Annotated in this window: 60 protein-coding genes (2 of these 60 only partly in view); 6 read left to right on the forward strand and 54 right to left on the reverse strand. The window is 41.5% G+C overall.

All coding sequences use genetic code 11. The features are described 5' to 3' along the window. The 38 genes from carB to IOC57_RS04295 form a co-directional block, all read right to left on the reverse strand. Window positions 1-2,628, reverse strand: the 5' portion of a protein-coding gene (gene carB, locus IOC57_RS04110; RefSeq protein ID WP_207437524.1) for a carbamoyl-phosphate synthase large subunit. It extends 579 nt beyond the left edge of the window; the window shows 2,628 of its 3,207 coding nt (coding positions 1-2,628); it begins with the start codon at window positions 2,626-2,628; its stop codon lies off the left edge, out of view. Then, on the reverse strand, window positions 2,607-3,713 hold the full coding sequence (locus tag IOC57_RS04115; protein WP_207437525.1) for a carbamoyl phosphate synthase small subunit: 1,107 nt from the start codon (window positions 3,711-3,713) through the stop codon (window positions 2,607-2,609). Before IOC57_RS04115 ends, carB begins: the two co-directional genes overlap by 22 nt. Beyond that, a complete protein-coding gene (locus tag IOC57_RS04120; protein ID WP_207437526.1) occupies window positions 3,710-4,996 on the reverse strand; it encodes a dihydroorotase in 1,287 nt (428 codons plus the stop codon). The genes IOC57_RS04115 and IOC57_RS04120 overlap by 4 nt, the downstream gene beginning before the upstream one ends. After that, entirely contained in the window at window positions 4,959-5,894 is a 936-nt protein-coding gene (locus tag IOC57_RS04125; RefSeq protein WP_207437527.1) for an aspartate carbamoyltransferase catalytic subunit, read from the reverse strand. Before IOC57_RS04125 ends, IOC57_RS04120 begins: the two co-directional genes overlap by 38 nt. A gap of 201 nt (window positions 5,895-6,095) precedes the next feature. Further along, on the reverse strand, window positions 6,096-7,385 hold the full coding sequence (locus IOC57_RS04130) for a solute carrier family 23 protein (protein WP_207437528.1): 1,290 nt from the start codon (window positions 7,383-7,385) through the stop codon (window positions 6,096-6,098). Window positions 7,386-7,561: 176 nt separating this feature from the next. Beyond that, entirely contained in the window at window positions 7,562-8,104 is a 543-nt protein-coding gene (pyrR, locus tag IOC57_RS04135) for a bifunctional pyr operon transcriptional regulator/uracil phosphoribosyltransferase PyrR (RefSeq protein WP_286184524.1), read from the reverse strand. A gap of 196 nt (window positions 8,105-8,300) precedes the next feature. After that, entirely contained in the window at window positions 8,301-9,218 is a 918-nt protein-coding gene (locus IOC57_RS04140) for an RluA family pseudouridine synthase (RefSeq protein ID WP_207437530.1), read from the reverse strand. Next, window positions 9,211-9,681: a signal peptidase II gene (gene lspA, locus IOC57_RS04145; protein WP_063231919.1), complete on the reverse strand. Its 471-nt coding sequence runs from the start codon at window positions 9,679-9,681 to the stop codon at window positions 9,211-9,213. The genes IOC57_RS04140 and lspA overlap by 8 nt, the downstream gene beginning before the upstream one ends. 204 nt (window positions 9,682-9,885) lie before the next feature. Beyond that, the gene (ileS, locus tag IOC57_RS04150) at window positions 9,886-12,654 is read right to left on the reverse strand and encodes an isoleucine--tRNA ligase (RefSeq protein WP_207437594.1); all 2,769 of its coding nucleotides are present in this window, start codon (window positions 12,652-12,654) and stop codon (window positions 9,886-9,888) included. Window positions 12,655-13,047: 393 nt separating this feature from the next. After that, complete coding sequence (locus tag IOC57_RS04155; protein ID WP_034313857.1) at window positions 13,048-13,563, reverse strand: DivIVA domain-containing protein; 516 nt, start codon at window positions 13,561-13,563, stop codon at window positions 13,048-13,050. Window positions 13,564-13,648: 85 nt separating this feature from the next. Beyond that, window positions 13,649-14,422: a YlmH family RNA-binding protein gene (locus tag IOC57_RS04160; RefSeq protein ID WP_207437531.1), complete on the reverse strand. Its 774-nt coding sequence runs from the start codon at window positions 14,420-14,422 to the stop codon at window positions 13,649-13,651. 137 nt (window positions 14,423-14,559) lie between these two features. Further along, entirely contained in the window at window positions 14,560-14,826 is a 267-nt protein-coding gene (locus tag IOC57_RS04165) for a YggT family protein (RefSeq protein WP_207437532.1), read from the reverse strand. Window positions 14,827-14,832: 6 nt separating this feature from the next. After that, complete coding sequence (locus IOC57_RS04170) at window positions 14,833-15,297, reverse strand: cell division protein SepF (protein WP_063231922.1); 465 nt, start codon at window positions 15,295-15,297, stop codon at window positions 14,833-14,835. A 21-nt stretch (window positions 15,298-15,318) separates the two neighbouring features. After that, on the reverse strand, window positions 15,319-15,990 hold the full coding sequence (locus tag IOC57_RS04175; RefSeq protein WP_207437533.1) for a YggS family pyridoxal phosphate-dependent enzyme: 672 nt from the start codon (window positions 15,988-15,990) through the stop codon (window positions 15,319-15,321). Between the two features lie 2 nt (window positions 15,991-15,992). After that, a complete protein-coding gene (gene pgeF, locus IOC57_RS04180) occupies window positions 15,993-16,820 on the reverse strand; it encodes a peptidoglycan editing factor PgeF (protein ID WP_207437534.1) in 828 nt (275 codons plus the stop codon). A 55-nt stretch (window positions 16,821-16,875) separates the two neighbouring features. Further along, entirely contained in the window at window positions 16,876-17,145 is a 270-nt protein-coding gene (locus IOC57_RS04185) for a YlmC/YmxH family sporulation protein (RefSeq protein WP_207437535.1), read from the reverse strand. A 228-nt stretch (window positions 17,146-17,373) separates the two neighbouring features. Beyond that, entirely contained in the window at window positions 17,374-18,153 is a 780-nt protein-coding gene (sigG, locus tag IOC57_RS04190; protein WP_061462336.1) for an RNA polymerase sporulation sigma factor SigG, read from the reverse strand. Window positions 18,154-18,304: 151 nt separating this feature from the next. After that, window positions 18,305-19,024 carry an RNA polymerase sporulation sigma factor SigE gene (sigE, locus tag IOC57_RS04195; protein WP_034313874.1) on the reverse strand — a complete coding sequence of 240 codons (720 nt, stop codon included), beginning with the start codon at window positions 19,022-19,024 and terminating at the stop codon, window positions 18,305-18,307. Between the two features lie 58 nt (window positions 19,025-19,082). Beyond that, on the reverse strand, window positions 19,083-20,009 hold the full coding sequence (gene spoIIGA / locus IOC57_RS04200) for a sigma-E processing peptidase SpoIIGA (RefSeq protein WP_207437536.1): 927 nt from the start codon (window positions 20,007-20,009) through the stop codon (window positions 19,083-19,085). 335 nt (window positions 20,010-20,344) lie between these two features. Further along, complete coding sequence (gene ftsZ / locus IOC57_RS04205) at window positions 20,345-21,502, reverse strand: cell division protein FtsZ (RefSeq protein ID WP_034313879.1); 1,158 nt, start codon at window positions 21,500-21,502, stop codon at window positions 20,345-20,347. 44 nt (window positions 21,503-21,546) lie between these two features. Next, on the reverse strand, window positions 21,547-22,845 hold the full coding sequence (gene ftsA, locus IOC57_RS04210) for a cell division protein FtsA (protein ID WP_207437537.1): 1,299 nt from the start codon (window positions 22,843-22,845) through the stop codon (window positions 21,547-21,549). Window positions 22,846-23,109: 264 nt separating this feature from the next. Further along, the gene (locus tag IOC57_RS04215) at window positions 23,110-23,475 is read right to left on the reverse strand and encodes a small basic family protein (RefSeq protein ID WP_207437538.1); all 366 of its coding nucleotides are present in this window, start codon (window positions 23,473-23,475) and stop codon (window positions 23,110-23,112) included. Further along, window positions 23,475-24,185: a DUF881 domain-containing protein gene (locus IOC57_RS04220; protein ID WP_207437539.1), complete on the reverse strand. Its 711-nt coding sequence runs from the start codon at window positions 24,183-24,185 to the stop codon at window positions 23,475-23,477. The genes IOC57_RS04215 and IOC57_RS04220 overlap by 1 nt, the downstream gene beginning before the upstream one ends. Before the next feature lie 42 nt (window positions 24,186-24,227). After that, on the reverse strand, window positions 24,228-24,929 hold the full coding sequence (locus tag IOC57_RS04225) for a DUF881 domain-containing protein (RefSeq protein ID WP_396020762.1): 702 nt from the start codon (window positions 24,927-24,929) through the stop codon (window positions 24,228-24,230). Continuing rightward, the gene (locus IOC57_RS04230) at window positions 24,907-25,689 is read right to left on the reverse strand and encodes a cell division protein FtsQ/DivIB (RefSeq protein ID WP_207437541.1); all 783 of its coding nucleotides are present in this window, start codon (window positions 25,687-25,689) and stop codon (window positions 24,907-24,909) included. Before IOC57_RS04230 ends, IOC57_RS04225 begins: the two co-directional genes overlap by 23 nt. Window positions 25,690-25,815: 126 nt before the next feature. Beyond that, a complete protein-coding gene (murB, locus tag IOC57_RS04235; RefSeq protein WP_207437542.1) occupies window positions 25,816-26,727 on the reverse strand; it encodes a UDP-N-acetylmuramate dehydrogenase in 912 nt (303 codons plus the stop codon). A gap of 353 nt (window positions 26,728-27,080) precedes the next feature. Beyond that, on the reverse strand, window positions 27,081-28,181 hold the full coding sequence (gene spoVE / locus IOC57_RS04240; protein WP_098371083.1) for a stage V sporulation protein E: 1,101 nt from the start codon (window positions 28,179-28,181) through the stop codon (window positions 27,081-27,083). Between the two features lie 158 nt (window positions 28,182-28,339). Further along, window positions 28,340-29,692: a UDP-N-acetylmuramoyl-L-alanine--D-glutamate ligase gene (gene murD, locus IOC57_RS04245; RefSeq protein ID WP_207437543.1), complete on the reverse strand. Its 1,353-nt coding sequence runs from the start codon at window positions 29,690-29,692 to the stop codon at window positions 28,340-28,342. Continuing rightward, the gene (gene mraY, locus IOC57_RS04250) at window positions 29,693-30,670 is read right to left on the reverse strand and encodes a phospho-N-acetylmuramoyl-pentapeptide-transferase (RefSeq protein WP_034313901.1); all 978 of its coding nucleotides are present in this window, start codon (window positions 30,668-30,670) and stop codon (window positions 29,693-29,695) included. It abuts the gene before it with no gap. Between the two features lie 89 nt (window positions 30,671-30,759). Next, window positions 30,760-32,232, reverse strand: a complete 1,473-nt coding sequence (locus IOC57_RS04255; RefSeq protein ID WP_207437544.1) for a UDP-N-acetylmuramoyl-L-alanyl-D-glutamate--2,6-diaminopimelate ligase — start codon at window positions 32,230-32,232, stop codon at window positions 30,760-30,762. Between the two features lie 158 nt (window positions 32,233-32,390). Then, the gene (locus IOC57_RS04260; protein ID WP_207437545.1) at window positions 32,391-34,313 is read right to left on the reverse strand and encodes a stage V sporulation protein D; all 1,923 of its coding nucleotides are present in this window, start codon (window positions 34,311-34,313) and stop codon (window positions 32,391-32,393) included. Between the two features lie 111 nt (window positions 34,314-34,424). Then, on the reverse strand, window positions 34,425-36,581 hold the full coding sequence (locus IOC57_RS04265; protein WP_286184518.1) for a penicillin-binding protein: 2,157 nt from the start codon (window positions 36,579-36,581) through the stop codon (window positions 34,425-34,427). A 2-nt stretch (window positions 36,582-36,583) separates the two neighbouring features. Then, entirely contained in the window at window positions 36,584-36,940 is a 357-nt protein-coding gene (gene ftsL, locus IOC57_RS04270; protein WP_207437546.1) for a cell division protein FtsL, read from the reverse strand. 31 nt (window positions 36,941-36,971) lie between these two features. Beyond that, a complete protein-coding gene (rsmH, locus tag IOC57_RS04275; RefSeq protein WP_144478625.1) occupies window positions 36,972-37,904 on the reverse strand; it encodes a 16S rRNA (cytosine(1402)-N(4))-methyltransferase RsmH in 933 nt (310 codons plus the stop codon). A gap of 52 nt (window positions 37,905-37,956) precedes the next feature. Further along, on the reverse strand, window positions 37,957-38,388 hold the full coding sequence (gene mraZ / locus IOC57_RS04280) for a division/cell wall cluster transcriptional repressor MraZ (RefSeq protein WP_034313914.1): 432 nt from the start codon (window positions 38,386-38,388) through the stop codon (window positions 37,957-37,959). Between the two features lie 343 nt (window positions 38,389-38,731). Then, entirely contained in the window at window positions 38,732-40,360 is a 1,629-nt protein-coding gene (gene bshC / locus IOC57_RS04285; RefSeq protein ID WP_207437547.1) for a bacillithiol biosynthesis cysteine-adding enzyme BshC, read from the reverse strand. A gap of 109 nt (window positions 40,361-40,469) precedes the next feature. Continuing rightward, complete coding sequence (locus IOC57_RS04290) at window positions 40,470-40,862, reverse strand: DUF3397 domain-containing protein (RefSeq protein WP_207437548.1); 393 nt, start codon at window positions 40,860-40,862, stop codon at window positions 40,470-40,472. Between the two features lie 4 nt (window positions 40,863-40,866). Next, on the reverse strand, window positions 40,867-41,751 hold the full coding sequence (locus IOC57_RS04295) for a 2-dehydropantoate 2-reductase (RefSeq protein ID WP_207437549.1): 885 nt from the start codon (window positions 41,749-41,751) through the stop codon (window positions 40,867-40,869). A gap of 463 nt (window positions 41,752-42,214) precedes the next feature. On the opposite strand from IOC57_RS04295, the gene IOC57_RS04300 reads away from it, so the two are divergent. After that, the gene (locus IOC57_RS04300; protein ID WP_207437550.1) at window positions 42,215-42,703 is read left to right on the forward strand and encodes an N-acetyltransferase; all 489 of its coding nucleotides are present in this window, start codon (window positions 42,215-42,217) and stop codon (window positions 42,701-42,703) included. A 44-nt stretch (window positions 42,704-42,747) separates the two neighbouring features. Here IOC57_RS04300 and IOC57_RS04305 read toward each other — a convergent pair whose 3' ends face one another. The 4 genes from IOC57_RS04305 to IOC57_RS04320 all read right to left on the reverse strand — a co-directional run bounded on the left by IOC57_RS04305 (window position 42,748) and on the right by IOC57_RS04320 (window position 45,121). Continuing rightward, window positions 42,748-43,368 (reverse strand): RsfA family transcriptional regulator, encoded by a 621-nt coding sequence (locus tag IOC57_RS04305; RefSeq protein ID WP_207437551.1) that lies wholly within the window; start codon window positions 43,366-43,368, stop codon window positions 42,748-42,750. 78 nt (window positions 43,369-43,446) lie between these two features. Then, window positions 43,447-44,211, reverse strand: a complete 765-nt coding sequence (locus IOC57_RS04310) for an enoyl-CoA hydratase/isomerase family protein (protein ID WP_309487660.1) — start codon at window positions 44,209-44,211, stop codon at window positions 43,447-43,449. Window positions 44,212-44,360: 149 nt separating this feature from the next. After that, complete coding sequence (gene rpmF, locus IOC57_RS04315; protein WP_034313929.1) at window positions 44,361-44,534, reverse strand: 50S ribosomal protein L32; 174 nt, start codon at window positions 44,532-44,534, stop codon at window positions 44,361-44,363. A 65-nt stretch (window positions 44,535-44,599) separates the two neighbouring features. Next, complete coding sequence (locus tag IOC57_RS04320) at window positions 44,600-45,121, reverse strand: YceD family protein (RefSeq protein WP_048684570.1); 522 nt, start codon at window positions 45,119-45,121, stop codon at window positions 44,600-44,602. 219 nt (window positions 45,122-45,340) lie between these two features. Between IOC57_RS04320 and IOC57_RS04325 the strand changes: the two genes are divergently transcribed. Continuing rightward, window positions 45,341-46,546: a nucleotidyltransferase gene (locus IOC57_RS04325; protein ID WP_207437552.1), complete on the forward strand. Its 1,206-nt coding sequence runs from the start codon at window positions 45,341-45,343 to the stop codon at window positions 46,544-46,546. 91 nt (window positions 46,547-46,637) lie between these two features. On the opposite strand, the gene IOC57_RS04330 is transcribed toward IOC57_RS04325, so the two are convergent. Next, window positions 46,638-47,663: a SepM family pheromone-processing serine protease gene (locus tag IOC57_RS04330; protein ID WP_207437553.1), complete on the reverse strand. Its 1,026-nt coding sequence runs from the start codon at window positions 47,661-47,663 to the stop codon at window positions 46,638-46,640. Continuing rightward, window positions 47,653-48,450 (reverse strand): patatin-like phospholipase family protein, encoded by a 798-nt coding sequence (locus IOC57_RS04335; protein ID WP_207437554.1) that lies wholly within the window; start codon window positions 48,448-48,450, stop codon window positions 47,653-47,655. Before IOC57_RS04335 ends, IOC57_RS04330 begins: the two co-directional genes overlap by 11 nt. A gap of 310 nt (window positions 48,451-48,760) precedes the next feature. Between IOC57_RS04335 and ylbJ the strand changes: the two genes are divergently transcribed. Continuing rightward, on the forward strand, window positions 48,761-49,978 hold the full coding sequence (gene ylbJ / locus IOC57_RS04340; protein WP_207437555.1) for a sporulation integral membrane protein YlbJ: 1,218 nt from the start codon (window positions 48,761-48,763) through the stop codon (window positions 49,976-49,978). A 40-nt stretch (window positions 49,979-50,018) separates the two neighbouring features. Here ylbJ and coaD read toward each other — a convergent pair whose 3' ends face one another. Next, window positions 50,019-50,510, reverse strand: a complete 492-nt coding sequence (gene coaD / locus IOC57_RS04345) for a pantetheine-phosphate adenylyltransferase (protein ID WP_207437556.1) — start codon at window positions 50,508-50,510, stop codon at window positions 50,019-50,021. Continuing rightward, window positions 50,511-51,086 (reverse strand): 16S rRNA (guanine(966)-N(2))-methyltransferase RsmD, encoded by a 576-nt coding sequence (gene rsmD / locus IOC57_RS04350; protein WP_207437557.1) that lies wholly within the window; start codon window positions 51,084-51,086, stop codon window positions 50,511-50,513. A gap of 472 nt (window positions 51,087-51,558) precedes the next feature. Here rsmD and IOC57_RS04360 point away from each other — a divergent pair, with 472 nt between their 5' ends. Next, entirely contained in the window at window positions 51,559-51,948 is a 390-nt protein-coding gene (locus IOC57_RS04360; protein ID WP_063231953.1) for a DUF7147 family protein, read from the forward strand. 53 nt (window positions 51,949-52,001) lie between these two features. On the opposite strand, the gene IOC57_RS04365 is transcribed toward IOC57_RS04360, so the two are convergent. Next, entirely contained in the window at window positions 52,002-52,277 is a 276-nt protein-coding gene (locus IOC57_RS04365) for a YlbG family protein (protein WP_048684554.1), read from the reverse strand. Window positions 52,278-52,417: 140 nt separating this feature from the next. On the opposite strand from IOC57_RS04365, the gene IOC57_RS04370 reads away from it, so the two are divergent. After that, entirely contained in the window at window positions 52,418-52,741 is a 324-nt protein-coding gene (locus IOC57_RS04370) for a hypothetical protein (RefSeq protein ID WP_207437558.1), read from the forward strand. A gap of 170 nt (window positions 52,742-52,911) precedes the next feature. On the opposite strand, the gene IOC57_RS04375 is transcribed toward IOC57_RS04370, so the two are convergent. The 5 genes from IOC57_RS04375 to IOC57_RS04395 all read right to left on the reverse strand — a co-directional run bounded on the left by IOC57_RS04375 (window position 52,912) and on the right by IOC57_RS04395 (window position 55,965). Beyond that, window positions 52,912-53,361, reverse strand: a complete 450-nt coding sequence (locus tag IOC57_RS04375; RefSeq protein ID WP_207437559.1) for a YlbF/YmcA family competence regulator — start codon at window positions 53,359-53,361, stop codon at window positions 52,912-52,914. Between the two features lie 60 nt (window positions 53,362-53,421). Beyond that, the gene (locus IOC57_RS04380) at window positions 53,422-53,847 is read right to left on the reverse strand and encodes a hypothetical protein (RefSeq protein ID WP_207437560.1); all 426 of its coding nucleotides are present in this window, start codon (window positions 53,845-53,847) and stop codon (window positions 53,422-53,424) included. A 60-nt stretch (window positions 53,848-53,907) separates the two neighbouring features. Further along, the gene (locus IOC57_RS04385; protein WP_207437561.1) at window positions 53,908-54,150 is read right to left on the reverse strand and encodes a YlbE-like family protein; all 243 of its coding nucleotides are present in this window, start codon (window positions 54,148-54,150) and stop codon (window positions 53,908-53,910) included. A gap of 12 nt (window positions 54,151-54,162) precedes the next feature. Continuing rightward, a complete protein-coding gene (locus IOC57_RS04390) occupies window positions 54,163-54,594 on the reverse strand; it encodes a YlbD family protein (protein WP_286184519.1) in 432 nt (143 codons plus the stop codon). 336 nt (window positions 54,595-54,930) lie between these two features. Further along, window positions 54,931-55,965, reverse strand: coding sequence for a CAP domain-containing protein (locus IOC57_RS04395; protein WP_309487661.1), 1,035 nt, complete (start codon window positions 55,963-55,965; stop codon window positions 54,931-54,933). A 345-nt stretch (window positions 55,966-56,310) separates the two neighbouring features. Here IOC57_RS04395 and IOC57_RS04400 point away from each other — a divergent pair, with 345 nt between their 5' ends. After that, the gene (locus IOC57_RS04400; RefSeq protein WP_034313973.1) at window positions 56,311-56,673 is read left to right on the forward strand and encodes a YugN family protein; all 363 of its coding nucleotides are present in this window, start codon (window positions 56,311-56,313) and stop codon (window positions 56,671-56,673) included. 112 nt (window positions 56,674-56,785) lie between these two features. Here IOC57_RS04400 and IOC57_RS04405 read toward each other — a convergent pair whose 3' ends face one another. Together IOC57_RS04405 and ctaG are read right to left on the reverse strand one after the other, a co-directional pair. After that, window positions 56,786-57,247, reverse strand: a complete 462-nt coding sequence (locus IOC57_RS04405) for a DUF420 domain-containing protein (RefSeq protein ID WP_207437563.1) — start codon at window positions 57,245-57,247, stop codon at window positions 56,786-56,788. Between the two features lie 207 nt (window positions 57,248-57,454). Next, window positions 57,455-57,671, reverse strand: the 3' end of a protein-coding gene (gene ctaG, locus IOC57_RS04410) for a cytochrome c oxidase assembly factor CtaG (RefSeq protein WP_309487662.1). Its footprint extends 695 nt past the window's final position; the window shows 217 of its 912 coding nt (coding positions 696-912); the start codon falls outside the window, past its right edge; it ends in the stop codon at window positions 57,455-57,457.

Here is a 57,671-nt window from a genome sequence, read left to right on the forward strand (position 1 = left end):
TTGTTCCGGCACTAACCCCGATTTGTAACCTTGACTTTCAAGTGTGTGGCCCAAGATGACCTTCGTGGCTAAGTTAGCCATCGGCACATTCGTAATTTTACTTAAGAATGGAACGGTTCGGCTGGAACGCGGATTTACTTCAATCACATACACTTCTTCATTGCTGATGACATATTGAATGTTCAAGAGACCAATTATATTCAAGCCTTTTGCCAATCGGGTCGTATAATCAATGATTACTTCTTTTTGTTTTTCCGTTAAATTTTGAGGAGGATAGACTGCAATCGAATCACCTGAATGGACGCCGGCACGTTCGATATGTTCCATGATTCCAGGGATAACGACCGTTTCACCATCGGAAATTCCATCGACTTCGATTTCCTTACCCGTTAAGTAGCGGTCTATCAGGACAGGATGATCCGGATTTATTTTAACGGCATTTTTCATGTAATGAAGCAATTCTTCTTGTTTATAGACGATTTCCATCGCTCTTCCTCCGAGGACATACGATGGCCTTACTAATACCGGGTAACCAATATCTTCAGCTATGATGATCGCTTCATCAACCGATGTTGCGGTTTTACCCTTTGGCTGCGGAATACCTAGATCCTTAAGTGCTCTTTCGAATTTATTGCGATTTTCCGCCCTATCCAAGTCTTCAAGTGAAGTACCAAGGATCTTCACTCCTCTTTCAACAAGGCCATCTGCAAGGTTGATTGCTGTCTGTCCTCCAAACTGGACGATGACCCCTTCCGGTTTTTCCAAATCGATGACATGCATGACATCTTCAATAGTCAATGGTTCGAAATAAAGTTTGTCCGAGATACTGAAATCCGTCGAAACTGTTTCGGGATTATTGTTAATGATGATCGCTTCATATCCCGCTTCTTTAATGGCCCATACCGAATGTACAGTCGCATAATCAAACTCTACTCCTTGCCCTATCCGAATTGGGCCTGATCCCAGAACAATGACACTTTTCTTGTCAGTTACGATGGACTCATTCTCATCTTCATATGTCCCATAAAAATACGGTGTTTCCGATTCGAATTCGGCAGCACATGTATCAACCATTTTGTAAACAGGGATGATTCCTTGCTGTTTCCGATACTCATAGACGTCAATTTCGGGAACTCCCCATATTTCTGCAATCGTTTTGTCAGAAAATCCTAGTTCTTTAGCCTTTTGCAATACTTCACAATCAAAAGAATGCTCTTTAAGCTGCTTTTCAAAGTCGATTATCTTTTTCAACTTATGCAAGAAGAATAAATCGATCTGGCTCCATTCGTGGATGGTTTCGATCGTTTTCCCCCTTCTTAACGCTTCACCGATATAGAATAACCGCTCATCTCCAGCTTTTCGGATCCGTTTCTCTATTTTCCCATCCTCAAACTCCTCATTCAAATTAAGATGGAATATACCCGCTTCAAGGGAACGGACAGCTTTTAAGATTGATTCCTCGAATGTACGGCCGATTGCCATGACTTCCCCGGTCGCTTTCATTTGGGTACCGAGTCTACGGTTGGCACTTTCGAACTTATCGAATGGCCAGCGTGGAATTTTTGTAACGACATAGTCCAGTGCCGGTTCAAAGCTGGCATAGGTTTTGCCAGTGACAGGGTTCATCATTTCATCAAGCGTCAAACCAACGGCTATCTTTGCTGCAAGTTTTGCAATTGGATATCCTGTTGCTTTTGAAGCAAGCGCCGACGAACGGCTGACCCTCGGGTTCACTTCAATGACATAATATTGATAGCTGTTTGGATCTAGCGCAAGCTGAACATTACATCCACCTTCAATTTTCAAGGCACGGATAATCTTCAAAGAGGTATTTCTAAGCATTTGATACTCTCTGTCACTTAATGTTTGGCTTGGTGCGGCAACTATTGAATCGCCTGTATGGACACCGACAGGATCGAAGTTTTCCATATTACAAACGACTATTGCATTATCATTGGAATCACGCATCACTTCATATTCCACTTCTTTGAAACCGGCAATGCTCTTCTCAAGCAGACATTGGTGAACCGGGCTGCTTTTCAGGCCACCCTCAACAATCTCGATCAGCTGCTCTTCGTTATCACAAATCCCACCGCCTGTTCCACCAAGCGTGAAGGCTGGACGGACAATGACCGGATAGCCGACTCGTTCAACAAATGTATAAGCCTCTTCCAAATTATGAATAATGTCGCTGTCAGGTACTGGTTCCCCTAAATCGTTCATTAGCGTCCGGAAAAGGTCACGGTCTTCTGCTTGTTGGATAGCTGAAAGTTTGGTCCCAAGAATCTGTACATTGCATTCTTCCAGAATTCCTGCTTCGGCAAGCTCGACTGCCATGTTCAGGCCAGTCTGTCCGCCCAAGGTAGGTAGCAGTGCATCCGGGCGCTCTTTACGAATGATTTTGCTAACAAATTCCAATGTGATCGGTTCGATATAAACCGCGTCTGCCATTTCACTGTCTGTCATGATTGTAGCAGGGTTAGAGTTAATCAAGATCACTCGATACCCCTCTTCTTTTAAGGCTATACACGCTTGGGTTCCTGCATAATCGAACTCGGCGGCCTGTCCGATGACAATCGGACCGGAACCAATTACTAGGATGCTTTTTATATCAGTGCGTTTTGGCATGTTTTTTCCCCCTTGTTGGTTGCAGCTTCAATCATTTGTAAGAATTCATTGAATAAGTAGTTAGCATCTTCCGGTCCCGGTGATGCTTCCGGGTGATATTGTACGGTAAAAGCCGGATACTCTTTATGGCGCAAACCTTCAATCGTATCGTCATTCAATGCTGTATGTGTCACAATTAGATCCGTACTTTCAATCGAAAGCTCTTCAACTGTATATCCATGATTTTGAGATGTGATGGATACCTTTCCAGTCCGAAGGTCCTTAACCGGGTGATTAGAACCTCGATGGCCGAATTTTAATTTTTCCGTATCCGCCCCATTTGCAAGTGCAAATAATTGATGTCCTAAACAGATTCCGAATAACGGCACTTGTGTTTGGATTGTGCGGATCATTTCAAGCGTCTCATGAACACTTTTAGGATCTCCAGGACCGTTCGAAAGCATCACGCCATCCGGATGATATTGCATCACTTCTTCAGCCGTAACGTTATAAGGTACAACCACGACATCACAGCCGCGTTTCGTCAACTCACGTAAAATCCCATGCTTCATGCCATAGTCTACAAGAACTACCCGTGGGCCTCTGCCCGGGCTGGAATAAGGTGCTTTTGTTGAAACCTGTTTTACTTGATTGGAAGGGATCACCGTTGCTTTCAACTGGGAAACCACTTCTTTTGCATCTTTATTGATATTGCAGAGCACCCCTTTAAGTGCACCTGATTTCCTGATGATTCTTGTCAGCTTTCTTGTATCGATTCCGCTTATTCCAGGTATGTTCTTCATTTTCAGGTATTCATCAAGTGATAATTGGTTTCGCCAGTTGGAAGGAAGTTCTGCTGTTTCCTTAACGACGAATCCTGATATCGCTGGATTGATGGATTCAAAGTCATCCCGGTTTATCCCGTAGTTCCCGATTAATGGATACGTAAGTGTAACGATTTGACCGCAATAGGATGGATCGGATAAAATCTCCTGGTACCCCGTCATCCCTGTGTTAAAAACGACTTCACCTATTTTTTCTACGTCCCCTCCGAATGCTTCCCCAAGGAATACTGTCCCGTCTTCTAAAATTAGCTGTCTTTTCATCCTTGAACACGTCCTTTTTCCCAAGCTATTTTTCCTTCCGCAATCGTCATGACTGGCCAGCCATAACATTTCTTTTCATTAAAAGGTGTATTTTTTCCTTTTGAAGCAAACTCTTCAGTATTAATTTCTTTTTCCGTTTCCAAATCGATGAGCACGATATCCGCAGCAGCACCTTCCTTTAGCTCTCCATAAGGAAGGGAGAAACTTTCAGATGGTTTGATTGTCATGAACTCGATCAATTGCTTTAATGTTATGACACCCTTTTTAACCAATTCGGTGTAAAGCAGCGGGAAGGCCGTTTCCAAACCTACTATTCCGAAAGGAGCCAGCTGCATTCCCTGCGCTTTTTCCTCTGCCACATGCGGGGCATGGTCTGTTGCTATAAAATCGATGGTTCCGTCAAGCAGTCCTTCAATCAACGCATCCCGATCTTCACGTCCCCTTAATGGCGGATTCATTTTATAATTCGTATCAAGACCCGGTATATCATCTTCGCACAATAATAAGTGATGCGGTGTAACTTCGGCTGTGACGCGGATACCGGCGCGTTTGGCATCCCTTACCGTCCTAACCGATTCCTTCGTGGATATATGGCAAACGTGATAATGGCAGTCCGCCGCTTCCGCAAGGAGGATATCCCTGGCAATATGCACAGCTTCACATACGGACGGTATCCCATTGATCCCCTGTTCTTTTGAGAATCTTCCTTCATGGACGGACCCTTTATTGATTAAGCTATTGTCTTCACAATGAGCAACAATGGCCATATCTTGAGCGGCGGCCCGTTTCATCGCTTCCAGCATCATCCCGGCTTCTTGAATTCCTACGCCATCGTCCGTAAAGGCGAAAGCACCCGTTTGTTTTAACGAAGTAAAATCGGTCAACTCCTTGCCTGCTTCCCTAATCGTAATGGATGCATATGGAAGTACCCTGACATGAGCCGTTTCTTCAATTTTTCTGTTAAGCGCCTCAAGGTTCTCCACTGTATCAGGAACTGGCCTTGTATTAGGCATCGCCGCTACCGTAGTGAAACCGCCTCTTGCCGCTGCAAGCGTTCCACTTGCGATTGTTTCTTTTTGTTCACCGCCCGGTTCGCGCAGATGGACATGCAGGTCAACGAATCCTGATGTAATAAGTAACCCTTCAGCGTCAACTACTTTACAATTTTCCGTTGCCAAGTTCTCGCCGATTTTTGTAATGACCTTGCCTTCTATTTCAATGTCCGCTTTTTTGAATGAGTTTTGATTATCTAGCAATACTCCATTTTTGATTACTGTTTTCATGAATGTTTCCCCCTTTGGATTGTTCAAGCACATTTTTTAATACGGCCATTCTAATGAACACGCCATTCTCCATTTGTTTAAAAATTCTTGAGCGGCGGCATTCGACTAAATCACTGTCTATTTCAACACCGCGATTTATAGGTGCAGGATGCATGATGATCGCATCCGGTTTCATATTTTTTTCACGTTGTTTGGTCAGGCCGAAACTTTCCAGATAATCTCCATTTTCCTGATCGTATTTTTCAATATGCCTTTCATGCTGTATTCTGAGCAGCATGACCACATCCGATGTTGCTACCGCATGATCGATGTCTTCATACCTTCCTAAACTGTTTGTTCTGTCAAACCATTCAGGCGGACCCGAAAATACGACATTCGCTCCTAAACGAGTTAATGCTTCTGCATTCGATTTCGCAACCCGACTATGCCTCACATCACCGATTATCGCAATCTTCAGACCTTTGAAGCTTTTAAACTCTTGTTTTATTGTCAATAAGTCCAGTAATGATTGGGTTGGATGATTTCCGCAGCCATCCCCTGCATTGATTATAGGAATCCTGATCTTCTCATTCAATTCGTCAAAATAATTATCCTGTTCATGACGGATGATCAAGGCATTTACACCTATTGCTTCTAACGTTTTAACAGTGTCATATAAGGTTTCTCCTTTTAACACCGATGATGTACCCGCATCAAAGGGAATGACCTCAAGTCCCAATTTTCTTTCAGCCATTTCAAAGCTTGATTTTGTACGTGTACTTGGTTCAAAGAAGAGATTGGCAACTGTGGTCTGCTGCTTTGGATTCCAGCTAGATCCGTTGGCAAAACACTCTGCCTCATGTAAAATTCTTTCAATTTCAGTTAAAGTCAATTCATTCATGGTCAATAATTTTTTCATTGATCCTGCTCCTTTCACATTTGTGATGCGGGGCATAAAAAAACACCCCGCCATTAAGGACAGGGTGTAGGTCATAAAGATAGTGAGGATACGGAATGGTTTACACTTTATCCCGTTCTCATTCATTATCTTTACAGCAACACCCTTTTAAGCCTCTCTGGACTTCTTTTAAAAGGTGATTTATTGTTTTGATGCAGTATCTTATTTTTCAAATATATCTCCGGATATTTTTTCCCGGTCTGGAAGAATCAAGTTAAGAAGGATTCCCACGATGGCTGAAAGTGCCATTCCGGAAAGCGATACCGTTTCCGATAGTTGCACGAATGCGCCTCCGATTCCTAACACCAGGATGACTGAAGCTATCATCAGGTTTCTTTTCTTATCAAAATCGACCTTATTATCAATCAGCATCCTCAATCCACTTGATGCGATGATACCGAAGAGCAAGATGGAAATGCCGCCCATCACAGCTGTAGGTATCGAGCTGATGACTGCTGAAATCTTGCCGTTAAAGCCAAAGATGATTGCAGTCAATGCTGCCCCTCCGATGATATACACACTATACGCCTTTGTCATCGTCAGGACCCCAATATTTTCACCATATGAAGTCAGCGGCGGCCCACCGATGAAAGAACCGATCATGATTCCTGCTCCATCTCCTAAAATCGAACGATGCAAACCTGGTTTTTCCAAAAAGTTTCTGCCGACTACTTTGCTCAGCACCATCTGGTGTCCGATATGTTCTGATAAGGTTACGATGGCGACCGGTACCATGATGGCAATGACCTCCCATGAGAAGGACGGTGTGTAGGTTACATATGGAAACATGAATTCAGGCATTTCCCACCATTGTGCTGACTTGATCGGTTCATAATCTATTATTCCTGCAACAGCCGAACAGCCGTAGCCCACTATGATTCCCATTAAAATCGGAATCAAGTTAATGAATCCCTTAAAGAACACGTTGCAGATGATGGTTACCGCTAAAGTGATCAGTGCAATGACTATATATGTGACGCTGTATTTATCTTGTGGATCATACATTGCCATGTCCACGGCCGTTCCAGCAAGGCTTAATCCGATTACGATAATCACCGGACCCACCACAACCGGGGGAAGTATATTCATTAACCAGCGCAATCCGACTTTTTGGATAATCAAAGCTACTATCCCATATATGAACCCTGCTGCAAAACATCCGATCATGGCCGCTTCCGGACCTCCTAGGGCCTTTGCCGCGATGATTGGCGAAATGAAAGCGAATGATGAACCGAGATAAGCTGGTATCTGCCCTTTGGTTATCAATAAGTATGAAAGTGTGCCCAATCCGCTTGAAACCAGTGCTACCGCCGGGCTTAATCCTACCAAGAATGGCACCAGCACCGTTGCACCGAACATCGCGAACAAATGCTGGATGCTTAACGTGATCCACTGGCCAGCCTTTGGCACATCCTCGACATCCAGTACTATGTCCCTTTTTGTTTCTTTCATTTCCGTATCCCCCTCATGAAAATTCCATCAAAACTGCAAAAACCCTCTTTGCCATATACAAAGAGGGTTTCTCAGAAGGCGAATGCCTATGCATAGGCACAGCTCTCCCGATTGACTCCCCTTTGCCAGCCTCTCTGGACTGTCTTTAAAAGGGTAATATGAAATTTTCATGTTGTTTAATTTTCTAATATAGTAACTTGATCTAAATCATCAACTTCTGTTAAAGTAACTGTAATTTTTTCAGATTGGGAAGTCGGAACGTTTTTACCGACAAAATCTGCGCGAATCGGCAATTCCCTATGTCCCCTATCTACTAATACGGCAAGCTGGATCTGCGAAGGTCTTCCCAAATCAACCAAAGCATCCATTGCCGCTCTGACGGTTCTGCCTGTGAAAAGAACATCATCCACTAAAATCACTTTCTTGTCAGTGATATTGACCGGAATGTCTGAGCCTTTTACGATAGGTTCCCCATCATTGGTCTTTTTCGATAGGTCATCGCGATAAAGTGTAATATCCAGTTCACCCAGTTCTATTTCCTTGCCTTCTATTTGATTGATGCGCTTTGCAAGTCGGTCAGCGAGGAAAATCCCGCGTGTACGTATCCCGATTAAGACGCAATCCTCAATCCCTTTATTTTTCTCAATTATTTCATGGGCAATTCTCGTCAAGGCTCTACTAATGGCCTGTTCATCAAGTACTATGGCTTTCTCATTCAACACGTCGGCCACCCCGATTCCATTTTTCTGATAGGTCAATTTCAACAAAAAATCCTCATACCAAGAAGGCATGAGGATTTTATCGCCATGGGCAGAATCATCCCACTTTGCGTATCCGTTTCCTTCTCAGTCTCTCTGAACTGTGTTAAAGGTTCTTATTAAGTTGTTATTATAATATATCAAAAAAATGAATTTGTCAATCCTTACTTCTACGCAATTGATTAATTAGATTTTCAAACTCTTCAGGAATCGGAGCTTCGAATTCCATATACTCATTTGTACGCGGATGAATGAAACCTAGGAGACCGGCGTGCAAAGCTTGTCCTTCTAATTTCAGGGTCTTTTTCGGACCATATTTCGGATCTCCCGCTAGTGGGAAGCCAATGTATTTCATGTGAACACGGATTTGATGTGTCCTTCCTGTTTCAAGCTGGCATTCCACCAAAGTGAAAGCTTTGAAGCGTTCGATGACACGGAAATGTGTGACAGCATTTTTGGAATTCGAATCTGTGACAGTCATGCTTTGGCGATCTTTTTTATCGCGGCCGATCGGTGCATCGACCGTTCCGAAGTCATGAGGGATCACACCATGTACTACAGCTTGATACTTACGGGTAACCGTTTTGTCAACAAGCTGCTGTACCAGTTTTTCATGTGCCATATCATTTTTTGCAACCATCAATAGACCTGATGTATCTTTGTCGATCCGATGGACGATTCCAGGCCGCATGACACCGTTGATTCCAGAAAGATCCTTGCAGTGTGCCATCAATCCATTTACAAGCGTGCCAGTTACATGTCCCGGTGCCGGATGGACGACCATACCGCTCGGTTTATTAACCACGAGTACATCTGCATCTTCATAATAGATATCCAAATCCATTTCCTCTGCTACCGCATCCAATTCCTCCAGATCAGGAATCGTCACTTCGATTGTATCGCCAGGAATAGCTTTATAATTCGTCTTTATCGCCGTGCCATTTACCAAAACATGGTCATCCTTAATCCATTGCTGGACCTGAGTGCGTGACCATTCTTCATTCAAAGTGGAAAGAGCCTTATCAATCCTAACGCCTTTTAGTGTTTCATCGATGCTGTATAACCTTTTATCCATTATCTTTCTCCTTAGCGTTTTTTTCTTCTAAAAACATATGAATCACGAGCAGTCCGACACCAATTGAAAGCGCAGCATCAGCAACATTAAATACCGGGAAACTGTAGCTGAAAATATAGGTATGAACGAAATCCACTACTTCCTGACGAGCAACACGATCGATGAAATTACCAATCGCACCGCCTAGCATGAGAGCAAGTGCAACTCCAAGCAAAATGCTTTCCTTCGCCATTTTTTGAATATAATAGACAAGTCCAATAATGACAGCGATGGTGATGATGTAGAAAAACCACATTTGACCTTGTAGAATTCCCCATGCTGCCCCACGATTACGATGCGAGGTGATATATAGAAGGTTTTCAATAATTTCAATGCTTTCTCCGTACTCCATTTTTTTCACAATCATCCATTTTGTCAGCTGATCGAGAGCTATGACCAAAAGGGCAATCAAATAATAAAACACATTTTTTCCCCCAAACTAATCAAATCTTCACTTTTGAATTGTAGCATAAACTAGAAATAATGACTAATCCGAAAAACAGAAGTTGCTAACAGTACCTGAAGATATAGGGAAGATTCAAAAAGGTAAAATTCCCTACTGAGGTTTCAGCTTTCATTCCCACAAAAAAGCCGGCCCTTCATAAAGGGACCGGATTTTTTGTGGGAATTATTGATTCACGTAATGATCTTTCACGACTGAAGCACAACGCGGGCAAAGTGTCGGATGTTCTTCCACTTGACCTACTTCCTTCGAAACATTCCAGCAACGTTCACACGTTTCACCTTGTGCTTTTGTGACAAGGATCGCTATATCCTCAAGCTTAACCGCTTCTGCTGGGGCACTTGCCACGTTGCCAGCGATTTCGAATTCGGATACGATGAATAGCTGTTCAAAGCTTTCCTTGATGCCATCAAGAAGAGTCTTCGTTTCTTCATTTACATATACCATCACTTTAGCATTCAGTGATTTTCCGATGACCTTCTGGTTACGGGCTTCTTCTAATGCTTTCAGAACATTATCACGGACATCCATGAACGCCGTCCATTTTTCTTCAATGGCATCAGCATCATCAATGGAAATTTCATTAGGCATCAATGTCAACTGTACACTTTCTTCCGTTACATCCGGAATGAATGCCCATACTTCATCAGCTGTATGAGAAAGGATCGGTGACACCAATTTCGTTAAGCTGACCAATGATTCGTAAAGGACCGTTTGAATGGCCAAACGCTCTTTACCATTTGGTGCTTCACAATAAAGAATATCTTTTGCATAATCAAGGTAGAACGAACTCAAATCCTGTGTACAGAAATTATTGACCAAATTATAAATTGTAGCAAACTCATAATTTTCATAACTTAGCTTCGACTGTTTGATCAGTTTATTCAATTTAACTAGCATGTATTGATCAACTTCAGGCAATTCTTGGACTGCCACTTTATCACTTTTTGGATTGAATCCATCCAAGTTCCCTAACAGGAAGCGGAATGTATTGCGGATTTTACGGTAAACTTCCGAAACTTGTTTTAAAATTGGATCGGAAACCCTAACATCCGATTGGTAATCCACCGAAGCTACCCAAAGGCGTAAGATATCTGCGCCAAGTTGGTTCATGACCTTGGATGGCAGTACAACGTTCCCAATCGACTTACTCATTTTACGGCCTTCGCCATCCAATGCGAACCCGTGGCTAAGCACACCTTTATATGGTGCTTTGCCTGTAACCGCAACACTTGTTGAAAGTGATGAGTTAAACCAGCCGCGATATTGATCGGACCCTTCTAAATAAAGGTCAGCAGGGCGCTGCAAGTCGTCTCTTTCTTCAAGTACCGCTTGATGGGAAGAACCGGAATCGAACCATACGTCCATGATATCCGTTTCTTTCGTGAAGATACCATTCGGGCTGCCTTCATGTGAATAGCCTTCAGGCAGAAGATCTTTCGCTTCACGCTCAAACCAGATGTTTGAACCGTGTTCGCGGAATAGGTTTGAAATATGGTTGATGGTTTCATCCGTAATGATCGGCTCTCCATTTTCTGCATAAAACACTGGAATTGGCACGCCCCAGGCGCGTTGGCGGGAAATACACCAATCCCCGCGGTCACGGACCATATTGAATAGGCGGGTTTCGCCCCAAGCCGGTACCCATTTGGTTTCTTCAATCGCTTCCAGAAGTTCACTGCGGAAGTCTTTGATTGACGCGAACCATTGTGCTGTTGCACGGAAGATCGTTGGCTTCTTCGTCCGCCAGTCATGTGGGTAGGAGTGCGTAATGAACGTCAAGTTCAATAACGCGCCTGCTTCAGTTAATTTTTCGGTAATCGGTTTATTCGCTTGATCATAAAATAATCCGGCAAATTCCCCTGCCTCTTCCGTCATGACTCCTTTTTCATCTACAGGACAAAGTACATCCAAGCCATATTTTTGCCCAATGATAAAGTCATCTTCACCATGGCCAGGCGCAGTATGAACACACCCCGTTCCAGCTTCAGTCGTTACGTGCTCACCTAACATCACTAAAGATTCGCGATCATAAAGGGGATGTTTGGCAACAGCACGGTCCAGCTCGCTTCCTTTAACTGTTTTCAGAATAGACGGGTTTTCCCAGCCTAATGTTTCCGTAACCGATTCAAGCAGCGCCTCAGCAAGTAGGAATTTTCCATTCTCAACAGCCACTACCACATAGTTTAATTGCGGATGCAATGAGATACCAAGATTAGCCGGAATCGTCCATGGAGTTGTCGTCCAGATGATGATTTTGACACCTTCATCAATTACACCTTTGCCATCCGTGACTTCAAAAGCAACATAGATCGACGCAGAGCGTTTATCTTGATATTCAATTTCAGCTTCGGCTAACGCTGATTCACTTGATGGGGACCAGTAAACAGGTTTTTTACCTTTATAAATGTAGCCTTTTTTCGCCATTTCACCGAATACCTTAATTTGCTGTGCTTCATATTCAGGCTTTAATGTGATATAAGGATTTTCCCAATCACCACGGACCCCTATTCTCTTAAACTGCTCACGTTGATTGTTAATCTGACCATAAGCATATTCTTCACAAAGCTTTCTGAATTCGGCAACGCTCATTTCTTTCCGTTTCACGCCTTTTTTCGTCAATGCCGTTTCGATTGGAAGCCCATGCGTATCCCAGCCAGGTACATACGGTGCTTGAAAACCGCTCATCGATTTGAATCGGACAATGAAATCCTTTAAAACCTTATTCATTGCATGGCCCATATGGATATCGCCGTTGGCATATGGAGGTCCATCATGCAAAATGAATAAAGGACGTCCTTTCGTTTGTTCTTGCACTTTTTTATAGATGTTCATTTCTTTCCATTTTTCTTGGATTTCCGGTTCACGTTTCGGCAAATTCCCCCGCATTGGAAATTCAGTTTTAGGCATCAATAAGGTATCTTTGTATTCCATCATATAATCCTCCATCCGTCTTTTAAAAAATTCATTCGAACCGATGACTTGATATCCGGCCAAAATAAAAAGCCCTCTCATCCCTAAAAAAGGGACGAGAAAGCTTTGCTTCCCGCGGTACCACCCTGGCTAGAAAGATTCACCAAGTGAATCCATCCTCTCGAGCATTCGTAACGTGAATGAAACGCTTCATTTACTTACTGCAAAAGCAGGTTCAACTCAGAACTCAAGGGTGATCTTCAATATCTTCGCTTATTCCGGGCTTCCACCATCCCCGGTTCGCTAAAAATAAGTGTGTGAAGAATTTACTTTCCCTGTCATCGTCTAATTTCATAATGAATAGTATTGTTAAAAAATTATATGCGAAAAAAGTGTTCAAAGTCAAGGAATCGTTTAAATTTCCTCTTCCACTCTCTCATTTAATTCAATTTCAGTTGCATCCACTTCATAATCCAGAAGATGATCCCAATCGTCATTGTCCAGCAAATCCAGCTGTGCACCTACAAGCATTTTGAAACGCGTCCGGAATACTTTGGATTGCTTTTTCAAATCTTCAATATCCATCGCTATTTTCCTTGCTTTCACAAGTGACTCATTGACAATCCTGTCAGCATTTTTCTCTGCTTCCTTTATGATCAGTTTCGCTTCTTTTTGGGCATTGCGCCTTAATTCTTCAGCTGCTTCTTGAGCGACAATAATCGACTTGTTAAGTGTACCCTCAATTGTCGTAAAATGTCCCAATCGATCAAAAGTCTCGTTCAGTTTATCTTCAAGCTCTTTCTTTTCCCTCAAAATCAGTTCATAATCTTTAATGACCTGGTCGAGAAATTCATTTACTTCATCTTCATCATACCCACGAAATACTTTGTTAAATTCCTTGTTATGTATATCTATCGGGGTTAAGGGCATTACGGCACCTCCAGAACGGTTTCTACACTAGTATGTTAGAACTCTATATTCGACAATAAATTTATAAATCCTGCTTTTTATTGTATTATTTTTGTCTGCCTAACGAGATTCTCCACTTATCCTTCTTGGTTTTACCATCAATTGAAGCTATTTTACATCTGCCAAAACCTCTGATGGAAAGTGTATCACCTTCACGGCATTCTTCCGAGACATTTTCCGTTTGCTTGAAATTCACCTTTACTTTTCCCGACGTTATCAAGGACTGAGTCTTTTGACGGGACATATTCAGGACGGAAGATAATACACTGTCAAGCCTAAGAGAACTGACGGTGGTTACTTGCTCTTCCCATTTTTCCTTAACCTGGACGATATTCTCGATCGGAAGCCGTTTGATGGAAACAGAAGAATTTCCTATTTTATCCAGATTACCTGTGAGATATGAATCCATCTCTTCTGCAGCTATAAATTGAATATGCTCCTCCGTCACTATTATATCACCAAATTTTTCACGTTTTACCCCTAGTGACATCAAGGTTCCAAGTATTTGCCTATGTTCAAGCGTTACAAATTTTTTTGGATAGGAGATATCATATAAGGAGATATTGAAATCAGATGATTCAGGAGAGTAATAATCAGGGTAAATGAGCACACGTTTTCGCTCTACGAAATCGCTTCCGCCATTGAATTGCAGTTTCGCTTCCGGATCATTCCCTATTAAGGAAGTAAGGATTTCCTGCTGACGTGGATCAAGAAAATCAGATAATTTCGGAGCGTAGGAATTTTTAACCTGATCAATCCAATTCATAGCCTGGTCAATAAAATCTTTTTCCTCCGGCCTGAAATGCTGATAAATACTCATGATTGAATAAATGCTCCTTAGGTATCAAATTAATGGTCGATCATAAGGAATGGATTAAACTAAACAGTTCTGCGTTGCAACTACACAGCGGAGAATATTCCGACTGTGTAGTAGATGCATGTCAGGTTAATTGTTGATCATCCTATTAATGTCTGTAAGTAATAAATTCCATAACCGCTGGCAAAATTAAGTACCAGTAAGGCCACAAGAGGTGAAAGGTCAATCATGCCAAGTGGCGGAATGAACTTTCTGAACGGTTCTAAATACGGTTCGCAAATTTTTTCCAAAAATTTACCAATCGATGTCTCCCTTGCATTAGGGAACCATGACATCAATATGTAACCGATTAATGCCATTGAATAAATTTCAATTAAATAATATAAACCCTGAAGCACTAAACCCATTAATCATTACCACCTCGCTTCTTCGTACTCCTCTTCGGCGGCGAAGCCGGTAATATTACCGGAAACATCGACGTTGTCCGGGGTACATAAGAATATATCTGTTCCGATTTTTTGGATATCCCCGCTGATTGCATAGACAGTCCCACTTAGAAAATCGATGATTCGCTTTCCTTGGTCATGCTGGATTCGTTGAAGGTTCACGACTACAGCGCGCCTGTTTTTTAAATGGTCAGCTACCTCCTGGGCTTCTGCATAAGCACGAGGCTCCAATAATACTACTTTAGAAGATTTCTGTACGCTTTGCAAACTTACGATATTCTGATTGGTATTATTCCCTGCAGAAGCGGACTGCTGCTGTTTAGCTGACTTCACGACTTTTGGTTCAGCCTCCTCTTCTTCCATCACTTCATCCTTGTACTCATACTCATCATCCAGCGCGAAATAAGATTTAAATTTTGATACGAACGACATCTATAGCGTACCTCCTTAAAATTATTCGCCTACAAGTGCTGTACCAATCCTGATCATCGTAGCGCCTTCCTCAATGGCAATCATGAAATCATTGGACATACCCATGGACAATTCAGTGCAGGGGGCGTGCTTCCACTCTAAATTTTGTATTTCAACCTGGATGCCTTTCAGTTTCCGGAAGCATTCCCGCAAAACCTGTTCATCATCGGTCAATGGGGCCATCGTCATCAATCCTGCAACATTCACTTTATCAAAATCAGATAACCCTTTTATGAAATCCATTGTCGCCTCAGGATTCAGACCATGTTTTGATTCTTCACCAGAAACATTCACCTGCACTAAACAGTTTATCGGCTCTTTTGCGCGCTTTTGAATTTCTTCTGCCAAAGAAATGCGATCCAATGAATGGATATACGAAATTTTATCGATGACATTCTTTACCTTGCGTGTTTGCATGGAACCAATATAATGCCAGCTGGGCTTGTCCTTCAGCACTTCATATTTATTCAAAAGCCCTTCGTCTCGGTTTTCACCCAAATCAAGTATTCCCGCTTCCAATGCTTCATTCGCTCTCTCGACCGAAACATATTTCGTCACTGCGATCAACTTTATCGCTTCACGGTCCCTTCCACTATTTTCACATGCTATATTTATTTTTTCTTCGATGTTTTTTAAATTGTCCACTACTTTCACTGTTACTCTATATCCTCCTTCCAACCGATAAAACTCATCAATCTACCTGTCTTCCCGTTATCACGGCGATGTGAAAAAAACAATTCATGATCACAGCTTGTACAGTATGATGTAATGTCGATCTGACTTTTTGGAATTCCTGATTTTTGAAGAATCAATCCATTAAGTTGTTTAAGGTCTAACCCATATTGTCCTTCACTGATTAAATTATAGGGCTTTTCGTCAATATCTACCAGCAAATTCTGCACTAAATCCATCACATAATCATCAACTACATAGCATTCCGAACAAATAGACGGTCCAATAACAGCATATATCTCACTTGCCTTTATACCCTCACTCATCCATGTCTCAACCATTTTTCGTGCTATTCCATTAACGGTACCCTTCCAGCCAGCATGTGCCACCCCAATCATACCATGTGCCGGAGCCAGAAAGTATAAGGGCACGCAGTCTGCATAGCAAAGGGTCAATAGAACGTTTTGGTCCTTCGTATAAAATCCGTCAGTCGCTTTAAAGGCTGATTCATAATCCGTTGCACCTCTCCCGCCATCGCGGCTGGTAACTGGATGGATTTTCGTTTCATGGGTCTGCTCGGCGCCTATCCACCCTTTAAGCGGAAACATCAGCTTATCGGCTATCATCCTGCGGTTTCCCTGGACATCTTCAAGTTTATCCCCGACATGAAAACCCGTATTCAATGTTTGAAAATCACCTGTACTGACTCCCCCATTTTTTGTGGTGAAGCCCGCTACGAGCTGGAGATTTTGTTGTCTCCAGCTGTCAATGAGCATATATTGGTCTTTTATTAAAACAAATGGCTCTTTCATGCTATAAACCTCTTTATTTTTAGTCTAGTGTATCATATATTTGCGCCATGCACCTTTAAAACCGTTCATCTTTCAGTTCTTCTTGAAATACCGTCTGATGTTCAACAAGAATGACATCTGCACCGATTTTTTTTATTTTTCGCCATGGAATAACAATATCCTGTTCCCTTCCAAAAAAGCCCATTAATCTGGTTCCATTTGAAACGACGATGGCCTCTATTTTCCCAGTGGCCGTATTGATTTCAAGATCTGACATATTACCTAATTTCTTACCATCTGCTATATTGACGATATCCTTAATTTGAAAGTCGGAAATCCTGGTCACATCACTCAACTCCTCAAAATTTCATCATAGATGAAGGTCCTATTCCTATGTATATGACATGATGCGCCCGAGGATGAAGAATACGATAAATAAACGTCCACTAGATTCACGACTTACCTACCGGAAGGGAATTCCAACAAAAAAAAGCTGCTATGGAAAAGCAGCTGTCAGCGGGTATCGACATTTTAGCCATACCCGCTTCAGCTAACTTTCTCTCATGCTCAGCTTCTACTGTTGAATATTTTTATTCATTTGCTTGATTGCCGCTTTTTCCAATCGGGAGACCTGTGCTTGTGAAATGCCGATTTCCTCAGCTACCTCCATTTGCGTCTTCCCTTGGAAAAAGCGTTTACGAAGGATCATTTTTTCCCGGTCATTCAACCGTCTCATGCCTTCATTTATAGCTATTTCATCAATCCAGGTACTATCTTTATTTTTTTCATCACTCAGTTGGTCGAGTACATAAATCGGATCCCCGCCATCATTATAAATCGGTTCAAAAAGTGAAACTGGATCTTGTATAGCATCTAGTGCAAAAACAATTTCTTCATGAGGTACTTCCAACACCTTGGCGATTTCTTCAGCTGTCGGCTCACGAAGGGTCTGACTTATGAGCTTTTCTTTTACCTGCAAAGCTTTGTAAGCGATGTCTCTTAAAGAACGGGATACCCGAATCGGATTATTGTCGCGAAGATATCTTCTGATTTCTCCAATAATCATCGGTACAGCATACGTTGAAAACTTAACATTTTGACCTAGGTCAAAATTATCTATCGACTTCATCAACCCTATACAGCCTACCTGAAATAGATCATCTACATACTCTCCCCGATTGTTGAAGCGTTGAATGACGCTTAAAACGAGTCGAAGATTCCCGTTTACCAGTTTCTCTCTTGCTGAAATATCGCCATTTTGCAGTTCTTTAAAGAGTTTTCTCATTTCTTCATTCTTTAAAACCGGTAATTTTGATGTATCCACACCGCAGATTTCAACCTTATTACGAGACAAAATTATTCCCTCCTCACAGGAGCGCTGTACAAAAAACAGTATTTCCGCGGGAGGAAAAAATATGCACATGGCTAGAACAGAAAATCTTCATTATTTTTCACTAAAGCTACAAAAGTATTGATTTGATTGACATTTAAGCACATTATTTTTTTTACACCATTTTATTAAATTCTTTTCGAAGCCTCTTAATAATCCTTTTTTCCAAACGTGAAATGTAAGATTGGGAAATCCCCAGCATGTCGGCAACGTCCTTTTGGGTTTTTTCTTCTCCGCCTGCAAGTCCAAAACGGAGTTCCATTATCTGTTTTTCACGTTCGGATAACTGCGTAAGTGCTTTTGTCAACAGCTTACGGTCAACATTTGCCTCAAGGTCTTTCGTGATAATGTCATCGTCCGTTCCAAGTACATCGGATAACAGAAGTTCATTTCCATCCCAATCAATATTCAGGGGTTCATCAAAAGAAACTTCAGAGCGGATTTTGTTATTTCTGCGTAAATACATTAATATTTCATTCTCGATGCATCTCGAAGCATATGTAGCCAGTTTTATTTTCTTCTCAGGATTGAATGTATTCACAGCTTTGATCAAACCTATGGTACCGATGCTGATTAAATCCTCAATATTGATGCCCGTATTTTCGAATTTCCTGGCAATATAAACCACCAGCCTTAAATTACGTTCAATCAAGATCGAGCGTGCAGCTTCATCGCCATTGGGTAATTTATTGATCAGAATTGCCTCTTCTTCCTTTGAAAGGGGCGGTGGCAGTGCCTCACTCCCTCCTATATAAAATATTTCGTCCGTTTTCAAACCGAGCTTGAACAATAGTTTGTACCAAAAATAAGTGAGCCGAAGAATGAATTTCTTCAAAATAATTCTCCCTTCTAATAAACGGATTATGGGTCAAATTTAAGAGTGAATCGATGGATCAGGAGGCATTTTGCACCGGTATCCCGGTTAACATTTTCGGGTGAACGATAGATTGATAGCTATTGTCTGGAGAGAGTTGCTGAAAGGTAAACGAAACGAGACCCTGCTTGACATGAAATTCTTTTTCTCCTTGTACGATTTTAATGCAATCCGGTTTGATTGCGGTTAACAGCTGATGTTCATGACCCACGACTTTATAAGGGATGACACGCATTCTTCCTGTCCATGAATATTCGGGCTGCACTTCCTGACTTATCAGTTTATCAGGGTTTTTAAAGAGCTCTAGCATATCGTTCGGAATTCCTATTTCCCCGCCTGAAAGAGAGATGATCATTACTGGGGAACGTGTAATCGGGTCATATAATTGATTGCCGCTATCCACCAATCCATGAAACGTTCCTTCAAAGTCAGAAATTTTAACCGAGACCGAAACCATTTGTTCATGTGTAAGCTTGGTCATCTCCATCCCTTCAAGCGTTCGCTTGGAAAATTGCCATGCAAGCGGGAATCCGATCATTACGAATATCCAGCTGACAGGGTCGCCAAAACGATTGATTCCTGCATATTGGCCAGGAGCCTTGGACACGATTTGGAACTCAAATAAGTAGTGAAGCCCAAGAAGGATTCCTCCCGATAAAAACGTTACTAAATATAAAGTGGCCACCGATTTCATGAAAAGTTTTAACCTATTAAACCCAAAGGTTGCCAGCACCATGACCAGGGATACTAAAATCTTCATGTACACACGGTCGGCAATTGCATAAAAAGGAGTGAATGCCAATACGATAATGAAGGAACCAATCAGCCCGCCAATGCATACCCGCCAAAGAGCTACCCTTCGTTTCAGAATGATTGCGGTCCAATATAAAAGGAGGCAGTCAAATAACCAATTCAACAACCAGATCACATCTAAATATAAAGTCAAACACCCTCCCCTCCCTTTATGAACTAACCTTCCACTAGCAAAAAGTATAGCGTACCTGCCCTTAGAAAGTGTGTCACTTTTTGTACTGAAAACTTAAGAGTTTTTCAGTCATTTTTACCCTTTTTGTAGAAAAACAGCTATTGATATTTTCAATACTTTCTTAGAGACTATCCTGCTCCCTTTTACTTCTGTCGATTTATGTTATAAAAGTTTAATAATTTATTGTTCACTCATCTTTTTACATTTAAGGTCATTGCACACTAATGCTATTAAGGAATTCATTGATTAACGACAAAAAAACCGTCCCCAAATGGGAACGGCATCTGACATCGATATTAACGGCGTCTATTACGGTTACGGAGGAAAGTTGGAATATCCAAAGCCTCATCACCTTGATTGGCATTACGTGCAGGCTGTTCATTGACTTCTTCTCTCTTCACTTCACGCTTCACGTTTGACTGTGGCGTTTGTTGTGTCTGAGGTCTTGATTGCTGCTGTTGTCCGAGTGTTGGACGTCCAGTAGGCCGTATTGAAGCTTCAACCTCGTTAAAGCCTGTTGCAATTACCGTAACGACGATTTCATCTTTAAGGTTTTCATTGATAACAGAACCAAAAATCATGTTTACGTCTTGATCGGATGCAGTAGCCACGATATCGGCAGCTTCCTGGACTTCAAAAAGACTTAAGTTCGTACCACCGGTAATATTCATCAGTACGCCTTGGGCACCATCAATCGATGTTTCAAGCAACGGACTGGAAATGGCTTTTTTCGCCGCTTCCGCTGCACGGTTTTCCCCTGAGGAAATCCCGATTCCCATAAGTGCGGAGCCTTTGTTGGACATTATGGTCTTCACATCGGCAAAGTCCAAGTTAATAAGACCTGGAACAGCAATTAAATCTGAAATCCCCTGTACACCTTGGCGAAGTACATTATCGGCTTCACGGAACGCTTCAAGCATTGGCGTACTTTTATCGACGATTTCAAGGAGGCGGTCGTTCGGAATGACGATCAGTGTGTCAACCGATTCCTTCATGGAGGAAATGCCGCCTTGTGCCTGTGTAGCACGTTTTCGGCCTTCGAAAGTAAATGGACGTGTAACTACACCTACTGTAAGAGCCCCTAGATCTTTAGCAATGCCCGCTATGACAGGAGCAGCCCCCGTTCCTGTACCGCCGCCCATCCCAGCCGTTACGAATACCATATCGGCACCTTTAAGCGCTTCTTCAATCTGCTCTTTGCTTTCTTCAGCAGCTTTTTTTCCTACCTCGGGATTGGCACCTGCACCCAAACCGCGTGTAAGCTTCCCACCGATTTGCATTTTGATTTCTGCTTTTGATAGATTAAGAGCTTGTGCGTCAGTATTGACAGAAATAAACTCAACACCCTGTACACCATGCTCGATCATTCTGTTTACCGCATTGTTTCCGCCGCCGCCAACACCTATTACTTTTATCGTTGCTAACTGTTCTAGATTAGAATCAAACTCCAACATGACAATCCTCCTATTTTGACGAAATTCCCGATTCTTAATGATTGTTATTCAAAAAAGTAACCCAGGATTTTTTTGAATTTAGATTCACCTTTTTCACCTTGTTTTTTAGCCGTGTTCTCTTTGTTTTTCTGAGAAACCTTCTGGCTGCGCTGGTCGTTATCTTCTTGAGCTTGTCCAGCTGCTACAGGAGTTTTATTAGCGGTGTTTTTTTGCATTCTCTCTTTCTTGCATGCATGTTTAATCAAACCAACAGCTGTCGTGTATTGAGGTTCCCTAACTCCGATGTAATTGGGTTCAGCTGTCCTAACTCGGTTTTGGAACACATATTGAGCTAGCTCCAGGACTCCCGGCATCTTGACGACGCCCCCGGTCAACACGAAACCACCTGGTATATCCTGGAAGCCAAGTCTCCTCAAATCATCTTGAATCAACTCGAATATTTCGGTCACCCGCGCTTCAATGATATCCGAAAGCATTAACTGGTTGCAGGTCTGCTGCTGATCGCTGCCGATGATAGGTATTTGGAATACATCATCTTCAGACGCGTCATCATAAAAGGCATGTCCATGCTTTACTTTTATTTTCTCAGCTTCTTCCATCGTTGTCCTTAGCACGATGGAAAGGTCCTTCGTAAGTGTTTCCCCGCCTATAGGTATCACAGACGTATATTGTAAATAGCCTTGTTCGAAAATTGCCAGAGTCGTGGAACCTCCGCCAATATCGACAAGCGCCACACCAAGTTCTTTTTCATCCTTGGATAAAACAAGGGAACCTGCGGCTAAGGGCTGAAGGGCGATATCGGTTATTTCTAACCCTGCCCTTTCCACACAGCGCAGCGTATTATGTAAAATTGTCCGAAGACCTGTGATTAAAATCCCTCTCATTTCCAACCGGACACCTATCATGCCCCTTGGATCACTGATTTCATCAAGTTCATCAACTTTGTAGTGAATCGGCACCACGTCGATGATTTCCCTGTCGGATGGTATCGTTATTAACTCCGCTGCTTCTCTAACACGGAAAACGTCATGCTCGGTAATCTCTTTATTGTCACTGGATACCGCTACTACCCCATGACACGGCTGAAGCGTCACGTGATTTCCACTTATGCCGACGATTACCTTTTTTATCTCCATCCCTATCATCCGTTCTGCTTGCTCTATAGCCTTTTGAATGGATTGGACGGTTTCATCTATACCTACGATCGAACCCTTTTTGAGCCCCTCTGATTTAACATTTCCTACACCGATTATATTTAATGTGTCATTGACCATTTCCCCAATGATAACTTTTACACTGGATGTACCGATGTCAAGACTTACGTATATTTCGTTGCTGTTCATTCCATGGCACCTCCTTCAGTTTTATACATGTATTAGGTAGAATAACATTTTTATATCGAAGACTTATACATTATAGAATAACAGAACTGATTACAACAACTCGCGAATTTCATATTAAGCGGTTCATTTTGTATTTTCTGAACAAAACTCGTAAATTACTCACTCTATGGCGTTTTTTGTTCGCTTCTCAACAAAACTGATTGACTTAATAAACTAGATACTGCCTTAAACTATTCGTCATTTATCACTTAATTCCCTTTAAAATTATAGATTTTTTTTCTGCTTTTTCCGGGAAATGGACCATTTTTCAATTAGGATCCTTCTAATCAGAGCGATATTTTGAAAGAGCCTTACACCGAACACAAAGATTGCGGCTAAATATAAGTCTACACCAAGATGTACACCTAGAAAAGCCAAACCTGCTGCTAAAATGATATTAAAGAAGAATCCAGTTACAAATACAACTTCATCATAAATATTTTGCAGATGTGCCCGTATGCCCCCAAATAAGGTATCAAAAGCAGCAAGCACGGCGATGGAGAGATAATTTGAATATTCATGGGGAATATCAAAATCAACCAAAAAACCGAGGGTGATTCCAATCAAGAGTCCAAATACTGGCAGCCACATTACGATTCCCCCCCATCCACAACGGGTTCCATGTAATCCACATTAATAGCATTTTGGTAGGCCGGCAATGTCAACTGACCGGATGGCACCTTAATCTGCACTTCAAAATTATCTATAAAGAAATCATCCATAAGTTCGGAACCTTCAATACGCTGCTTCAGTTTCTTTGGATCAAACGTTATTGCCTGAATTTCGACCGGGTAATGCACAAGGGGATATCCGTCCATTTTCGGCTGCCCGTTTATATCCCGAATAACCGATGTCGATATATACCTTTGTCCTGAAATGGAAATTTGGTCAGCACCATACCTATACATTTCATTAATGAGCCGAATGATCAGTACAGGTGAAATATACTCGACCTTCTCACCTAGAAGGACATCTGCCTTGATAGGCTGTATAGATACAATTACTCCATTTCCCTTTATTTCAGTCAAACCTGCGTCAGTCTTTAATTCGGTCAGTGTGTCACGCAATACATCTTCTTTACTCTCATTTTTCTTTGATTCATAGGATGCTATTTTTCCCTCCAGCTTACTGATACCTTCTATTAAACCCGCCTGGGTCTGCTGTTCTTTCAATAAATCATTTTTCAGCTCCCACATATCCCTTGTATCGGAAATGACAGGCTGATTCACCAAATTGAATTGAATGGCGAGCATAAAGCCAGCAATCAACGTAACCAAACTAAAAGAAAGCTTTTTTTTCATTTCCAATTTCTCACCAATCTTTCATCGAATCCGGCGGTCTGATCACCCACCAATAATTGGATCAAAAATGATATTCTTTTGCTTTTCCACTGTAAAGATAATATTCTCATTAACCAGCTGTTCCTTGATGCCACCGGGTAAGTCTAATGAAGCACCCAGGACATCCGGGTCCCCAATCGCAGATATGATGAAGGGAGCAGGATGCTGATGACCATCGATTGTAATCACTGGCCCATTACACATTATGTATGAATCATGATTTAACCTTTGACCATTAATCGCAACAGCCTCTGCACCTGATATGTATAGTTCGTTGACGACCTTGAAGACATGCTGTTCATGGACGAGGTAATTATTAACATTGGCTTTCGAATCCATATCTGTACCATCTTCAAGTATCACTTGAAGCCCTGGGCCCTTCACTTTCACTTTTCCAAGAAACATACGGTATTTTTCCGTATCCTTTGCCAAATTGAAAAAAAGCTGCTTTTCCTGAGCTAGGTCTTTTTCTATTTGGGATACATTTTCTTGCTTCTGAAGGAGTTCCTTCTGAAGTTCCCGGTTCTGTTTCTCTTGTTCGATCAGCTGCTGCCTGAGCTCATATTCCTGATCCCAGGCTTTGTCCTTCCCGGTACCTTCACCTTCTTTGGTCAGATTGTAAGAGAAGGCAATCATGAATCCGAGAACCACGCAAACCAGGGGTAAAACCACCTGTTTGCCATTAATTTTCCTCATTGGTGTCATCCTTTAGTTCAGCGTCTTCATATGCTTTAAAATAAGAACCCACTTCCAGATCGATGACTCCCTTCACCTCTGGATCCAATTGGCTGACAATCGATGGATAGTGAATCATTTTCTCGTATAAAGTACGGCTTGTCGCACTTACTTCAAACCCATCGTTCATAAACATGACGATATGATAGACATCGGTTTTGGTTGGAGCGTAATGAATCTCTGAAATGGCATTCTGAATCTCTACAGGAAGCTTGTCCAGCTCTTCTAAAAGCAACTTTAATGCTTTACCCTCTTTGAAACCAATTAAAACAGGGGCAAATACTGGAATTTCGCCAGTTGCTAACTCCTCCAACACAGACCCGTTTTCCAAAATGGGTGCAAACTTCCCCTTATTGGACAGATATGCCATCCTGTTATGTTCCGAAACCGTAATTTTAATGGAATTAGGAAATACCGGTGTAACCTTAACGCTTTTTATTTCTTGATTTTTTTTGATATTGGCTGCAGCTATCCCTGTATCAACCTTCCAGATGCTTCGATCCTTCTTCACCTTACTCAATTTAATGATCTGTTTGGAAGTAATATAACGATTCCCCTCTACCTGCACAGATTTCACATAGCTCAACGGGGATAAGAAATACAGCACACAAGCAACCAAAATGAAGAAAAGGGAAAGCAAAAGAATAAGTCGCCTGTTTGCTTTGCTTTTTCTTAATTGTTTTAATTTCGGGATGCGGTCCTCAATGGAAACGATTTTCCCCTTTTCCATTCCCTTCACCTCTTCCTGAAAAAATGGATGGCTCTTGACAGTGCGAAATCAACAAACTCAATATTTGGTTATTAACAAACTTTAAAAGGTAACACATTATATCACAAAATTTGGATATAATGAATCCTATTGTTTTCTGCCGATAATTTCCACTTCTGTTTCCATTTCAATTTCAAATTTATCATACACCGTATCCTTCACATGCTGTATCAAGGCTTGAACATCCGCTGCACTTCCATTACCTGTGTTAACGATAAAGTTCCCATGCATCGGTGAAATTTGAGCTCCGCCAATAGAATGTCCTTTCAAGCCCGCATTCTCGACCAATTTACCAGCATGATTTGGAAGCGGGTTCCTAAATATGCTACCGGCACATGGAAGATTATACGGCTGGGTTTCTTTACGATAATTCTTGTTATTCTGCATTCTTTCAACGATTTCGGTTTTATTGCCCTCTGTCAATTGAAAAATTGCTTCCAGTACGATACCAGGTCTTTTCTTCTGAAGCAGAGAGGTTCGATAAGAAAACTCCATGTCTTCCTTTGAAAGCCAAGCTAAAGTTCCATCTTCGAAAAGAACATGTGCCTCCTTGAGGATTTCACTCATATCGGAACCGTGTGCACCAGCGTTCATATAGACAGCTCCGCCGACGGAACCAGGAATTCCACTGGCAAATTCCAATCCTGCATACCCTTTTTTACTGATTTGTACGGACAGGCTGACAAGTGATACCCCAGCTCCTGCCTTAATCTCCGTTCCATTAATCTCGAGATGGTCAAGCCCTTTACCCAATTTAAGCACGGCACCTTCCATTCCGCCATCACTGATAAGTAGGTTCGAGCCCCTGCCGATCACCCTCCATGGCATCCCATGTTCTTTGATGACCTGCATCGCTTTTTCTATATTTTCAATGGATGACGGCACGATGAATAAATCAGCCGGTCCCCCAATTTTCATAGTTGTATGATTCGCAAGCGGTTCCTGTTCCAGAACTTTGCCGATTTTCATTTCAGTTAATTGCTTTATCACATTATCCATGATAAACCTCCTTGTTGTTCCAAAAATTCCAAGTTATGATTTTCATTTCCTCTTCCATGAGGACACTTATATTACAAGATAAACAACGCCTTTTTAGCAGAAAAAAGAACAGAAGCAAGCCCCAGTACGGCCTAACCCTCTTATACTATAGTCTAAACAAAGCCGTATTGCCAATATTTATTGTGGATTCCCCAACATTCATACATGGTAATATTTAAGCGGCATTTCAATTATTTCTAAATTCCGGCGGAGCATCGTCCAAAATCGTTTTCCTGCAAGGGTTTTAATGTAAAAAAAGGAAGTCCCGCATTTAACAGGACCTCCCTTTTGCCAAACCATATATTTTATTTATTTCAGAACCTTGAATAACGGCTAATATTCAGGAGCACCCCAATCGCCATCAACATGAGTGTCAAAGATGAACCTCCATAACTTAAGAGGGGCAAGGTGATCCCCGTAACTGGCATCAGTCCCGTTACCACCCCTATATTGATCATCACTTGAATGGCGACCATTGCAATGATTCCAACCGCTACAAGGCTCCCATACAAATCAGGGGCACCAAGCGCAATCCGAATGCCCCGCCACAGCATAAGGGCAAATAATAAGATGACCAGGGAGCCCCCGATGAAGCCGAGTTCCTCGGAAAGTATGGCAAAAATGAAATCAGTCTGCGGTTCTGGTAAATAGAAAAATTTTTGACGGCTTTGCCCGAGTCCCAAGCCGAACAATCCCCCAGGGCCGATTGCATAAAACGATTGAATCATTTGAAATCCACTGCCCAAAGGGTCTTCCCAAGGATCCAGAAAAGACGTGATCCTTTTTATCCGGTAGGGCGCTGACAAAATCAGACCGATAAAACCTGCTACTCCGATTAGACCCAAGCCTACAAAATGACTGATCTTTGCCCCGGAAATAAAAATCATAACGATGCATGTTCCAACCATTACCGTTCCCGTTCCTAGGTCCGGCTGTAACATGATCAATCCAAATGCCAAAAACACTAAACCCAAGGATGGAAGCATCCCCTTTTTAAAGGAGGTGATCAGCTTTTGCCGTTCTGATAAAAACTTAGCTAAAAAAGCGATCATCGCCAGCTTCATGAACTCAGAGGGTTGGACCGAAAAGGCACCTACACCAATCCAGCTCCTCGAACCATTTCTCGCCATCCCTATACCTGGTACAAGCACAGCCAGTAACATAATGAAACAAATGATGATAAGGATCTTGGCCCATGTCCGCCACGTCCAGTAATCCACATTCATGATGAAAAACATGGCTATCACACCAACACAGGCAAACAGCAACTGTCTTTTAGCAAAATAAAACGAATCATCAAATTTATATGTTGCCCAAATAGCACTCGCGCTGTAAACCATGATTAATCCAACAGTCAAAAGACTTAAGGTGACGATTATGAGAATGAGATCAGGATTCGACTTTTTTAATGGCACGGACATCCACCTCTAGGAAGTTTTTCGAGCCTACGAATATAAACATCAATGCTGATTGCTTGTCAGCACTTTAGTCAAAAAAAAGCGATAACGGCTCATTATCGCTTTTTTCCAAGGTGTCAACGTAGAAGCAGGTTCACTTCTCTCTGCGAAAGCTCTTACTTAAGTTTATGCACGGCCCCCATAAACATGTCTCCTCTTTGCTCAAAAGTTTTATATTGATCCCAGCTTGCACAAGCCGGGGAGAGAAGAATGCAGTCGCCTGCATTTGATAATTCAAATGCAGCCGGCACGGCCTTTTCTACATTATCGACACGTTTTATATTCGCTATTCCTATTTCTTTTGCTACCCGTTCAATTTTTTCTGCCGTTTCACCAAAAGTTATCACGGCTTTGACATTTTTCATCGCCGGTTTCAACTCATCAAATTCATTTCCCCGATCCAAACCGCCTGCCAATAAGATGACAGGTTCCGCAAAGGAAGTTAGCGCTTTGGATGCTGCAAGAATGTTCGTCGCTTTCGAATCATTATAAAATTTACGGTTATCGATCGTTGCTACGAACTGCAGACGGTGCTCAACACCATAAAATGTTTTCAGTACAGTCTGAATGGCTTCGTTAGCTACACCCTTCAGTTTGGCGGCTGAGATGGCGGCGAGCACATTTTCCAAATTATGCTTCCCAGGAAGGGCTATCTCTGAAACTTCAATGATCTTTTCTCCACGGAAACATGCTGCACCATCTTCCACATAGGCTCCATTCTCATGCTTCATTTCAGCTGAAAAAGGAACAAGTTCAGCCTTGGTCTTGTTCGCCATGGATAAAACAAGATCTTGATCTGCATTATATATCATGAAATCTGAGGCTATTTGATTTTTCGTAATGGCAGCTTTTGCTTCGACATATTCCTGTTTAGAACTGTGATAATCCAAATGTGCATCATACAAATTTGTCACGATTGAGATTTCAGGACGAAATTCGTCTATTCCCATTAACTGAAACGATGATAATTCAATGACGATCGAGTCATCTGGTTTTGCTTTTTCAGCGACACCTGAAGCCACTGTCCCGATATTACCGGCAATCAGCGGGGATTTTTCACCGGTCTTCAACATTTCGTATATTAATGTTGTCGTGGTCGTTTTCCCATTCGTACCAGTGATTCCGATAAAAGGTGCTTCACTTATCTGATAGGCCAGTTCCACTTCCGTGATTACTGGAATCCCTTTTTCCAATGCCCCTTTTACAATAGGGTTGCGATAGGGGATTCCCGGGTTTTTAACGATCAGCTCGAAACCCTCATCAAGAAGCTCGATCGGATGACTACCACAGATGACTTTGATTCCCTGTTCAAGAAGTCCTTGAGCCTCAGGATTTTCCGATAATGGCTTCATGTCATTGACCGTCACGAAAGCACCTAATTTATGTAGGAGCGAAGCTGCCATCACTCCGCTTTTTGCCAAACCCAATACTAATATCTTTTTCTCTGAATACTTTACAGTCTCTCTCAATTATATCCACACCTCTAAATAGATTCCGAGTACCGCACACAGCAGCCCCACTGTCCAGAAAGTCACGACGACGCGCCATTCCGACCAGCCGGAAAGCTCATAATGGTGGTGAAGCGGACTCATTTTAAAAATACGTTTACCAGTCGTTTTAAAAGATCCTACCTGCAGGATAACCGAGAGCGTCTCAATGACGAAGACTCCTCCAATGATTACCAGGAGGATTTCAAGCTTTGTTAACAAGGCGATGGTTGCGATCGCTCCTCCAAGGGCCAAGGAACCCGTATCCCCCATGAAAACCTTTGCGGGATGTGCATTGAATACCAAAAATCCAAGTACTGCACCGACAACCGCCACCGAAAAAATAGCGACATCATATTGTGACTGACTCCAGGCCAAAATGGCAAAAGCTCCAAAGGCAATGGCCGAAGTTCCTGAGACAAGTCCATCAAGCCCATCCGTCAAATTGACGGCATTCGAAAAACCTACCAGCCAGAAAATAACGATAAACAGATAAAACCAGCCAAAATCAAAAGCAAAGTCAGTGCCTGGGATCGTCAATTCCGGATTAAAACGGTCTGTCTGCTTAAAGACGAAGTAAAAGATGACCGAAATCACAATTTGTCCAAGCAGTTTTTGCTTGGAAGTCAGTCCTAGGTTTCGCTTCATGACCACTTTGATGAAATCATCCAGGAAACCTAATAAACCAAATCCTAAAGTAACGAATAATAATAAATACGTTTCGGTTGAAGGTGCCGAAAATTTCAAAGTCATGACTAGTGTTGCGATGGTAACGGATAATAATATGACCAAACCGCCCATTGTGGGTGTTCCCGTTTTCTTCAGATGCGATTGTGGTCCTTCTTCCCTGATACTTTGCCCGAATTTCAATCTTCTTAAAAACGGGATGAAAATCGGCGAAAGAAGAACGGTTACTAAAAACGCCACCAAAATCGTATAAAAAATCACTTGTTCCAACATTCCTTACTCCCTCATTCCTAACACAATTCAAATATAAAATTCTGCTTGATGTCTTTTCTTATTTGTTGCATGGCAATTTCAGCTTAGGTTCAAACTGAACCCAAACGACTTTGAATCGCCTTTTCCGCTTCTTCGCGGTCATCGAAGTGAAGCACTTCGTCACCGACCAATTGATAGGTTTCATGGCCTTTTCCAGCTATTAATATAACGTCGCCCTCTTCCGCCTTGGAAACAGCGTAATCTATTGCCTGCCTGCGGTCTTCAATAACCGTATATTCTTTACCTGCCACACCGGCTTCCATATCCCGCAGGATCTGGGCAGCATCTTCACTGCGTGGATTATCCGAAGTGAAGATCGGATCAGTAGCCAGGCTACATGCAATTTCGGCCATGATGGGACGCTTTGTCTTGTCTCGGTCCCCTCCGCAGCCCACTATCACAAAGATTTTCTTTCTAGCAAACTCGCCAACAGTCTTTAAAACATTTTCTAAACTGTCCGGAGTGTGGGCATAGTCAACAATGACCGGGAAGTCCTGATTCGCTGTAATGAGCTCAAAACGGCCTGCAACACCTTTTATTTCCTCGATGGACCTAATTGTCTCATCTAAACCGTTACCTGCGCACAAGGCAGCAGAGATGGCAGAGAGTACATTATAAACACTGAATTTACCAATTAGCTTCAGCTGAATGTAACGCTCTTCTTTACCTGCTGTCAAGGTGAACGATGTGCCATTTGCATCAATTTTTATATCCTTGGCCCTGATATCTGCTTCTTTGTCTATGCCGTATGTTACGACTGTAGCAGCAGTCGCTTTAATGAAATCAGCTGTTGCCTCATCATCAGCATTAAGCACGGCATATTTAGGACGATTTTCTATGTAAGCATTGCCAAGCTGTGAGAAAAACAGGGATTTCGCCTGCCTGTATCTGTCCATCGTTTTATGAAAATCCAAATGATCCTGTGTGAGATTCGTAAAGACGGCAATATCAAAATCACAGCCATGGACGCGTCCAAGCTCAAGTGCATGCGATGAAACTTCCATTATGGCCGTGGTAACAGATGCTTCGGCCATTTCATGAAAAGCCTTCTGCAGCGTAACGCTATCCGGCGTCGTATTCTTAGTTTCGTATACCGTATCGGCCACTTTCGTATACATCGTACCAATCAAACCTGTTTTTTCTTGTCGATCCTCGAAAATCTTTTCCAATAAGTGACTGGTCGTCGTCTTTCCATTCGTACCTGTAATTCCGATCAAGCGCATCTTTTGAGTCGGATGGCCATAGAATGCGTCGGCAAGCACTGCCATCGCCCTGCTCGAATCCCTAACTACAATCACGGGAACATCGAGGTCAAGCGGCCTTTCGGCAATGACGGCTGCAGCTCCATGTTCCACAGCAAGTTGGGCAAAATCATGACCATCAACTGTATAACCTTTTATACAAACAAATAAACTTCCGTCTATGACTTTACGGTTATCATTTTCAATGGAGGTGATTTTAGGATTTTCTCCTTCATACGTAAATAAGGAGTTTAAATAAGATAGTAATTTGTGAAGCTTCATTTTTCCATCCCTCTCAACTTAATTTGAGGATTCATTATATGTGATTAGCCTTGGCTTGTCGAGAAACCAATTTCAATTATACGGGGTTATCCCGACTCCGTAAACAAAGCGGCTGATGATTCTTCAGCCGCTTTAACTATTCATATATTATATTATACTTATTCTGTATTTTCGCCAAGATAAATTCTTATTGTAGAGCCTTGTTTTACTTTAACACCTGGATCCGGGGCTTGATTTATGACTTTATCCCCATTGCCGGCAATATCCAGCTTAAGGTCGATGAGCTGGGTTTGCAACTCTTTTTTGCTGAGACCCACAACTTCAGGCACCTCGACCATGACGGGATCCGTCCAGACCGTTTCCTTCTCAATCTGGTTTTTCCTTGGCTTGACGCCCATGGCCCTAAGTGAATCCTCCATGATATTCCCAACGATCGGTGCTGCAACGACCCCGCCGAATTGGACCGTTCCTTTCGGGTTATCCACAGCTATATAAACGACGATTTGCGGATCATCCGCTGGTGCGACACCGATGAATGAAAGAATATAATTATTTTCAAGGTATCTGCCATTTTCAGCTTTTTGGGCTGTACCCGTTTTCCCGCCGACCCGGTACGACTCCACGAATGCTCCTTTACCGCTACCTTGGGCGACAACGGATTCAAGTGCTTCACGGACTTTCTTCGAGGTTGCTTCTGAAATCACCTTTTTCTTCGCCTGTGGGGTCTTTCGCATCAGCACTTCCCCATTTTTTGGATTAACCAGTTCCTTCGCGATATAAGGTGTATACAAAGTTCCGCCATTCACAGCCGCCGATACCGCTGTCACCTGCTGAATGGGCGTTACGGCTACACCTTGTCCAAACGCGGTCGTTGCCTGCTCAACGGGACCCACTCGATCCATATTGAACATGATTCCTTTTCCTTCTCCGGTTAAATCAATCCCCGTTTTTTGCCCAAACCCGAAATCATTTATATATTTAAACAGCTTGTCTTTACCAAGCCGGTTTCCTAATTCCACAAAACCAGGGTTACATGAGTTCTCGACGACTTCAAGAAAAGTCTGGTCCCCATGTCCTCCGCTCTTCCAACAATGCAGTGTAGACCCTGACACTTCCACATGCCCAGAATCATAAAAATGTTCCTTTTGTAAGTCGACCTTCCCTTCCTCAAGCGCCGCAGCAAGAGTGATGATCTTAAAAGTCGAACCTGGTTCATATATACTCCAAACTGGTAAATTACGATTATACACTTCTGAAGGTACATTTTGAAAATTGGCCGGGTCGAAGGTTGGCCTGCTTGACATTGCCAATATTTCCCCAGTATTCGGGTCCATCGCAATGGCAATTATACCATCGGGATCATATGTCGCCTCCGCATTATCGAGCTCCCTCTCCACGATTGTCTGGATTTTGCTATCGATGGTAAGCTTCAAGTTATCGCCATCAACAGGGGGCTTATAGTCATCGGCCATATTCTCAAGCCTTTTCCCTTTCGCATCCGAGTAAAATTTAACGAATCCCTTTTCCCCGCTTAGCTCCTTATCATAAGACAATTCAATACCCATCAAACCTTGATTGTCAGAGCCTGTAAAGCCAAGAACATGCGAAAGGTATTCACCAAATGGGTAATGGCGCTTTGAATCTTCAGCGATATAAACGCCCTTTATCCCTAATGCTTTAATTTCCTTCGCCTTTTCATGGGATATCTTTCTGCCTTCCGGAATTCTGACGCTCATCGCCTGTTTCGTTAACCATTGATAAGCCTTTTCCTTTGTCATATCCAATATTGAAGCAAGCTGTTCCGCCGTCTCCCCAGGATTCTCAATCTGTCTTGGGATTACATAGACTGTTGGCGCAGATATATTCGTTGCCAGCTCGACACCATTCCGATCCAGAATTTCTCCTCGTTTGGCTTCAAAAGGAATATTCCTGCTCCAGGAATCTTTAGCCAGCCCCGTCAACTTATCCCCTAGATAAAATTGTACAATTCCCAATCGGATATCAATGATAAAAAAAACAACGATACCGATCGCCAATGCGATTGCCAGCCGTTTTCGGACAGTAACATTCGAAACACGCAAAAAAGGCACCTCCATTTCATACATGCTTCAATATATGCTTGTCTACTCGATGCTAGACTAGAAACATTGAAAGAATAAAAGAGGGAATCCATTTGGATCCCCTCTTCATCTTCACTCTGTTTTCTCTTTTGTAGGTATATCTTCACCAGCCCCTTCAGGCTGGGATAATTCTATATTGAAGGTCTCTCCTTCATTAACCTTTTTCCCGGCCTTAAGACTCTGTTTACTCACATATCCGGTACCTTCGGTTTTCAGATCCAGTTTTGCAACCTTAGCCAATTTCATAACATCGCGCAGTGACCATCCCTTCATGTCAGGAACCTTCATTTCCCCTTCCGTCCTCAGGATGATCTTTTCACCCTGTAAGAGAATACTCCCTGCTTTCGGGGATTGATCGAGCACTTTACGTCCACTTCCGATCGTACTTACATCATAACCAAGTTCCTTCAGTTCTTTGGCAGCTGAACTCTCGGTTTGATTCGTATAGTCAACGATTTTATTAGATTTTTGTTTTTTAACATCAGAAGGTTTAATGTTTAGATATTGTAAGCTATTTTGCATGACAGGATTAAATATCTCTGACAATGGATCCGCTCCAACATAAGAAACACCTAACTTCGGCTGCTTGACCGCCACGTACATGACCAACTGCGGATCATCTTTTGGAGCCATACCTAAAAAGGAGAATACATAATTATTTTTCCCTTCTAAATATCTGCCTGTCGGACCAGCAATTTGTGCAGTACCGGTTTTCCCCGCTACTTCATATCCATCAATCGCATATTTTTTCCCAGTTCCCTTTTTTGCGGAAATTACCGTTTCCAAATAATCACGTACTTGTTTTGCAGTTTCTGCCGAAATCGGTTGCCCTGTCACTTTCGGCTTTGTCGTTTTCAGAATTTTTCCGGTATCCTGATCGGAAATGCTTTTTATCACGTACGGCCGCATCATTTTCCCTTCATTGGCTATTGCGGATGCCGCTTGGATTTGTTGAATCGGTGTAACAGTCGAACCCTGTCCAAAGGAAGTAGTCACTTTTTCAAGCTTATACTTGTATTGAATTTTACCGGTTATTTCGTTGGGCAGGTCTATTCCCGTTTTTTTATCAAATCCGAACTTAGTCAGATACTCACGGAAGGCATCAGCCCCTATCTTATCCATCGCAAGAGTAGCAAAAGCGACGTTGGAGGAACGTTGAACCCCTTCAAGAAAGGTCATGCTCTTCCCTCTTTCGATTCCGCTATGATCTCCGATTTTCCCCGATCCTGCTTTATAGGTTCCGGCAACAAAACTTTCATTCGGATTAAAGACCCCTTCCTCAACAGCCGCTGCAAGGGTGAATGTTTTCATGGTTGAACCCGGTTCGAAGGTTTCTTCAATAGCCAGGTTACGCCATGTATCCGTAAGCCCGACTTTCGTTGTCGGATGAAAGGTAGGCCTTTGCCCCATCGCTACAATCTCCCCCGTTTTGGGATTGGAGACAATCGCTATGATTTGCTCGGGATCGTATTTTTCCTGCACTTTGCTCATCGAATCTTCCAGGAACGTTTGTATTTTCTTGTCGATGGTAAGCATGACATCATTGCCATTGTCCGGAGCAACAACCTTTTCCTCCTTATCCGGTAACAGGAATCCCCATGAGTCACTGTCATATGTCAGCTTCCCATCCGTTTCCTGCAATTCTTTATTGAGGTACTTTTCGATGCCGAACTTACCGGCCATTTCTCCCGTTTCTTCATCTTTTTCTACATAGCCAATAAGATGGGAAGCGAAAATTCCATTAGGATAAAAACGTTTATTGGTTCTTCCGAATGTGATTCCCGGCAGTTCCAATTTCTCTATTTTCTGCTTAACGACCTGAGTCAAATCCTTGCCGGCACTGCCAAACTCAACTTGGTAGGCCTCTTTTTTCGTAAGCCTTTCATAGATGTCCTGTTCATCCATGTCGATATATTTAGCAAGCTTATTCGCGGTCATCTGCGGATCCTTGATATGCTCCGGCTCCTTTTCACTGAGTACAGCCCTTAAGATATAGGAAGAAGTATCCTCGGCGATGACTTCACCTTTTGTATCGAGTATGCTTCCCCGTTTTGCTTCTATGACCTGTTTTTTTTCATATTTCTTGTCGATTTTTGAAGCCAAAACCTCCCCACCTGCTGTACCTGTCACCTGAATATACAAAAAGCGGCAGACTAACACAAAAAAGAGCAGGCCGAATAAGAAGAATAATCCGGCTGCCCCATGCTTCATATTTTTTTGTTTCTGCATTATTACTGCACACCCTTCACATTATTCTCATTTAACTTGAACCCTAGCGCTGCAGCTTTTTTCCAAATCCTTTCGTATGTACTAAGTTCAGCAACCTGCACTTTCAAATCATCATTCACTTTACCCTGCTCTTCAATCGAATTTTCCACTAGCTGGATCTCTTTATTCGTTTCATAGATGGCCGCTTGATTAGAAACTATTTTCACTCCCATAAAGGTTACCATGATAGCAAGGGCACATAGTAAGAAAACTTCACCAATGGATATCTTCGCTTTACGGATGACCACTGATTGATGTGTCTGTTGCTGCTGTTGGTCTTCATATTGCTGTTCTTGTATTTTTTTGGCTATGGAACTCATTCATGTTCCCCCTTACTGTTTTTTTCTGTAATTATTGCTTTTCGGCGATTCTTAGCTTAGCCGACCGGGAACGATTATTCCCTTCCAATTCTTCTTCTGAAGGTAAAATCGGTTTTCTCGTAATTATTTTCATAGGTGGCTTGAATTCATCCGGGATAACTGGAAGTCCAGGCGGAAGGTCTGGAAGGGCACTCGCTTTTTTAAATACCGTTTTACAAATTCTATCTTCAAGCGAATGGAATGTAATGACAGATATTCTTCCTTCTTTATCCAAAAGCGATATGGCTTGCTCTAAGGAATCTTCAAAGACACCAAGTTCGTCATTCACAGCGATTCTTATTGCTTGGAACACTCGTTTCGCAGGATGTCCGCCTTTACGTCTTGCCGGGGCAGGTATCCCATCCTTAATTAATTCCACAAGCTCAAACGTCGTTTCAATCGGTTTTATTTCACGCGCCGCTTCAATTTTCCTTGCAATTTGTTTCGAAAACTTTTCTTCTCCATATTGAAAGAAAATTCTCAGCAAATCATGGAATGACCAAGTATTCACGACATCATAGGCAGAAATGGCAGCACTTTGGTCCATCCTCATATCCAAAGGTGCATCATGGTTATAGCTGAAACCACGCTCTGGTGTATCCAATTGTGGGGATGACACGCCTAAATCATATAGGATCCCGTCCACTTTCTCGATTCCCCGGGCATTCAACTCTTCTTTTAAGTATTTAAAATTATTAGGAACAAGAACAATACGTTCGCCATAGCTTTCCAGTTTTTCCTTAGCATTCCTAATCGCCGTTTCGTCCTGATCAAAAGCATAAAGCCTACCCTTGTCAGAGAGCTGAGAAAGTAAGTATTCGCTGTGACCGGCTCCTCCTAAAGTACAATCTACATAAATTCCATCAGGTTTGATGTTCAATCCATCAACCGTCTCTTTTAATAACACTGTTGTATGTTGAAACATGCTAGACATCCTTCCAATCGGTTATTGAGTGACTCTATTACTGAGGGCAGCCTTAAATATCAAAGCCAATCATATTTTCTGCTATCTCAGCGAAAGAATCCTCCGAAGCTGAAAAATAGTTTTCCCAAAGGGATTTGCTCCAAATCTCAATACGATTGGTAACACCAAGAATTACACATTCTTTTTCCAATTGGCCATATGAAGTAAGCGGCGTGGGGATATTAATTCGCCCTTGTTTATCAATTTCGCATTCTGTAGCTGCAGAAAAGAAAAAACGGGTAAAGGCTCGGGCATCTTTTTTGGTTAAGGGCAGGGCTTTCAGCTTTTCTTCAAGCAGCTTCCACTCTTCCATAGGGTAACCAAATAAACATTGATCGAGTCCGCGGGTAAGGACAAATTGCTCCCCGAGATTTTCCCTGAATTTCACTGGGACTATCAAACGGCCCTTTATATCGATGTTATGATGGTACTCTCCCATGAACATACCCACTACCCCCACATTCTAATCTCAATGTACCACATTCCCCCACCTTTCTCCACTTGTTTTTACTTTCTCCTTCCAAGTAAAAATTCCCTTCTTTTCTACTTAAGTTTATTTAGCCAAATTATTCAAAGAAAGGTACATTTCCCTCGAATGGACTCAGTCTAGGACGCAGTCCCACTATTACTGTCGAAGCAATACCTGACATGTGCCCAGGAAACAGAAAAAAGACAGGCTTTAGCACCTGTCTTTTTTTTACATTTTTAATCCCTCCGTCAAGATTGGTATGTGGCAACCCTATTCAAAATGATTTGTCCGCCACTTTTCCCCAAAACAGATGGTTTTTCTAAATAAAAATCAATTTATGCTTATTATTGAACCGGTATTCCAGTTTCATCATATCCCGTACGAGCTCTGGACCGTATTGATTCAAGTAATAAAACACATTCCAAATCCTCTCCTGGGGTGATCCAAGAGGGTACAGTGAATTTGCTATCCGTTCATATTTTTTCAATATGACCGAATGTCGTTCCTTTGTACGGTCACCGATTTTTCCATACATGAAATTCAATTGCTTTTGAATGAATTCCATGTTTTTGTTCAACATCGGCTCAAGTCCTCTATCTAAAGAGACAGCGTGGGCAAATAGCTTTTCATGATTCTCTTCAAGCTGTGATTTCAGCGTCCCAAAGAGGGTGTCAACCGTCTCATCTTTCACAGAATCAAGGTAACTTTTCACAGCATTAGCCGTTCCTTCAGTCAGAACAGTTTCCAAACTGAGTTCCATTTCTTCAAGATCGCTATGAATACTGCGCTCTACCAGCGTGATGTTTAACCTAGGGATGATTGGCGGCATCTTCATGGAAAATAACTCAAATACCTTTTTTAATTCTGCCCAATAAGCTATTTCCCCCGGCCCAGAAACGAAAGCCAGTACAGGGAATAGCATTTCCTGCATGAGCGGGCGCGTAATGACATTGTTGCTTAATCGTTCTGGATGAATTTTGGCTATCTGCAAGAGTTCCCGCTCGGTAAATGATACCTCACCGTTTTTTCCGCTGAAACCGCCTTCTACACGTTCGAGTAAACATCGATCCTTTTTTTCTGGATCATAATAAAATAAATTAGCTGCCCGTTTCTCCATTTCAATCATTTTTGCATACCCTTTCGCATGCATGAATGATTGCTGTTCCTCGACCACTTCAGCAATCCGTCCACTATCATTGATCATCCATTCAAAGTATGCCTTTTCAATTCGCCTTAATTCCGGATCTCCGGCATCGACTAGCAAAAGACCATATTCCTTGAACCATTCATGAATCAGCCTGGCGAAGCAATCGACGAAAGTATTCGATTGCTTAATGGTTTCCTTCATATCAATCAGGAGTTTATTCGTAAAGGCCGTTTCTCCATAAGTTTCAATGATTTCTTCAAGCCACTTCTCTGCCTTTTCCGTTTCAAGTTCCACATCAGAAACCATTGTTTTATACGGCTGATAGGAAGGATAGGTTTTTTTATCGGGTTTACCGTTTTTCATAACATAAACATGATTGACTTCTGCCAAATCATGATCTTCTCCAGCTATCCAAAAGACTGGAATAACTGGATGCCCCAGCTCTTTTTCTTGTTCTTCCGCAAGCTTAATAATCGAAATCACTTTATGAATGGTATACAACGGCCCTGATAATAACCCAGCCTGCTGACCTCCAATCACAACCACGGAATCATCCCTGCGCAACCTATCAATATTCCCCTTAACCGCCTCACTGAATGAAAGACGAGACATGTATTGTTGTATGTAATCCGACAATTCATCACGTGAAAAAGAGCGATTCATCAACTCATTATATCTATCGGGATAAATGTCCGGCTTAGACAAGTCATAGTGAAAATAATCCTCCGTTTCAAGACGGTTTTGTAAATAGTCCGATGCAAAACGGTTTAAAGATGGTAACTCGAGATCTTTCATCTCCATTTCTGTTCTCCCTTTCTCTGCAACTACAATTCTTTTTAGAGTATAACATTCCGGTTTAAGAAAACAAAAGAAGTTGCCCAGCAGCAGAAAATTGATGCGATGTTCTATATTATGTAGTCAATATCTTCGTGATACTTGAAATTATCCCAATGGAAAATAATAGAAGGTAAACTACGAAAAAGAAGGCGAAGTTCACTCTCCAAAAACCCTTTAATACTTTATGGAAAATGATTTCTTCTTTTACCTTGTAATGGACAAGGACCACCACGAATGCGTTGATGATCATGACGAGCATGATCACCCAAAGAATTTGCTTATCCCAAATGGTAATGATCAAATAATGGACGGATAATACGAACAGCAGCGTACTCATGTCCATTGCAAATTGAACGGAGCGCCTATGGTTTCCAGTGAATTGTTTGGCACTTATAAAAAAAAGTATATACCCTACGAAAGGCAAGGTAATAAATATCGCGGCAAGGCTTGAAACTACGTACGGCACATTCTCATCCCCCCTGAGACTCTTTTCCTTTGACCATCTTATATAGAGAAGACGTCAGGCAATCACTTTTCCCTTTACTCTTTGCCTCTGAGAGGATATGACCCAAAATAGCATCAATTTCCGTTTTACGTCCATTTTCTAAATCTTTTAGCATGGACGATCGATTTTCCGCTGTCGCCCTACAAACGGTTTTCACATGTTCAAATGACTTCTCCTTATTTTCAACTTCCAAAATATCGGATATTTCTTCAAAAAGGTCTTGAAATAATTGATAGTAAAAGGAGTTGGTGATTAAACCGCCATTTTCCACTTCAAGTATCGCTGTTAATGGGTTTATCACTGCATTAACGACTAGCTTATCCATCAGCATCGAGTGAAAATCATCACTCTTCGCAAAAGGAAAATGATCGATCCTTTCATTCACTAACGATAGTTGCTCAAGTTCCCCTTTATAGGAAGCGATCCTTGTAACGCCGAGCCCCGTATGCTCCACGGTATTCCCGTCATGTTTCAATGCTCCATGCTCCACTACCCCCACATATATGGTCGGGGATTTAAGCTGCTTTAAATAAGAAATATGCCCATAGCCATTCTGCAAGAATAGCAATGGAACCTGAATACCTTTGATCCTAGGCAGTATATGCGGCAGGTGATATTGCTTGACGGCCAATATAAGAAGATCCACATCCAATATCCCATCATCCAAGCCCTTAGAAACAATGCCTGTCAGCTGCCTGCTTTCACCATCCACAATAAGACGGACTCCATCACGTTTAATGATCGACGCTTGATCCGCAGTATGGGTATAGAGAGTCACACTATGTTTTCCACTTAAATGAGACGCAAACAGCAGCCCGATGGCCCCTCCACCAACGATTCCAATTCTCATAATAACCTTCCTTACTTTTTGAAATATATTCACTATTTTATCACATTATCTTTTTTATCCTGCAACAATTTTCCCATCGTTGGAAAATGGAGACAATTTGATTGAATGAAATGGAACTGCCATCAACAAGGCCCACCATAAATAACGATGGGAAGAATTATTAATACCCACCGAAGATATATTTTCTTCTTTAAGTGTTAATTTAATGGTATATTAGATACGAAAAGCTTAGCCATTTTGAAGACTTAATAGGAACAAAAGATAACTCCAATCTCAACCCACGAGAAATTGAAGGGAAAAGGGCGGGGGATAAAAGGCTATAAGCATTTAGTCAGCTAGGATAAATCGATGATGTCATATTAGATTTAACCCAGGCTGGAATTCCACACGTTAAAGATCAGTGGGGTGACTTTCTAAGGGTACTATCGGAAGAGGTTTATCAGAATTAAGGGGGAGCTTTTTTATGGAATACAAGGTGGAACGATTACTTGTGAATTTTAAAACGCTTGAGGAATTCAAAAAATTCAAAGAATACGGGATACAGGAACTGTCCATGCTAGATGATTTAGAGGGTAACATCATCGAAAATGACAGCCAATCACCTTTTTACGGAATCTTTTATGGCGACAAACTTGTAGCCCGCATGAGCCTGTATAAAAGAAGCGCTAAATTCGACCGGTATTTTGACAATTCTAGGGATTTCCTTGTTCTTTGGAAACTTGAAGTCCTGCCTAACTATCAGAAAAAAGGGTATGGAAGAGCTTTGGTCGAATTCGCCAAAAGCCTGAACATGCCTATCAAAACCAACCCAAGAGTCCATTCACAAGACTTTTGGAAGAAGATGGGTTTTTCTGCTGTTTCCTATGATTTGGACAGGGACCTCGGAGAAAACCCGCTGATTTGGAGCCCATTTGACATACAAGATAATAAAGAAATAGATACACAAGAATAAGGAAATATCAAGAAAATGCGGGCGGATTTTTCCACCCGCATTTTTTATTTATTGACCCTTTCCAGATTACCGTTTTTGTCCATTTGAAAACTCACTTTCGGATTCGACTTTTCATCCTCTTGTACACTAAGCTTTCTTGCACGCTCCATAATCTGCATTAACGCACGATAATCTTCCTCAACAGCTTTCAGGTTTTCTTTAAGCAAAACATTCTCTTCCAGTAAACGGGCATTTTCCCGTTCAAGAAATAGGGACTGCTCAGAAATCCGTTCTTTTTCCTTATTATCAAGCTGAAAGGATTCATCCATCTTGGTTAAATATAATATAACTTCCTGAAGGGTAATAGATTCTTTATCTTCATGCTCGGGCGTTTTTTCTTCCATCGTGACGTTTTCCACCACTGTAACCGAATCCCTTACCATTTCGGGATTATTTACTACCTGTTCTTTCCTTTGTTTTTTCGCCAGCTCTATCCCTGATTTATATTGCTTCCTTACAAATGAATTCCAACGGAACCCACAAGCAGCAGATGTCCTCGATAACTGTTTCCCCACTTCTTCGAACGCCTTTAATTGTGTACTTCCTTCTCTTATATGCCTTAGTACCACTTCAGCCAACAACAGATCCTCATCATGAGTCCATGCATCTTGTCTCGCAATCGTCATCTCTCTACCTCCCAGCAAGTTTTAATTCATAATATGCACATGCTAGGAAAGATAGAAGATATATAGAGCGGGTAATGTTTATTTTTTCTTATTTAAAAAACGATCGACTGCGGCATGATGCTCATCACTAGCCCAAAGTTTAGAACATTCGCGGATTTCAGCGTCCATTCTTTCTTTAAGCCCGCTACCCTGCCATTTATGGACCAACAATCGTTTATAGGCCATCAAAACACCTGTCTCATGGCGAAGAAAATCTTCTGCGAACCTTTCCCATCCATCCGCGCCTTCTCCGACTACCTCATCTACGAAACCAAATTCCTTTGCTTCCTCAGCTTTATGTATTTTTGCATCCAATAATAGCTTTAGAGCTTTTTGCTCTGGTATTTTTTCAAGTAAAAGTGAAGCTCCGCCCCATCCTGTCGTTATTCCTAGAGTGCCTTGTACAAATCCTAGCTTAACTCCGCTCTTTGCTAACCTGAAATCACAAGCTGTCGCTATTTCGCATCCACCACCAAAAGCACTACCATTGATGAGCGCTATTGTTGGTTTCGGGAAAACTGCTAGTTTATACAGAATTCCACCCATTTTCGATAACATAGCAAAGGCATCTTCTTCTGTATGCAAATCCTGAAATTCCCTTAGATCCCCGCCTGAACAGAATGCCTCAGTGCCCGCACCTGTTAGGACCAGCACCTTAACATCATCATCGCGTGCAGCTTCTGACAATATAAACTCAAGTTCGTCCATCAATTGATAATTCACGGCATTCCTTTTCTCCGGTCTATTGAACAGGAGTTTCATGAAACCTCGTTTATCCTTTTCTACATCAATCACCTGATTCACGTAAACACCTTCTCTAAAATCATCGGCAAAACATAGATTATTCTAAATATTCCGCCAAATATATTTGTAAAAAAAGCACAGAGAAAAATCCCTGCGCTTTGATTAGCGTGTTGCATCAAGAAAGCAATGCTCTCAAGTAGGTCAAGAAATTATTTTGCGACAACTTCTTTTCCTTTATATGTTCCACATTCTTTACAAACGTGATGCGAAAGAGTCATTCCACCACAGCTCGGGCATTCTACCATACCAGGTACTTGAAGCTTGAAGTGCGTACGACGTTTTCTTTTTACAGTTTTCGACGTTCTTCTAAAAGGTACAGCCATTATTCCCACCTCCTTAAAAAATATAAAAAAGCTGGAAAAATCGGATTAACGATTTTTCGTTCCAATCAAGATTCTTTATTGTTGTCAAAAAAGTCGGCAAGCTTTGCAAATCTCGGATCAACCTTATGCTCATTTTCCTCTTCAGAAATAACGGCCCAGTCTTTCCCAGATTGAGGAGCAGCTTCGTTCGAATCGACATCCTCACAAAAAACCTGCATCGGAATTTCTAGCAATAAATTTTCTTTAATTACCGGTATTAGGTCTACAACGTCACCCTCCACGACAGTGACATCATCTCCGTAGAAATCAGTGCCATCTGCCTTTAAAAGAAAGGTTTCCTTTGTATCAATATCAATCGGATATTTAACGTCTACCAGTGTACGGGAGCAAGGTAATGTTAATTCACCTGAAAGATGCAAGTGAAAAGTAATCTCGGTCGAGCTGATATCAGCTCTTCCTGCTACTCTGATCGGAGAAACATCGCGAATTTGCGGGTCTCTTTCTCTAATGTCCAAGACATCCACCAGTTCATCAAACCGTAAATCTTTGTCCCGAATTTTTTGAAGTTGACTAATCGTCCATTTCAAATGAAATCACCTCAAGGCAACAAAAATAATTATAGCTTTCAATTATAAGTTTGTCAATATTTTTTCTTTACACTATAATGTAGTCATCCTAACTGATTGTCTAAGTTTTAAGAATCATTTCAAACAAAAAATCCCGACGATTACTTATAGTAATTTTACTTGAAATACTATTTTAGCACTAAGTTGATAAAATACAAAGTTTTTCTCAGAGGTGAACGAATGAAAGCTTGCGGTTTAGTAGTTGAATATAACCCTTTTCATAATGGACATGTTTTACATGCAAGAGAAAGCAGAGAAAAAACAGGGGCAGATGTTGTAGTGGCCGTTATGAGCGGGCCCTTCTTGCAACGTGGCGAGCCTGCTATCGTCAGCAAGTGGACCCGTGCCGAAATGGCCTTGAATGGAGGCATAGATCTTATCATTGAGCTTCCCTATACTTTCGCGACACAGAAGGCGGAGATATTTGCAAAAGGGTCTATTTCTCTTTTGGAATCCCTGGGCTGTGACTCCTTTTGCTTCGGAAGCGAGGATGGCAGAATTGAACCATTCATTACCTCCCACAGAATTCTTTCGGATAATTCCGCAGCATTGGATGCCGCAATTAAAAAGGCTATGAATGCAGGTAATAGTTATCCAGCCAGTGCTGCCCAGGCTTATCGATCGATCATCGATGGTGATGCGGCATTGGATTTGACGAAGCCAAATAATATTCTCGGAAAGGAATATGTGAGTGCCGCCCTTTCAAATGGCTATGCCATTCGCCCTTATACGATTCAAAGGGTCGCTGCCGGATACCATGAAACAAAGTTGTCTAAAGACCCTATTGCCAGCGCAACGGGGATACGTAAAGCCATCCATGAACACCAGGAATTAAATTCTGTTTCCAGTTATATTCCTCAACCGACAATGAGATGTCTTGAGCAATATTTAACGGACTACCATGCCTTGCATGACTGGGAAATGTATTGGCCCATGTTGAAATACCGAATCCTTTCTTCCTCTTTAATCGGATTGGCTGGGATATACGAAATCGAGGAAGGCATAGAACACAGGATTAAGGAGATGGCCAAACAATCTTCGAACTTTTCTGGATTCATGGCAGCTCTGAAGACAAAACGCTACACATGGACACGTCTACAGCGGATGTGTGTCCATATATTGACCCATACATTAAAGGAACAGGTGATACCCAATGACCAACCAGCCTATATCAGACTTCTTGGCATGAATGCCCGTGGACAAGAATATCTTCGCACAGTAAAAAAAGGCTTACCTCTTCCGCTCATCTCTAAACTTTCGTCCTATCAGAAGCAGAACATTGATACGGACTTGCAAGCGGCACAGGTGTATGCACTGGGATTGCCCGAACCGTATCAAGCTGCCTTGATGAAACGGGAATATGAATCTCCCATCATTTTTAAGTGAAGAATGGTTTAAGCTTGGCACGTCCATCTTTAAGAGTAAAGATCTACTCATCAAAAAAAGCGCAAACAGTAGATGACTGCTTGCGCTTTTCTCATTTTTCTTTTCCTTTCAGCTTCGTTAAATAGGCTATTGCATCCTCAAATTTATCCACTGGCACGATTTTCATGTCCGAGTCGATATCCTTTGCTGCAATGAGTGCATCTTCATAATTCGAACCTGCTGCTCCGTTTTCGTTTGGGGCAAAAAATATTTCGGCTCCAGATTTATCTGCTGCAACTATTTTCTGTTGAATCCCGCCAATTGGTCCGACCGTCCCATCATCAGACATCGTTCCCGTACCGGCTATATCATACCCATTTGTAAGGTCGCCTTTTGTTAATTGATTATAAATTTCTAATGAAAACATTAAACCAGCTGAAGGACCGCCTATTTGTTCTGAATCTATGGCAATCGCCGGTTTTGTGATCACTTTTCGGTTATCATCCAGCGAAATGCCAATTCCGACCCTATTTGGATCATCTTTAAAAGGCTGCAATGTAAGAACGGCCGTTTTCTCCGTCTCTTCCCGCTTATACACTATTTTAACTTCATCCCCAGCCTTTTTTCCGTTAATATATTCCATGAATTCCTGTGCAGACTTGAATTTAACTTCATCGACCTGAATGATTTGATCGCCCGCTTTCAGTTCTTTAGCTGCCGGCATACCTTTTAGCACGTCCAAAACATATACACCCAGGTACTCGTAATCGACTTCTTTCCCTGCTTTTTCATAGGCAATCTGAATGGCATTATTTTTAGAACCATCCATTAAGTGCAGCTGCCTAATATTATATTCTTCATCTGTTTCATCTTCGCTTCGAATGGAGGTTTCCGGATAAAGCTCCTGATATTTGCTCCACTTCGCAAGCATGTAGGAATATACGTTTGCCCGTCCCATCCTTACAGTGGTTAACATAAAACTTCCTTTTGCTTCATCTCCTCCGGATACTTCAATGATTGGCTCCAATTCTTTAGCCATTCCTGGTTTTGATACATAAAAAGGTAGGGAATAAAGAGCTGATGCTATGAGTAGTATAGCCACCACCAGGAAAGTGCGTACATACATTTTACGGTTCATCTTCAAAGGACTCCTTCCAAGTAACAATGCTCTGCTTAATTTGATCTATCTTTCCTCTTGCAGCTTCTTCTCCAATACTAATTATTTCCTGTACGTTTGTAAATGATTTCGAGCTGTATTTCTCAACCCTGGGGCGTATCATGACGTCTGAAGCAAACTCCCTGCTTTTAACCAGCTCCATTTGCAGAATATCGAGGCTTTGCATGATGACATCATAGATGGAATTTATCTCCATATCCTGTTTCACGTGGGCTACATCCACACCAATTATGATGTCTGCCCCCATATCCTTAACGACTGAAACAGGAACCCTGTCAACAACGCCGCCATCAACAAGCAGTCGGTTTCCAATTTTTTCGGGAATGAAAATGCCAGGAATGGAGATACTTGCCCGAACAGCCGGTGCGATGGGACCTTCCTGAAAAATGACTTTTTCCCCCGTTTTTATATCAGTGGCGACCACCGCCACAGGAATATCAAGTTCTTCAAATTTCTTACCATATGTAAATACCCTGATTAAATCTTTTGTCCGTTTACCCGAAATGAAGCCCATCTTAGGTATGGCGAAGTCTAAATAATACTTTCGCTTAAATGCACGGGACAACTTATACAGCCTTTCTATATCCGAACCTGCTCCATAAAAGGCAGCAACCATGGCTCCCATGCTGCTTCCAGCAATCATATCTATCGGAATGCCTTCTTGGTGTAATACCTTTATCACGCCAATATGTGCAAATCCCCTAGCTCCTCCTGACCCAAGTGCAAGCCCGACTTTTGGTTTCAACAAAGATAACCCTCCCGCCTATAACTGGTTCAAAATATTGAAATAACACTCATTCAAAGTTATGGTCTTAAACGGATTTATAGAAGCATATTATTTATATTGACAGTGAAACAAGCATGGCAGATATAAACTTTGTAGCCAATGAAGTGATGGCCTGCATTGAAAATTACATTGTGCATATCATTCTCATTTATACATGTCGGTACAATCCATATTCCATCATGCGCTTACTTTTCGAGAAAAGGAAGTTCATATATTATTATATACGAAACGAACTGCCCTTATTTAGTAACCTTCAAGAGGAGGCTGAATTTTGCTAAAATCAAAATCTAAAACAGTACTGTTAGCTACCTCCGTCACGATGATGGCAGTTGGCTTGATCATCTTCCCCCAAGAATCCTTTGAAGCTTCCAAAGGCGGACTGAATATGTGGTGGACAATTGTTTTCCCTTCGCTTCTACCTTTCTTGATTTTCTCGGAGTTATTAATCAGTTTTGGGGTTGTCAGGTTCATTGGCGTCATGCTCGAACCATTTATGCGTCCCTTATTCCGTGTACCAGGAGTGGGCGGTTTCGTTTGGGCGATGGGACTTGCATCTGGGTTTCCAGCTGGAGCGAAGTTCACTGTAAGGCTTCGTCAGGAAGGACAATTGACCCGCATTGAGGCAGAAAGACTCGTTTGTTTTACTAATTCATCTAATCCATTGTTCCTGTTCGTTGCGGTTGCCGTTGGTTTTTTCCACAATCCTCATTTAGGGATCATCCTTGCACTTTCCCACTACCTAGGAAATTTTTGTGTAGGCATCATCATGCGTTTTTACCGTTGGAAAGAAGAAAAATCCCATACAAAAGTAATGACCAAGCTCCCCTCCTTAAGACAAGCCTTTAGCCAAATGCATCGAACCAGATTAAAAGAAACAAGGCCATTTGGCAGTTTACTTGGAGATGCGGTGCTCTCATCCATTCAAACCCTATTAATGATCGGGGGTTTCATCATTCTCTTTTCAGTGGTGAACAAACTGTTATTTCATATGAACATTACCGGATTGCTAGCATCGGGGGTCGCAGGTATTTTACATATTTTTAATTTCCCTGATTCTTTAAGCTTACCCTTCATATCAGGCATGTTTGAAATGACTCTTGGTTCAAAATTAACCAGTACGGTCGAAGATGCGACGCTCTTTCAGCAAACCGTGATGACAAGTTTCATCTTGGCTTTCAACGGGTTCAGCATACAGGCGCAAGTTGCCAGCATCATATCTGCAACAGACATCCGTTTCACTCCCTTTTTTTTGGCTAGGATAGTACATGGCCTTCTGGCATCCGTTATTACCGTCTTGCTATGGGAACCATTCTATAAAGGCAATAGGTACAGCAGCAGCCCGATAAACGCATTTCCAGTCAGCGGTTCCGGTGAACACGTGAATTCCATATATCAGAACATGCTTGATTTCGGTCCCATTTTAACCCTCGTGTTTTTGACCCTATACATCATCATATATACCAAAAGGCTTTTCAAAGGCCTTTCGTAACCGAAAAAAGAGCATTGCGCGTTGGCAATGCTCTTTTTTTCTATCCTTTCAGATCCTCGTACTTTTTGGCCAGAGCTTTCTGAACGACGCTTGGCACCAGTTCTGAGATATCCCCGCCATACTTCGCAACCTCTTTGACGATACTTGAACTCAAGAAAGAATATTGATTTTTCGTCATGATAAAGAATGACTCTATTTTATTGTTAAGGAATCGGTTCATCGAAGTTCCCTGCATTTCATATTCAAAGTCGGAAGTCGCCCTCAATCCCCTGATAATGGCATTCGCGGAAACGCTTTCAGCATAGTCGACCGTCAATCCTTGATAGAAATCCACTTTAACATTCGGCATATGGGCAGTCGCCTCAGTAATCAATTCCAGTCTCTCCTCCACTGTAAAAAGTGAATTTTTCGCTGAATTGTTCACGATGACCACATATACCTCATCAAAAACATTCGCTCCCCTTTGAATGATATCAAGATGACCAAATGTTATTGGATCAAAACTCCCTGGACAAATCGCTATTTTGGACATTCATAGTTCCCCCTGTTCGTGTACGTTTCCCCATTGATAAATCGTAACGGCAATGATGCCATAAACTTCTTTTCTCTTAACGGTAAAGTCACCAACTTTTTCTGGCAATGTTACATCATGGCCATGTTCACAAACAATGTATCCCATATCGTTCAGCAATCGGTATTTATGTATTTCTTCAAGAATCTCTACTAGCTTTTGTTTCTTATAAGGTGGATCAAGAAAAATCAAATCAAAAGTCATTTCCCTTTTCACCAACGCTTTCAGCGCACGCTCCGAATCATTTTTATAAACTTCTGCACGGTCTGAAAACTTGCATAGCTCCAAATTGGCCTTAACCGTTTGATTTGCTTTAAAATCCCGGTCGACAAAAATGGCTTTATCCATGCCTCTGCTTAACGCTTCAATTCCCAGCCCACCGCTCCCCGCAAACAAGTCGAGGACCAGCCCTCCTTCGAAATAAGGACCAATCATATTGAAAATGGATTCCTTGACTTTATCAGTAGTCGGACGGGTTCCTGTACCCGTTACAGCCTTAAGTGGTCTTCCTTTACAAATTCCGGAAACGACCCTCATCATTCTCACCACATTTTATGACAAATTTCTGTTACTTTCCTATCCTAACATATTAGAAAAAGCTAGCCAATATTTAAACCCATTTGGCTTCATTTCCAAGATGAAAATCAACTTAACATTTCGTACCATGAAAAAACATATCCATACTTTTTATAAATCTTTTACATCTTGAATAATAAATGGGTTTTTGGCAATAATGTGAATAACAACATTCCTTTTTATAGGTGTTGTTGCCAACCGCGGAGAAGGCTTACGTTTCCCCATAAGTTCTTCCTCCGGTTTCTCCTCTCCCTTTGCCTTCTGGTTCTTAGTTAGACATAGAAGGACCCTGCATATTTTTGCAGGGCTTTTTTTATTGATAAACCTCTGATATCTAATTTTCATTATCATGATTCGTCAATAAAGTTGTCCTTCTCTTTTATGAGCGATAATGATAAAGTAATGAATAATAAGTTAGTTAGGAGAGGTTTAATTGATTCAACGTTTTATTGAAATTGGACAAGGATATTCCGATATCTATGAATTGCTGGAAGTAGGCCGCAATCAGAAACATCGGGTTGCAAGGCTTCTGGCCATGCATACTACCATAAATGATAAAAAGGTAACGTCATTGGTTATCGTCATGCAGCCCACAGATCCTGGGAAATTCCAGCCGCTTTACATTTGCCGTGAAGGTATACCGAACCCCCATGCCACCAAAAACAAACGCTATGAGCTTTTTGAGAACTTGGCGGAAGAACTGGATAGACCAATTATTGAAATCGACGTAAAACCTTCAGTGCTGTTTGCAGAAATCGAGTTGTACTACCAACATTTAATCGGTATTTTGCGAATGAATAGATATCTGCCCCCATTAGGTTGAAAGATGTTGATCCCTGAATTGAAAAAGGCTGACTCCGCATGAGTTAGCTTTTTTTAAATTCCCATTTTATAATCATATTCTTTCGCTTTATCCGGTTTGGAGTTTTCAAACTCCACCTTCAAAAAAGGCTTGTAAGAAAGGTCCACTTTTTTAACGAACGAATAATTATTCAGTTTTTCCACTAGTGGCTCCACTTCATCCATATTCGTATAAAGCACTACATATTTCAACTTTTTTGAAACATAATGGATATTTCCAAATTTCCTAAGCATTTTGGCTTGTTTTAATGTATGTAAATAGACGATGATTCCCTGTCTCGCTCCAAGCATATCAATAACTCCCTTTTATAAAGGTTTTAACTAAGTGTAGCATAGCAGAATCTTTACTTTCAACCAAGAAAAAAAAGATTATAAACGAAATTCTCTCACTATTATGAATATAAATACTGTGAAGGGAGCCTAGACAAACGATGGATTTAAATAAAATTTGGCATCAATTTATTGATCATCTATTGGATAATGATGAAATTGCCCAAGCTTCGATAAAAAAATTCACAGGTATACCATTTTTATATATCCATTATCATCCGGCACAAAATGATAGTAGTAAGCTTTCTTATTTAATAAAAAAAGCCGCAAGCCTTTCAATGCGTGGCAAGCAGCTTCATTGTGAAACCATTTTCGTACGGCAAGAAGAACATTTATATGTATTCAGGCATCGTTTTTATGTGCCGCAGCAAAAGATGTTTTGCTGCGGCAACCTTTGTCCGGACTGTATTTTATATCGCAGTTAATTGCTTTGTGATGTATCCTTAATATAACCATCCGTTCAAGGAAGGGACTTTATCCATGCACCCCACTGTCTCGAAGAATGACATAGCCACCGAACTCCACAATATTGTCAAATTTCGATGGCTGCATGTTCTTGAATACTGACCTAAATGTTAACGGGCTGGCCATTACCTTAAGCAGAGCACCCACAACCTCCGCCGGTTCCGCAGCTTCCCGTTGAACATCCACCGGATGACACAAAAAATGGATTCCCCGCTGGAGTTTTGACCTGTTCAGAAACCGCTCGGCCAATTCTTCCGCTGATTTCATCAAGAAGGGATTGCAATTCGGTCTCCGCCCGCTTAAACTCAGCAACCGCAGGATGCATATCCATGTCTCGTTTAGCTTGCCTAGTTTCTAAATTGATGCGTTTATAATCCGGATGATATTTACCGAACCTTTGAACATCTTCAAATAGATCCTTTAGCGAAGTAAACTTGGAAATTTTCCGCTGAGCCTCTTTGTCACTTTGTAATTTATATAAACTAAGGAGGTATTCTTCCCCTATTTCAGAATGAAGGATCATTTCAGCTAATCCATCAGCCTGTTGTAAAATGTCGATGATTTCCATAGTAGCAAGCATTAACAAGCTCACCTCCACAACCATTTTACCATTTCTGCCTATTAGATGCTAATGGTTTGATTAAATCGAGGAAGTGATATGTACCTCAATCTCTTTTTGCAGCCCTGTTTTTTCACCGGAACCATTCAAAATCTCCAGCTTAATTTTATGCATGCCATTCGGGACATCCTTTAGGATAAATGCTGCCGTTTTCATATCGACCGTTTTTTGATTATCGATAGATACCGAAACAGTTGCCAATTGTCCGGAATTTGATTCAGAAAAGCCATAGTTTTTCAAGTAGCACTCTACATAGACAGAGTTGCCTTTTACAAAAGTTTTTACCCGAAAGTCCTCATTTGAATTTTGGATGCTCGATACAGTGGTGGCAGCTTTAAGTGTAGAAACACCTTGCATGGCTACTCCTGAATTTTCCGGTTCCGGTATTTTCTTTCCACAACCAGACGCCGCCATCAACACTGTAAGAGCTAATATCAACTTTCTCATTCCATCGTCCCCCTTTTGCCTTTATTGTTCGCCAAAAGGAGTAATTTACTCTTATTTTCTTCATTCACCTGGAGCATTCATCGCTTGAAACATATGAAGCATCATTGAGGCAACCTGAACACTTTCAGAAAATTTAGATACCCGATGCGGAATCGACTTTTCAAAATAATATTTCGCTTCGGTTTCAAACACATCCACTTCATGGGGATTACGCATTAACCTTTTGTACCATGCAGGCTGGATCCTCAAGTAGTTTCGCATATCTTCGTTTGTTTGAATGAATTCATATATATTCTGACGCATGAAAAACCCTCCTTAATCTTTAGTGAATAAAAAAGGGTTAGCTCTCTGCTCTTTTTCTTTTGGGGGAGGACTGGTATCACCTGATTTATTCCCTTGGAAAGCAGATAGCACTCCTTGGATTGCACCGATGGCCTGATTTGCATTCGTAATATATTGTTGAATCTGCCCCATATCCATATTTTTAACTGCACTCATTAACGAACCGATCAGCTCAGTGCTTTGTTCTCCCTTTTCAACCGGCGGTGATGGGGATCCTGTATTCACTTTGGATTCACCCACACTACCGTCAGCCTGCCAGCGTGGATGATCTTCTCCGAGTAAATACCACTCTTCAAAAAGTTCCTGCCATGTTGCTTGTTTGCTTCTCACTTCATTCACTAAATGAGGATGTTCCTTTACAAACTCCCGAAATCCGTCCACGGAGGGCCGCTTTCTTTTTGCCATTACTCTCACCTCACACTTAGACATCGCCTATTGCACCATATGCTAAAGGTGAATAAAAAGTGCATAACATTCCTTTTCAAATGCAATTGGATTTTCCCGTAGTATAATATTAGAAAAAAGAAGGGTTTTCATGTCGGATACAAGTGATTCCAGAACCTGGATGATTTTGCGAATGAAAAAGAGTTTACTTTAAACCTTCCATTGACGTTCGATTAATGTATACATCCGAATGAATACATGGCAAACGATCATCATTGGGGGTAAGGTCCACCCTTGATGCTGGTGAACTTTTTCTATAATCCAGAACAAAAAACGGACCCTAATCGGATCCGTTTTTTATCTCTTTATGAAATTCTGGGTGTAATACTTTTTATATACCCCGACTCCCAGACCTGTGAATTCCTCGTTCAGCATCGCATCCCGATGCCCTTTGCTATTTAGCCAACCTTCCATGACTGCAGCTGCGTCCACATAATTAGCCGCTATATTTTCACCTGCTGCCCTGTATTTTACATGACCTGCATCGAGACGCTTTTCCAAATCACCCTTTGTTTCAGAAACATGGGTTCCTTCAGGTGCGTCCGTCATTTCCCTGCTATGAAGGTAAGCAACCCTTGCTGTTGGGGCATCCCATTCTAAAGGCTTCAAATCAAACCTACTGCGCATGATATTCGTAATATCGAATATTTGCTGCTCATTGCCATCTTCCACTTTAGCCAAGTCTTCATCAGAAAGGTCATTAACTGTCACAAGTTCACCATGATAAGTCAACTCATACGGCTTTTGCTTCAATAGGGCTGAATCATTCAAAAACCGGATGCTTGAAATAGTTCCGGTAAATTTATCCAAATAAAGCTGAACATTAATATTTCCTAAATCAATCAACGGTCTCATGTTCATATCTTCTTCCGACAATTCAAAACGATAGGAACTGTGACCAACCTCAATATCAACTGTGGGTTCCACAAATAAGCTGGAATAGATGGCATCAATCGATTGTCCAATTTTAAAGGGAGCGACATTGACCTCATCACCGATTCCATAAGCAGATACCACTTTTTCATTTTCAACGGCTAATTGGAAATAATTATTATAGTCCTTTTTATAAACCCACCATTCATATCCATAGGCGGACATATCAATTCGATCTGGCTTACCGTATTCTTTTTCTATCTCTTTTGCATTTTTCCCTATTGTTACTGCCAGACCTTCTGTCACTTCAGTAACCCCTTCCTTTTCAGCGGAAGGGCTTTTTTCATTTATATGTTCATTGGGGTTAACGCCTTTGTTACCATCAATAAGAGGGTTTCCTTCATCTTCATCGCCGATATTAAGATATATACCGATTACGAAAAAAATAAGGATTAACACCAACACCTTACCTAAACTGCGCAGAGGAACACTCCCTCTCTCTATCTAATTTATGTATCCAATGCAAAAACCTTTCTTTTCTGATTATATCACTGTTCAATCATAATTTTCTAATTTACGATCGACTGCCCCTTCATTAAATTTATTTTAAAAATGGAACTTTTGTGAATGTTTAAAATCCCCTGGTTGAGTTCATTGCAACTTCCACCATTTCGTACTATTATAAAATATAGGATAAAATGGTATATTATAAACATACTTGGAGATTTTTAATATATTCATGTACATAATATTTTCCCGGTATGTCATTTTAATTCTCAATAGTAAACATAGGAGGTACTACTCGTGAAATTTGAAAGCTTTGGAATCGAAAACATCACTGCCGACTTAAACCGATTAGATGACCTAATGCCGCAGTATGGTTTAATACGTGCAGAACAATGGGATTACGAAAGAGTCAGCTACGATCGTAAGTTCGAATTAAAAGAAGGCACGTTTTACCTGAGAATACTTGGCTATGCTACAGAGGGCGATGTAGGCGCTCACAGGGCCGTCATCAAACTAATGGTTCCTCTATTAGGAAAACACTATTATCCACACGGAGTTGAATATGGAGAAGGAGAGGATTTCCCTGCTTCACTAGTTAAGCAAAGTGAAAAAATCCTCGCTCAAATCAAAGAAGAACTTACACAATTCAACGGCCTTTAGAAGCTGTTAGTGAAAATGCAACGTACAAAGAGAGCGTATCATGAGTGATGCCCTCTTTTTTGTATCCATTACAAAAGCCTGATGCTTTTTTGCACCAGGCTTTTTCATTATTTTAAAATCCTAGAATCGCCTTTATTAAAGATGTTGTTTCCCCGCCATGATAAATGACATAAAGAAGTATGTAAACAGCTACTCCAGTAATCCCAGTGAAAAACCAAATGATACTTGTCGCTGGCCCGATTTTTTTATGAATGGCGAATTTACCTTTAAACCCAGTGGTAAGCATGATGATCCCCAAAACAGCTCCTGTCGTTGCAAGCGTTATATGGAAGATCAAAAAAATCGTATAATAAATTTTAATATCATCGGGTCCGCCAAATGACGTACTACCAATAAAGACCGTCCGAGAAAGATATATAGCGAAAAAGATTACCGCAAAAACCGCAGCTGCCATCATGGTTTTTTTATGGGTCTCGATTTTGCGTTGTTTAATTTGATACCAGCCTATTGCAACAGTGATGGCACTTAATACAATGAAGGCTGTACTTATCGTTGGAAGGATTGGTAAAGACATATGAATTGTAGTCCTCTCTATAATTATTAATCATCTACCATTTTATAAGAGGCAATCATAAAATTCAATAAAATCAAGAATTATTAACAGAATGCTCACTTTTATAGAATTGCCAAGTCAAATCAATGGCTATTTGCTTTAAATAGAAAATCAGGCCATGGCAGATAAAAGACTTGTCGGCGCAAAGACAAGTCTTTTATCGTACAATTATTCTACAGTCTGAAAATCCGAAGGAACCGGATCAATATCATTTTGGCCGCCATTCTCTTTTTTGAACCAAGCAAAGAAAATGACACCTAATACATACCCTAAAACGATTTCTTGAATCACCTTCATAAGAACCCCACCAAGCTGTTGATCCTCAAGCAATGGCAGTCCATTGAACATTTCTGGGCCACTGAGCGTTAAGCCCGACAAAGCTGAA

The sequence above is a fragment of the Bacillus sp. SD075 genome, from assembly GCF_017355165.1.
In the GTDB taxonomy this organism is placed as follows: domain Bacteria; phylum Bacillota; class Bacilli; order Bacillales; family DSM-1321; genus Peribacillus.

Bases quoted from the DNA above. Each gene is read 5' to 3' on its own strand.
- mraY (WP_034313901.1), bottom strand. From the start codon at position 30,670: ATGTTGGAACAAGTGATTTTTTATACGATTTTGGTGGCGTTTTTAGTA.
- IOC57_RS04300 (WP_207437550.1), top strand. From the start codon at position 42,215: ATGGAATACAAGGTGGAACGATTACTTGTGAATTTTAAAACGCTTGAG.
- bshC (WP_207437547.1), bottom strand. From the start codon at position 40,360: ATGGAGATGAAAGATCTCGAGTTACCATCTTTAAACCGTTTTGCATCG.
- IOC57_RS04125 (WP_207437527.1), bottom strand. From the start codon at position 5,894: ATGAAAAAATTATTGACCATGAATGAATTGACTTTAACTGAAATTGAA.
- IOC57_RS04165 (WP_207437532.1), bottom strand. From the start codon at position 14,826: ATGGGTTTAGTGCTTCAGGGTTTATATTATTTAATTGAAATTTATTCA.
- IOC57_RS04255 (WP_207437544.1), bottom strand. From the start codon at position 32,232: ATGAAGCTTCACAAATTACTATCTTATTTAAACTCCTTATTTACGTAT.
- rsmH (WP_144478625.1), bottom strand. From the start codon at position 37,904: ATGTTTCAACATACAACAGTGTTATTAAAAGAGACGGTTGATGGATTG.
- IOC57_RS04130 (WP_207437528.1), bottom strand. From the start codon at position 7,385: ATGAAAGAAACAAAAAGGGACATAGTACTGGATGTCGAGGATGTGCCA.
- IOC57_RS04160 (WP_207437531.1), bottom strand. From the start codon at position 14,422: ATGAGTATTTATCAGCATTTCAGGCCGGAGGAAAAAGATTTTATTGAC.
- IOC57_RS04330 (WP_207437553.1), bottom strand. From the start codon at position 47,663: ATGAACCGTAAAATGTATGTACGCACTTTCCTGGTGGTGGCTATACTA.
- IOC57_RS04390 (WP_286184519.1), bottom strand. From the start codon at position 54,594: ATGGCAAAAAGAAAGCGGCCCTCCGTGGACGGATTTCGGGAGTTTGTA.
- IOC57_RS04405 (WP_207437563.1), bottom strand. From the start codon at position 57,247: ATGTCTTTACCAATCCTTCCAACGATAAGTACAGCCTTCATTGTATTA.
- IOC57_RS04230 (WP_207437541.1), bottom strand. From the start codon at position 25,689: ATGGAAAAGGGGAAAATCGTTTCCATTGAGGACCGCATCCCGAAATTA.
- rsmD (WP_207437557.1), bottom strand. From the start codon at position 51,086: ATGAGGGTCGTTTCCGGAATTTGTAAAGGAAGACCACTTAAGGCTGTA.
- IOC57_RS04380 (WP_207437560.1), bottom strand. From the start codon at position 53,847: ATGAGAAAGTTGATATTAGCTCTTACAGTGTTGATGGCGGCGTCTGGT.
- IOC57_RS04220 (WP_207437539.1), bottom strand. From the start codon at position 24,185: ATGAAAAAAAAGCTTTCTTTTAGTTTGGTTACGTTGATTGCTGGCTTT.
- coaD (WP_207437556.1), bottom strand. From the start codon at position 50,510: ATGTCCAAAATAGCGATTTGTCCAGGGAGTTTTGATCCAATAACATTT.
- IOC57_RS04120 (WP_207437526.1), bottom strand. From the start codon at position 4,996: ATGAAAACAGTAATCAAAAATGGAGTATTGCTAGATAATCAAAACTCA.
- mraZ (WP_034313914.1), bottom strand. From the start codon at position 38,388: ATGTTCATGGGAGAGTACCATCATAACATCGATATAAAGGGCCGTTTG.
- IOC57_RS04305 (WP_207437551.1), bottom strand. From the start codon at position 43,368: ATGACGATTGCGAGACAAGATGCATGGACTCATGATGAGGATCTGTTG.
- IOC57_RS04215 (WP_207437538.1), bottom strand. From the start codon at position 23,475: ATGTGGCTGCCAGTATTTGGACTCTTGATTGGAATCACCCTCGGTTTT.
- IOC57_RS04140 (WP_207437530.1), bottom strand. From the start codon at position 9,218: ATGGATAAAAGGTTATACAGCATCGATGAAACACTAAAAGGCGTTAGG.
- rpmF (WP_034313929.1), bottom strand. From the start codon at position 44,534: ATGGCTGTACCTTTTAGAAGAACGTCGAAAACTGTAAAAAGAAAACGT.
- IOC57_RS04170 (WP_063231922.1), bottom strand. From the start codon at position 15,297: ATGTCGTTCGTATCAAAATTTAAATCTTATTTCGCGCTGGATGATGAG.
- IOC57_RS04375 (WP_207437559.1), bottom strand. From the start codon at position 53,361: ATGCTTGCTACTATGGAAATCATCGACATTTTACAACAGGCTGATGGA.
- IOC57_RS04225 (WP_396020762.1), bottom strand. From the start codon at position 24,929: ATGACACCAATGAGGAAAATTAATGGCAAACAGGTGGTTTTACCCCTG.
- ftsA (WP_207437537.1), bottom strand. From the start codon at position 22,845: ATGAACAGCAACGAAATATACGTAAGTCTTGACATCGGTACATCCAGT.
- IOC57_RS04265 (WP_286184518.1), bottom strand. From the start codon at position 36,581: ATGCAGAAACAAAAAAATATGAAGCATGGGGCAGCCGGATTATTCTTC.
- IOC57_RS04155 (WP_034313857.1), bottom strand. From the start codon at position 13,563: ATGCCCTTAACCCCGATAGATATACATAACAAGGAATTTAACAAAGTA.
- pgeF (WP_207437534.1), bottom strand. From the start codon at position 16,820: ATGAAAGAGCCATTTGTTTTAATAAAAGACCAATATATGCTCATTGAC.
- IOC57_RS04295 (WP_207437549.1), bottom strand. From the start codon at position 41,751: ATGAGAATTGGAATCGTTGGTGGAGGGGCCATCGGGCTGCTGTTTGCG.
- IOC57_RS04115 (WP_207437525.1), bottom strand. From the start codon at position 3,713: ATGAAAAGACAGCTAATTTTAGAAGACGGGACAGTATTCCTTGGGGAA.
- IOC57_RS04325 (WP_207437552.1), top strand. From the start codon at position 45,341: ATGAAAGCTTGCGGTTTAGTAGTTGAATATAACCCTTTTCATAATGGA.
- IOC57_RS04365 (WP_048684554.1), bottom strand. From the start codon at position 52,277: ATGCTTGGAGCGAGACAGGGAATCATCGTCTATTTACATACATTAAAA.
- IOC57_RS04370 (WP_207437558.1), top strand. From the start codon at position 52,418: ATGGATTTAAATAAAATTTGGCATCAATTTATTGATCATCTATTGGAT.
- ftsZ (WP_034313879.1), bottom strand. From the start codon at position 21,502: ATGTTGGAGTTTGATTCTAATCTAGAACAGTTAGCAACGATAAAAGTA.
- ftsL (WP_207437546.1), bottom strand. From the start codon at position 36,940: ATGAGTTCCATAGCCAAAAAAATACAAGAACAGCAATATGAAGACCAA.
- IOC57_RS04385 (WP_207437561.1), bottom strand. From the start codon at position 54,150: ATGCGTCAGAATATATATGAATTCATTCAAACAAACGAAGATATGCGA.
- murB (WP_207437542.1), bottom strand. From the start codon at position 26,727: ATGGATAATGTGATAAAGCAATTAACTGAAATGAAAATCGGCAAAGTT.
- ileS (WP_207437594.1), bottom strand. From the start codon at position 12,654: ATGGAATACAAAGATACCTTATTGATGCCTAAAACTGAATTTCCAATG.